Below are 56,143 nucleotides of genomic sequence, written 5' to 3'. Positions count from 1 at the left end.
CTGAGACCGGGCCGCTATTCATACCTTTTCCCTAGGGATGGTGTGCATAGTGGCCGCCATGGACTTCTCGTGGACGATCGTTGTCGCCGGCGCCCTGGTCGGGCTCGCCGTGGGACTCACCGGCATGGGCGGTGGCGCCCTGATGACTCCGATCATGGTCATGTTCTTCGGGGTCAACCCCACCGCCGCCATCGGCAGCGACCTGGCGACCTCCCTGTTCATGAAGCCGTTCGGCGCCGCCGTCCACCACAGAGCGGGCACCATCCGCTGGGACATCGTCCGCTGGCTGCTGCCCACCGCCCTGCCCGCCGCCTTCGGCGGAGCCCTGCTGCTCCGGGCGCTCGGCGACGGCGACACCCTCCAGACCCGGGTCAAGTACGTCATCGGCGGCGCCCTGCTGCTCGCGGTGGCCGGCATGCTGGCCCGGATCTGGCTCGACCGGCGCCGCGGCCTCGGTTCCGCCGACGCGGAGACCATCGAAAACGCGGCGGTGCGGGTCAGGCCGGTGGCGACGCTCCTCATCGGGCTCGTCGGCGGAGTCGTGGTCGGGATGACCTCGGTGGGCTCCGGGTCCCTGATCATCGTGATGCTGATGCTCGCCCACCCCCGGCTCCGGGCGAACCACCTCGTCGGCACCGACCTCGTGCAGGCCGTCCCGCTGGTCGGCGCCGCAGCCCTCGGCCACCTCCTCGTCGGCGACGTCTCCCTCGGCCTCGCCGGCACCCTGCTGATCGGCGCGATCCCCGGGGTCGTGGCGGGTGCCGTGCTCTCCACCCGGGTCTCCGGGCCCGCCCTGCGCTGGGCGCTCATCGTGCTGCTCACCGGCTCGGGACTCGCCATGTGGGGCATGTCCGGGATCCCGCTGGTGCTGGTCTGCCTGGCGTTCGCCGCCGTCGGCACCGTCGTGACCCTGCGCACCCGCCGCGCCACCCCGGCGCGGGCCGAGCGGACCGAGGAGCGTGAGCCGTCCCCGACAATGACGGCATGAGGATTTCAGCCCGAGCCGACTATGCCGTGCGCGCGAGCCTGGAGCTGGCCGTCCGCGGCGGCGCCGAACCGGTCAAGGCGGAGGTCATCGCCGCCGCCCAGGACATCCCGCACAAGTTCCTGGAGGGCATCCTCAGCGATCTGCGGCGCGGCGGCATCGTGCTCAGCCGGCGCGGCGGCAACGGCGGCTATCTGCTGGCCCGCGCCGCCGCCGAGATCACCGTCGCCGACGTCGTCCGCGCCGTCGAGGGCCCCATCGTCTCCGTGCGTGGCGAGCGGCCCAGCGCCCTCGCCTACAGCGGCGCCGCGGAACCGCTGCTCCCGCTGTGGGTCGCGCTGCGCGCCAACGTCCGCAAGATCCTCGAAGGCGTCACCCTCGACGACCTCGCCCACGACCGGCTCCCCGAGCCGGTGCGGCAGCTGGCCGACGACCCGGCCGCCTGGCACAACCCGTGAGACGCGTGCGACGCCGGGCAGGTCAGCCCGCGTACCCCGTGACGATCCGGTCCACCGCCGCCGTGCCCGAGCTGTAGGCGGTCCCTCCGACCGGCTCGGGCACGACGGCTCCTCTCCCCGCGCCGAGCACGTCCTCCAGACCGGACACCAGGCGCATGACGTCGGTCTGCGGGCGCACCACGAGGCGCAGGAAGCCACTGGACGATCCGATCTTGTTGCCGCACTCGCGGATCAGCACCCCGTGCCGCTCCAGGAGGCGGTCGCGGACCACGGCGCCGTCGACCCCGTCGGGCAGCCGCACGTACAGGAAGTTCCCCTGCGACGGGTAGACGGTCAGGCCGGGCAGCCGGGACAGGTGCCAGCGCATGTCCTGCCGGTCGCGGCACACCTGGCGGATGCTGTCGGCGTACTCCTGGCGGTGGTCGCGCAGCATGAACACCACCGTCTCCGCGAAGGAGTTGAGGTTCCACTTCGGCAGCGCGGCGCGCACCCGTCCCGCGAGGCCGGGGTTGGCCACCAGGTAGCCGAAGCGGATGCCGTGCAGCCCGAAGTTCTTGCCGAGGCTGCGCAGCACGATGACGTTGGGCCGCAGCACCGCCTCGTGGACGACGCTCGGGGCGCCGCCGTCGACCGCGCCGTCGGCGAAGTCCAGGAACGACTCGTCGACGACGACCAGGTCCAGATGGCGCAGCTCGTCGAGGAGGGCGAGCAGCGCGCGGCGGGGGAGGAGCCCGCCGTCGGGGTTGTTGGGATTGCAGATCACCGCGGCCCGGGAGCCGCGCGCGTGCAGGAAGTTCGCGTACGCGGCCGGGTCCAGGGCGAAGCCGTCGCGCTCGGGGAGCGGGAACATGTCGACGCGCTTGCCCGTCTCCATCGGCTGGTCGGTCCAGCGGCCGAACGTCGGCACGGGGACCGCCAGTGATTCCCGTACGAGCAAGTGGTCGATCCACGTGATGAGTTCGGTCGAGCCGTTGCCCATCGCGACCGTCTGCGGGTTGAGCCCGAGGACCTGGCACAGCTCGGCCGTGATCGTGCCCGCGTCGCTCGGGTAGTACGTCAGGATCTCGTGCAGCCGGCCGCGCAGCCCGTCCAGCATCGCGGGCGTCGGGAAGTACGGGTTGCAGGGGATGCAGAAGTCGGTGACGGCCCCGCCGGTCCCCGCCGCCGCCCCGGCCCGCGTGAGCTGCCCGTAGGAAGGGGAATGGGCCGTACTGCCCTGGAACAGCGAAACGACGCTCGCGCTCATCAACTGCCTCCGCCCGTATCCGTGTTGACGTGCATTACGGATACGGGCGGGGCCGTGTTCAACGGAAGGTGCTCAGGTGGCGCTGAACGAGTGGACGGTCGTCGTCCGGTACGTCTGGCCGGGGCGCAGCACGGTGGACGGGAACGACGGCTGGTTCGGTGAGTCCGGGAAGTGCTGGGTCTCCAGGCACAGGCCGTCGCCCTGCCGGTAGGTGCGCCCGGAGGTGCCGACGAGGGTGCCGTCGAGGAAGTTGCCGGAGTAGAACTGAAGGCCCGGCTGGTCGGTGGCGATCTTCAGGGTGCGGCCGGAGTCCGGGTCGCGCAGGGTGACGCTGTGCTGCGGCTGCGCGGTGACGCCCTTGTCGAGGACGAAGTTGTGGTCGAAGCCCTTGGCGATGACGAGCTGGGGGTGCCCGGCGCGGATGTCCCTGCCGATGCGCTTGGCGCGGGTGAAGTCGAAGGGCGTGCCCGCGACCTTCGCGCGTTCGCCGGTGGGGATGAGGCCCGTGTCGGTGGGCGTGTAGCGGGCGGCGGCGATCGTCAGCTCGTGGTCGTGGATCGAGCCGCTGCCCTCGCCCGCGAGGTTGTAGTACGTGTGGTTCGTCAGGTTCACGACCGTGGCCTTGTCGGTCGTCGCCCGGTAGTCGATCCGCCAGTCACCGGACGCCGTCAGCGTGAAGGTGACCCGGGTGCGCAGGGTGCCCGGGTAGCCCATCTCGCCGTCGACCGAGGTGTAGTAGAGGTGCAGGCCGACGTCCTGGCCGGACGTGAACCCCTCCACGTCGAACACCCGGGTGTTGAAGCCCTTGGCGCCGCCGTGCAGCGAGTTCACGCCGTCGTTCACCGACAGCTGGTACGCCGTGCCGTCGAGGGTGAACTGCCCCTTGGCGATGCGGTTTCCGTAGCGGCCGATGGTCGCGCCGAAGAAGGTGGTGCCGGCGACGTAGGCCGCGACGGTGTCGTAGCCCAGGGAGACGTTCGCGTACCGGCCGTGCCGGTCCGGGATCTCCAGGGACTGCACGATCCCGCCGTAGGAGAGGACCTTGAGCCGGGTCCCGCCGTTCTGCAGACTCCAGCGGTAGATCCTGGTGCCGTCGGCGAGGGCGCCGAACAGCTCTTTGGTGGGGGTCTTGCGGCTGTGCGCGGATGCCGTGCCCGGGGCGGCGACGGCGAGGCCCGCCGCGGCGGCCCCGGCCAGAACTGCACGTCTGCTCGTACTCATGAAGCGGCTCTCCATTCGACGAAGGTGCATGTGTGGGCCCCCGCGCCCCGAAGGGGCGCGGGGCTGTATCCATGTGCGGCTCCGCCGCGCGGGCGCGACCGGTCAGACCGGCTGAGGGGACTCAGCGACCACCCCGCCGCTTGTTCCAGACGTCGAAACCGACGGCGGCGAGCAGCGCGAGCCCCTTGATCACCGACTGCCAGTCGGAGCCGACGCCGAGGAGGTTCATGCCGTTGTTCAGCACGCCGAGGACGAGGCCACCGATGATGGCGCCGAGCACGGTGCCGACACCGCCGCTCATGGACGCGCCGCCGATGAACGACGCGGCGATGGCCTCCAGTTCGAAGTTGAGGCCCGCCTTCGGCGACGCCGCGTTCAGCCGGGCGGCGACCACGAGCCCGGCCAGGGCGGCGAGCACGCCCATGTTCAGGAAGACGTAGAAGGTGACCCGCTTGTCCTTGACGCCGGACAGCTTGGCCGCCGGCAGGTTGCCGCCGATGGCGTAGATGTGGCGGCCGAAGACGGAGTTGCGCATCAGGTAGCCGTAGCCGACGACCAGGACGCCGAGGATCAGCAGCACGATCGGCACGCCCTTGTAGCTGGCGAGCAGCAGGGTGACGACGGCGATCGCCGCGACGATCGCGACCAGCTTCAGGATGAAGAGGTTGCGCGGGACCACGTCGAGGGAGAACTCCCGCTGCCTGCGCCGGTCGCGCACCTCCTGCCAGGCCACGGAGGCGGCGAGCAGGATGCCGAACAGCAGGGTCAGGTTGTGGTAGTTGGTGTCGGGGCCGACCTCCGGCAGGAAGCCGTTGCCCAGGTCGCCGATGTTGGACGGGAACGGGCCGAGGGTCTGCCCCTTGAGCAGGATCTCGGTGAGTCCGCGCCAGACCAGCATCCCGGCCAGCGTCACGATGAACGACGGTATGCCGCCGTACGCGATCAGATAGCCCTGGAGAGCACCGGCGGCCCCGCCCATCACCAGGCACACGATCAGGGCGATCGGCCAGGAGACGTCGTTGTTGACCATCAGCACCGCGGCCGTCGACCCGACGAACGCCGTCAGCGAACCGACGGACAGGTCGATGTGGCCCGCGATGATCACCAGCATCATGCCGATCGCGAGGATCAGCACGTACGAGTTCTGGAGCACCAGGTTGGAGACGTTGTGCGGGGTGATCAGGGTGCCGTCAGTCCACACGGCGAACACCGCGATGAGCAGCCCGAGCGCGATCAGCATGCCGTACTGGCGCATGTTGCGGCGCAGCCCGTCGACGACGAGCCCGAGCAGCCCGCCCTCCGTGCCGTCGCCGCCGCCCTTGCCCGGCGGGGCCGCCGCCGGGGTCTTCGTCACGTCCGTACTCATCGCGCTACCTCTTTGTCCTTCGTCATCAGGCGCATCAGCGATTCCTGGGTCGCCTCGGCGCGCGGCACCTCGCCGGTCAGGCGGCCCGCGGCCATCGTGTAGATGCGGTCGCACATGCCGAGCAGCTCGGGCAGCTCGGAGGAGATGAAGACGACCGCCTTGCCCTGGGCGGCCAGCTTGTCGATGACCGTGTAGATCTCGTACTTGGCACCGACGTCGATGCCGCGGGTCGGCTCGTCGAGAATGAGGATCTCCGGGCCCGCGAAGATCCACTTGCTGAGGACGACCTTCTGCTGGTTGCCGCCCGAGAGCTTGCCCGCCGGTTCGAAGACCGTCGGGGCCTTGATGTTCATCGACTTGCGGTACTCCTCGGCGACCTGCCGCTCGCCGTGCTCGTCGACGATGCCCCGCTTGGCGACCTTGCCGAGCGCCGCCAGCGAGATGTTGCGGTTGATGGTGTCGATGAGGTTGAGGCCGTAGTGCTTGCGGTCCTCGGTGGCGTACGCGATGCCGTGGCCGACCGCGTCGGAGACCGTGCGGGTCCTGATCTCCTCGCCGTCCTTGAGGACCGTGCCGTCCGTGTACCGGCCGTAGGTGCGCCCGAAGACGCTCATGGCCAGCTCGGTGCGGCCCGCGCCCATCAGCCCCGCGATGCCGACGATCTCGCCCCGGCGGACGTGCAGCGAGACGTCGTCGACGACCTTGCGCTCACGGTCGATGGGGTGGTGCACCGTCCAGTTGCGGATCTCCAGGGCGGGCGCGGCGCCGGCCTCGGCGTGGTGCGGGGTGCGGTCGGGGAAGCGGTGGTCGAGGTCGCGGCCGACCATCCCGGAGATGATCCGGTCTTCGGTGGTGGCCTCGGCCTTCACGTCCAGCGTCTCGACGGTGCGGCCGTCCCGCAGGATCGTCACCGAGTCGGCGACCTTGCGGATCTCGTTGAGCTTGTGAGAGATGATGATCGAGGTGATGCCCTGGTTCTTCAACTCCAGGATCAGATCGAGGAGTTTGTCGGAGTCCTCGTCGTTCAGCGCGGCCGTCGGCTCGTCGAGGATGAGCAGCTTCACCTCCTTGGAGAGCGCCTTGGCGATCTCCACGAGCTGCTGCTTGCCCACCCCGATGTCGGCGACGGCGGTGTTGGGGTTCTCGTCCAGACCCACCCGGCGCAGCTGGCGCGTGGCGTGCCCGAGGGTCTCGTGCCAGTCGATGAGCCCGCGCGAGGCGTGCTCGTTGCCGAGGAACATGTTCTCGGCGATCGACAGGTACGGGACCAGGGCCAGCTCCTGGTGGATGATGACGATGCCGCGCTTCTCGCTGGCGTTGATGTCCTTGAACTCACAGGGCAGGCCCTCGAAGAGGATCTCCCCGTCGTAACTTCCGTGCGGGTGGACGCCGGAGAGCACCTTCATCAAGGTGGACTTTCCGGCGCCGTTCTCCCCGCAGATGGCGTGGACCTCGCCCGCGCGGACGCTCAGGGAGACGTCCGACAGCGCCTTGACGCCCGGGAAGGTCTTGACGATCGAGCGCATTTCCAGGACGGGTCCCGCCATGGTCGTGCCCTTCATCTAGTGTGCGGAGGCGGTCGACTGGGTCTCTGGGCCGCCTACTTCAGGCCCAGGTCCTTCTTGGTGTAGTAGCCGCCGTCGATGAGGGTCTTCTCGTAGTTGTCCTTGGTGACGGCCACCGGCTGGAGCAGGAACGACGGGACGACCTTGGCGCCGTTGTCGTACGTCTTGTTGTCGTTGGTCTCGGGCTTCTTGTCGTTGAGCACGTCGTCGACCATGGTCACGGCCTCCTCGGCGAGCTTCCGCGTGTCCTTGTAGACCGTGGAGTACTGCTCGCCCGCGATGATCGACTTCACCGAGGCGACCTCGGCGTCCTGGCCGGAGACGGCCGGCAGCGGCTTGGACGAGGAGCCGTAGCCGTCGGACTTCAGCGCGGAGATGATGCCGATGGAGATGCCGTCGTACGGGGAGAGCACCGCGTCGACCTTGTCGCTGGAGTACTTCGAGGTGAGGATGTCGTCCATGCGCTTCTGCGCGGTGGCGCCGTCCCAGCGCAGCGTCGTGACCTGGTTGAGCTTGGTCTGCTTGGACCTGATGACCAGCTGCTTCTTGTCGATGTAGGGCTGGAGCACCGACATCGCGCCGTTGAAGAAGTACTTGGTGTTGTTGTCGTCGTTGGAGCCGGCGAACAGCTCCAGGTTGAACGGGCCCTTCTTGCCGTCCGACAGACCCAGCTTGTCGACGAGGGAGGTGGCCTGGAGCTCGCCGACCTTCTCGTTGTCGAACGTCGCGTAGTAGTCGACGTTCTTGGAGTCCAGGATGAGCCGGTCGTACGCGATCACCGGGATGTGCGCGTCGGCCGCCTCCTGGAGGACGTTGCCCAGCGACTTGTTGTCGATCGCCGCGATGATCAGCGCCGAGACACCCTGCGTGATCATGTTCTCGATCTGCGAGACCTGCTGGTCGGGGTCGTCCTCGCCGAAGACCAGCTGGGTCTTGTAACCCTTGGCCTTCAGCGACTTGACAACGTTGTTCCCGTCCGCGATCCAGCGCTCGGAGGACTTGGTCGGCATCGCGATGCCGACGGTGGAGCCCTTGGCGCTGCCCTTGTCCTCCTTGCTGCCGCCGTCGCTGTCCTGGCCGCAGGCGGAGAGGGTCAGGGCGAGGGTGGCGCTCGCGGCTATCGCGCTGAGTACGGCTCGGCGGTTTCGCATGGTCATCATCCTTGATGTGTGGGTGCGAGCTCGGTCTGCGGTGCTGCGAAGTGCGCTACGCGGAAAGGGGGTTGACCGAGGAGGTGTGTCGGATTGTGCGCGGCTCTGTTGTGTGCTGTGAAGTTGTGTTTCCGGAACGTTATTGACTGGTGTCGAACCGCTTGAGGTCACCGGGCAGCCGCGACCCGAGCGGGGACATGCCGCCGTCGGCCCCGTGCCGGGCGAGGAGGTCCAGCGCGAGCCGTCCCCGGCGCACCCGCTCGCGGGCCGTGTCGAGGGTGACGTCGCGCAACTGGGCGCCGTACGGATAGATCGCGGGCGCCTTGGCGAGCCCGAACTTCAGGTACAAGGGCGCACCCCTGCGCACCAGTTCGGCGATCTCGTACATCCGGACATAGCCGCCGAGGTCGTCCGGAGCCTCCACATACATGTCCATCGGGGCGGCCGACACCCGGCGGATCTCCGTGAGGTGAGCGAGTGTCAGGTCCGACGGCACGTTCAGCGAGTCGGCGCCCAGACGCTCGTACACGGCGTACGAGGCCGGGTTCACGGGGCCGACGAGTGCGGACACCTTGAGGGTGGTGTCTGCCGGGATGATCCCCTGGGCGCGCGCCCGGTGCAGGGTCCACAGCACGCCCTCGTCGGCGACGAGCAGGCACGTGACGCCCAACTCCGTCGCCCTGACCGCGTCCTCGACGCATCCGGCGACGGCGTCATGGCCGCGGGCGCGCAGTCCGGCACCGCCCGAGTCGGTGCGCACGGAGGCGCCGGTGTCCCAGGTGCCGCGCGGCCCGGTGAACAGGCACAGCTCGATGTCGCGCTCGGCGGTCGCCTCGACCATCTCCTGGATCTCGGCGTCGCGCAGCATCCAGATGCCGCTGCCCTGGCTGATCCGGTGAATGGGCACGTCGAGCCGCGACGCTTCCTTGAGCACGACCCCGACGGCCTCGGGCCCCTCGACGGACGGAATCTCCACCCGCCAGGTCCCCCCGTCGGGGAACGCGTGCGGGGAGGAGTCCGCGGGGTCGTGATCGGGTCCGCTCAGCCCGAGAGCGGAGAGGGTGGGTTCGCCGGGTCGGCGGGGGGTGGTGGTCACGCGGGTTCCTTTACGTCTACGTCTGTTCGGTATTTCGAATGAGGTTCGACTTCAAGTGCCGGGCAGGTGAGCGCCGCCAGGGGCGCGGGGAACTGCGCGACCAGCCACGACGAGACCGGCAGCCGACCGTCCTCACGCGCCCCTATGGCGCGAAGGCGGACCACCGCCTAAGGCCGCAGCAAAACCTTCCCCACCTTGGGATCCCCGGCCCCCACCAACTCGATGGCCTCAGCGAAGCGACTGAGCGGCAACTCGTGACTGACGAGCGGCAGCGGATCGAGCAGCCCCGCCCCGAACGCCCGCACCGCATACGCCCACGCATCCGGCGCGGCCCCGAACACGGTCTGCACCTCCAGTTGCCGCACGACGAGATCGGTCGGGTCGAGCCCGTCGGCCCCGGCCGGCGGCAGCCCGGTGAGAACGAGCCGCCCACCCCGCCGCAGCAACGACGCCGCGGTCCTGGCGGCGGTACCGGACCCGGCCGCCTCGATGACGACGTCGAAGTCGTCCGGCAGCGGATCGCTGTGCAGCCGGAAGTCGGTGGCCCCGAACTGCTTTGACAGCGCCGCCCGTTCATCGCGGGAGCCGACCACGAGCAGCTCGGCGGGGGAGTGCGCCGCCAGGAACTGCACGGCGAACATCCCGAGCGTCCCGGTCCCGACGACGGCGACGCGCTCACCGGGCCGCGCCCGCGCCTTGAGCGCGGCGGCGGCGATGCACGCGGCCGGTTCGAGCAGTGCCGCCGCCGTGAGATCGGCCGAGTCCGGCAGGACGTGCAGCAGCCGCGCCGGGAGTACCAGCGTCGCCGCCATCGCCCCCGGCCGGGTGAAGCCCGTCTCCTCGTACCCGGCGGTGCACAGCGTGGTCTCACCGGCGTGGCACCGCTCGCACACCTGACAGTTCCGGAAGCCCTCGCCGACGACCTTCCGGCCCACCAGCGAATCCGGCACCCCGGCGCCCACGGCGGCCACGGTCCCGGACCACTCGTGGCCCGGGGTCAGCGGGTAACGCACGTAGCCCTCGGGCCGGTTGCCCTGGTACAGCTCGCGGTCGGAGCCGCAGATGCCGACCGCGTGCACGCGGACCAGTGCCTCGCCCGGCCCGGGCTCACCCGGCTCGTGCGCGACCACCCGGTGCGTGCCCGGCGCCTCGACGACGACGGCGGAGCTCACTGGCCGCCGCCCTTCGGGTCGCGCTTCTCCCAGCCCTCGGCCCACAGGTCGAACCGGGCCTGCTGCTGCGGGAACTCGGCCGCCGCGTCCACGTCGAGCTCGACGCCGAGACCCGGCTCGTGCGACAGCTCGAAGCAGCCGGTGGCCGGGTCGACCTGCGGCGCGCCCTTGACGACCTTCTTGATGTCGGCGTCGGCGAAGTCGTTGAAGTGCTCCAGGATCTTGAAGTTCGGTGAGGTGAAGCCGACTTGGAGCGAGGCCGCCGTGAGCACCGGGCCGCCGACGTTGTGCGGAGCGACGAGGACGTAGTGCGTCTCGGCGGTCGCGGCGAGCTTGCGGGTCTCCCAGATGCCGCCGATGTGGCCGACGTCGGGCTGGATGATGTCCACGGCCTGGCTCTCGAACAGCTCGCGGAACTCGATCCGGTCGTGGATCCGCTCACCGGTCGCCACCGGCATGTCCACCTTCGCCGCGACCTTCTCCAGCGCCTTCAGGTTCTCCGGCGGCACCGGCTCCTCCAGCCACGCGGGCTTGAACGGAGCGAGGTCGCGGGCCAGCCGGATCGCGGTGGCCGGCGAGAACCGGCCGTGCATCTCCAGCATCAGCTCGGCGTCCGGGCCGATCGCGTCGCGCACGGCCTCGATCAGCGAGACGGCGTACAGCGACTGCTCGTGGTCCAGCTCGAAGTGCCCAGTGCCGAACGGGTCGATCTTCAGCGCCTTGTACCCGCGCTCCATCACGCCCTGCGCGGCCTTGTGGTACGCCTCCGGGGTCCGCTCGGTGGTGTACCAGCCGTTCGCGTACGCCTTGACCTGGTCGGTGACCTTGCCGCCGAGCAGCTGCCACACCGGCACGCCCAGCGCCTTGCCCTTGATGTCCCAGCAGGCCATCTCGATGACGGCGATGCCGGACATGACGATCTCGCCCGCCCGCCCGTAGTCGCCGTACTTCATCCGCTTGACCAGGTCCTCGACGGCGAACGGGTCGGAGCCGAGAATGTGATTGGCCTTCGCCTCGTTCAGATACCCGATGAGCGCGTCGGTGTGGCCCAGCATCCGGGTCTCGCCGACGCCCGTGATCCCCTCGTCGGTGTGCACCTGGACGTAGGTGAGATTCCGCCACGGAGTACCGACTACGTGTGTGCTGATTCCCGTGATGCGCAAGGCAGTTGCCCCCTGAGCCGTTCGATATTTCGTCACTCGTTCGAAATGCTGGCGTGACAGTAAGGACGGCCCGGTGGGGGTGTCAATGGGTGTGCACGGAAAGGGTGCTGGCACGTGGTGAAGGGGAAGCCTCCGTTCCACACAGGAGCTTCACAGCGCGAGCATCTTCCGTCACGCTTGCGCCTCTAGCCTCACTGCACCATGGACTATTGCCACCCGTGCCACAGGCACCTCAACGGTGCCCTGGCCTGCCCCGGCTGCGGCACCCCCGCCGACGCCGTGCGCGCCTGCGCCGAGGCGGTCGACGAGCAGGAAGCGGTGGACGCGGACGGCGCGGGGTACGAGGACGAGCCGAGCGCGCACCGCCCCGGCCGGCGCCGCCGTGCCCGCAGGAAGTCGCCCCGCCGCAAGCTCCTGATCGCCGTGGCGGGTGTGGCGCTCGTGGCCGGTGGCATCGGTGTGGCCGAACTCGGCACGGAGTCCCCGGCGGAGGGCGGCGCGCAGGCGGCGCCCGACATATCCGACGACGCGGTGGACGCGGACGCCGACGGGACGGCCTCGCCCGGTGCGGACGGCATACCCGCGTCGCAGACCCCGCCCGAGTCGCGCTCCTCGCCGCGCGCGTCGGCATCCTCGGCGGTGCCGTCCCCGGACTCGTCCCTGTCGGTCTCGCCGAGCACGTCGCCGGACGGCACCGGAGCGGCGGGCGCCGGAACGGCCGTACCGGTCGACGCCGGCTCCCCGGCCGCCGGTTCACCGGCCGACCCGCCGGCCACGTCGTCCCGCCCCGCACCCTCGTCGCCGCGCCCCACGGCCACGGAAACGACCGCCGAGCCGAGCCCGTCGGAGACCTGCGACCGCTTCCTGTGGTGGTGCACTTAAAGAGGGGCGCTCGAAGGGACGCGGTACGGGTCAGTCGATGCCGAGCATCCTGCGCAGCATGTCCCTGAGCGCCGTACGCTCCTCGCGCGACAGCTCGGCCAGCGGCTCCCGCGCGAAGTCCAGGGAGTCCCGCAGCCCCCGCGCCACCTCACGGCCCTCCGCCGTCGGCGCCGCCACCTTCACCCGCCGGTCCCCGGGCGACGGCTGCCGCTCCACGAGCCCGCGCGCCTCCAGGCGGTCCACGATCCCCGTGATGTTCGACGGCTCGCACTTCAGGCGCTGCGCGATCTGCCGCATCGGCAGCGGGTCGAGGGTGAGCAGACTCAGCACCCGCGCCTGCGCCCCGGTCAGCCGGTGCCGGGCGGCGGCGTCCTCGTACTCCTGGTGGTAGCGCGCGACGACCCCACCGATCAGCTCGACCACTTCGATGGTGAGCGGGTCCATACGGCGGGAACGGGAGGCGGTCATGGCTTCCACGATACCCACTTACTTGACATGCTGAAATATTCAGACGCATGGTTGTTTCAGGTACTGAAGTAATTTTCGACGCAGTTCCTGTGTGAGCCGTCTCCTAGCCGAAGGATCAGCGCATGTCCGCCGACACCCCCCAGATCCCCGCCACCGGCCGCGAATGGGTCCTGCTCAGCCGTCCGGTCGGCTGGCCGAAGCCCGAGGACTTCGAGCTGCGCGAGGCCCCGGTGACCGAGCCGGGCGCCGGCCAGGTCCTGGTCAAGAACCTCTACGTCTCCGTCGACCCGTACATGCGCGGCCGGATGTCCGCCGCGAAGTCGTACGTCGCCCCCTACGAGCTGGGCAAGGCCATGCAGGGCGGCGCGGTCGGCGTCGTCATCGCCTCGAACGACGAGGGCGTCGCGGTCGGCGACCACGTCCTGCACTTCTTCGGCTGGCGCGAGTACGCGACGTTCGACGCCAAGCAGGCCGTGAAGGTCGACCCCGAGGCCGCGCCCCTGTCCACCTACCTCGGCGTGCTCGGCATGACCGGCCTCACCGCCTACGCGGGCCTGCTGCGCACCCTGTCCTTCAAGGAGGGCGACAGCGTCTTCGTCTCCGGCGCGGCCGGCGCGGTCGGCGGCCAGGTCGGCCAGATCGCCAAGCTCAAGGGCGCCTCGCGGGTCATCGGCTCGGCGGGCTCCGACGAGAAGGTGAAGCTGCTCCTGGAGGAGTACGGCTTCGACGCGGCCTTCAACTACAAGTCGGGCGACGTCCACACCCTGCTGAAGAAGGCCGCCCCCGACGGCGTCGACGCCTACTTCGACAACGTGGGCGGCGACCACCTGGAGGCCGCCATCGCCCGTCTGAACCGCGACGGCCGCATCGCCATCTGCGGCGCGATCTCCGTCTACAACAACACGGAGCCGGCCCCGGGCCCGCGCAACCTCTCCCGCCTGATCCAGACCCGCGGCCGCATCGAGGGCTTCCTCGTCGGCGACCACTACGACCTCCAGCCGCAGTTCGTGCAGGAGGTCGGCGCCTGGGTCCGCTCCGGCGAGCTGAAGTACCGCGAGACGTTCGTCGAGGGCATCGAGAACAACCTGGAGGCGTTCCTCGGCGTCCTGCGCGGCGACAACACCGGAAAGATGGTCGTGAAGCTCTGACCTGAGCCCGATCCCGCTGGAGGTGACCCCGGTCACTTCCAGTATTTCCATGATTCGGTAACCTCGTTCCGCCTAACGAAAAACAGTGAACGCGCGAACGAGGGAGCCGGTCATGGCCATCACGCAGTCCGACGTCGTCTACACCGCCGTAGCCACCGCCGAGAACGGTCGCGACGGCCGGGTCTCCACCGACGACGGCAAGCTCGACGTCGTCGTCAACCCGCCCAAGGAGCAGGGCGGTTCGGGCAACGGCACCAACCCCGAGCAGCTCTTCGCGGCCGGTTACAGCGCCTGCTTCCAGGGCGCCCTGGCCGTCGTCGCCCGCCAGGAGGGCGCCGACATCACCGGTTCGACCGTCACCGCGAAGGTCGGCATCGGCAAGAACGACGACGGTTTCGGCCTGATCGTCGAGATCGCCGCGAAGATCCCGAACGCCGACGCCGCCACCGCCCAGGCCCTGATCGAGAAGGCCCACCAGGTCTGCCCGTACTCCAAGGCGACCCGCGGCAACATCACGGTCACGCTCTCGGTCTGACCGTCCACGGCCCGAGGCCCGTCCCGTAAGGTTTGCGCCATGCGTGATCTCGGGGCGGGCTTCGGCTATCTGATGAAGGGGCAGCGCTGGGTTGCCCGGCACGGCAAGCAGTACGGATGGGGTCTGCTGCCCGGACTGATCACTCTCGTGCTGTACGTCGCGGCCCTGGTCTGCCTGGCCGTGTGGGGCGACGACTTCATCTCCTGGGCGACGCCGTTCGCCGACGACTGGTCGTCCCCGTGGCAGGGCCTGTTCCGCGGCTTCCTGACGGCGGTCCTCTTCGCCCTCGGCCTGCTGCTCGCGGTGCTCACCTTCACCGCCGTGACGCTCCTGGTCGGCCAGCCCTTCTACGAGTCCCTCTCCGAGGAGGTCGACCGCAGCGAGGGCGACGGCGTGGTGCCCGAGTCGGGCCTGCCGCTCTGGCGCGACCTGTGGATCTCCGCCCGCGACAGCCTGCGCATCCTGGTCCGCGCGGGCCTGTGGGGCGTCCTGCTCTTCGCGTGCGGCTTCCTCCCCTTCGTCGGCCAGACCGTGGTCCCGGTCATCGGCTTCTTCGTCACCGGCTTCTTCCTCACCGAGGAACTGACGGCCGTGGCCCTCCAGCGCCGCGAGGTCCAACTCCGCGACCGCCTCGCTCTGTTGAGGTCGAGGAAGGGCCTGGCGTGGGGCTTCGGCGCCCCGCTCGCGGTGGCGTTCCTGGTCCCGTTCGTGGCCGTGTTCCTGATGCCGGGAGCGGTGGCGGGGGCCACGCTGATGGTGCGGGATCTGGAGGCTCCGCCGGAGGCGCAGCCGTCCGCGCCGGACCCGCAGGCGGCGTCCGGCGGTGACCGCGCGGGGGAGGCGGCGCAGGGCACGGCCTGGTGAAGGCGGTCAACCTGGGCGTCCTCTTCGCCATCGAGCTGATCGCCCTCGGCGCGGTGGGCGCCTACGGCTTCACCCGCGACGTGCCGACCGCGCTGTCCCTGCTCCTCGGCTTCGCGGGACTCGCCGTGATGATCACCACCTGGGCCCTCCTCGGCTCCCCGAAGGCCAAGTACAAGACGAGCGGCGCGTCCCGCGTCGTCTTCGAAGTGCTCTGGTTCGGCGCGGGAGCCGCCGCCCTGGCGCTGATGGGCGCGTACGCGTGGGCGGCCGCCTTCGCCGCGCTCTGTGTGCTGAGCAAGGCACTCGCGGCGGCCTGGGACCAGTAACTACCCTTCCGGGCCGAGCAGTTCCAGGAAATCGCGGAACGCCCCCGGCATGTCCACCGACTCCGGGTCCAGCAGCCACTGGTACTGCAACCCGTCCATCACCGCGACCAGCAGCGGCGCCGCCCGCTCCGGTGTGAGTCCGCCCGGCAGCCGCTCGCCGTACTCGACGCGCAGCACCTGCGCCATCGCCTCGCGCACCCCGGCATAGCGCTCGGTGAAGAAGGCCCGCGCCGGGTGCCCCTCGGTCACCGACTCCCCGAGCAGTGCCGAGAAGGTCTGCACGATGCCGGGCCGCATCGCGTTGTACTCCACCAGCGAGCCCAGCAGATCGAGCCGCCACTGGCTGTCCGGCACGGCGTCCCACTGGTCCCGCTCCTCCAGGACGGCGACGAGCAGCGCCTCCTTCGACGGGAAGTGGTGCAGCAGGCCCTGCTGGGTGAGGCCCACGCGCTCGGCGACGGCCGCGAGGCTCGCGCCCCGGTACCCGCGCTCGGCGATCACTTCGAGCGCGGCCCGCAGGATCTCGGCCCGCCGCTCCCCGCTCCGGGCGCTTCTGGTGCTGCTCATGCCGTCACCGTACGACACCCGCAGCGCACCCCCGGCAGACTTATATAACGTAGAGATAACGAAACCTACTGCTCTACAGGTAACGGGTGCAGGATGGAGGTGTTCACAGGTGATGAACCTCGACGAGGAGGTGCCGGCATGGCGCAGACGCACACGCCCACGCACGACAGCGGCGGCGACGAGCGGGCCCGCGCCCGCGAGGCGGCCGTGGAGGCGGCACTCGGCAAGCTCGACCTCGACACCAAGACCCGGCTGCTCGGCGGCCAGGACATGTGGTCGCTGCCCCCGGTCCCGGAGATCGGGCTGAGGTCCCTGGTCATGTCCGACGGCCCGATCGGCGTCCGCGGCACCCGCTGGACCGCCGACGACCCGTCGATCGCCCTGCCGTCCCCGACCGCGCTCGCCGCCACCTGGGACCCCGCCCTCGCCCGCCGGGCCGGCGCCCTGCTCGCCCAGGAGGCCCGCCGCAAGGGCGTGCACGTCCTGCTCGCCCCGACCGTGAACCTGCACCGCTCACCGCTCGGCGGCCGCCACTTCGAGGCGTACAGCGAGGACCCGTACCTGACCGGCGCCATCGGCACCGGCTACGTCCAGGGCGTGCAGTCCGGCGGCGTCGGCACCACGGTCAAGCACTTCGTCGCCAACGACGCCGAGACCGACCGCTTCACCGTGAACAACCTGGTCGGCGAGCGCGCCCTGCGCGAGCTGTACCTCGCCCCCTTCGAGGCCATCGTCACCAACGCCCATCCGTGGGGCATCATGACCGCCTACAACCAGGTCAACGGCGTGACGATGACCGAACACCGCTACCTCGTCAACGAGGTGCTGCGCGGCGAATGGGGCTTCGACGGCTTCAACGTCTCCGACTGGCTGGCCGCCCGCTCCACCACCGGCGACCTCAAGGGCGGCCTCGACGTCGCCATGCCCGGCCCGCAGACCGTCTACGGCCCGGCGCTCGCGGCAGCCGTCCGCGCGGGCGAGGTGGCGGAGTCCGAGGTCGACGACGCCGTCCGCCGCGTGCTGCGCCTGGCCGCCCGCGTCGGCGTCCTCGACGGCGCCGAGCCCGTCGTCACCGAAGCCCCGGCCGAGATCGACGGCGAGGCCCTGGCCCGCGAGATCGCCCGCCGCGCCTTCGTCCTCGTACGGAACTCCGGTGTGCTGCCGCTGCGTCGGGACGCCCGGATCGCGCTCATCGGCGCCGCCGCCCGCGACGCCCGCGTCCTCGGCGGCGGCTCCGCCACCGTCTTCCCCGCGCACATCACCTCCCCGCTCGACGGCCTGAGCGCCGCGTTCCCCTCGCTCTCGTACGCCGTCGGCGCCGACCCGAGCGACGAACTCACCCCCGCCGACAAGGGGTTCGAGCTGCGTGCGGTCTGCCGCGACGCCGACGGCACCGTCCTCGGCGAGGGCACCCTGCCCAGCGGCCAGCTCCAGTGGCTCGGCGACGACCTGCCCGCGGGCGTCACCCACGAGGCCCTGCACAGCATCGAGATCACCGGCACCTTCACCCCGCGCGAGAGCGGCGACCACGCCTTCGGCACCCGGGGCCTCGGCGCCTTCACCCTCACCGTCGACGGCACCGTCCTCTACGACGGCGTCCAGGCCATGGGCGCCGAGTCCGACCCCTTCGAGGCGGTCTTCGGCGCCCCGCAGGAGCGCGGCAGGGTCACGCTCACCGCGGGCAGCCCGGTCGAGGTGTCCCTGCTCCACCCGCTCGACAAGTCCTTCGCGATGCCGCTGCCCGCCGTGCTGTTCAGCCTCGTCCACCTCGGCCCGCGCCGCGACGCCGACGCGCTGATCGCCGAGGCCGTCGAGGCCGCCCGCGACGCCGAGGCCGCCGTCGTCGTGGTCGCCACCACCGAGCGCGTCGAGTCGGAGGGCTTCGACCGCACCGACCTGCGGCTGCCCGGCCGCCAGGACGACCTGGTGCGCGCCGTCGCCGCCGCCAACCCGAACACCGTCGTGGTCGTCAACTCCGGCTCCCCGGTGGAACTCCCGTGGCGCGACGACGTGGCGGCCGTCCTGCTGAGCTGGTTCCCCGGCCAGGAGGGCGGCGCCGCCCTCGCCGACGTGCTCGACGGCACCGAGGAACCCGGCGGCCGGCTGCCCACCACCTGGGGCGCGCTCACCGACGCCCCCGTCACCCGGGTCACCCCGGAAGGCGGCGAACTCCCGTACACCGAGGGCCTGTTCATCGGCTACCGCGCCTGGGACAAGTCCGGCGCCACCCCCGCGTACCCCTTCGGCCACGGCCTCGGCTACACCGACTGGACGTACGAGTCGCTCGACATCGAAGCCGCCGACGGCACCACGGCGACGGTCCGCGTGCGCAACACGGGGGAGCGGACCGGCCGCGAGGTCGTCCAGCTCTACGTGGCCCCCGCACCGTCCCAGGCCGACACCGACCGCCCGGCGCGCTGGCTGGCCGGCTTCGCGACGGTGACCGCGGCGCCGGGCGAGAGCGTCGAAGCGGTGATCGAACTCCCGCGCCGCGCCTTCGAGATCTGGGACGAGACCGCGGGCGCCTGGGCCCATCGCGAGGGTGCGTACGTCCTGACGGCCGGCCGTTCCCTCACCGACGCCCGCCTCCACGAGACGATCGCCGCCTGACGATCCCCGTGAACCAGGGGCGGCGGCACCTGACCCCGCCGCCCCTCTCTCCTTTGCAGCCTTCAGCGGGTCCCGAACCCGTACACCGTCTCCGACCGGTACACCTCGCCCGGCCGCAGCACGGTGGACGGGAACTCCGGCCGGTTCGGCGAGTCCGGGAAGTGCTGCGTCTCCAGGGCGATCCCGTCGCCGGGCGCGAACGGCAGCGACGGGTCGAAGTGGTCGGCCGTGTAGAACTGCAGCCCCGGCTCGGTCGTCGCCACGCTCAGCACCCGCCCGGACGCCGGGTCGTACACCTCGGCGACCTCCACGGCCGTCTCTCCGACGCCCTTGTCCAGTACGTAGTTGTGGTCGAACCCGGGCCCGGCCTTCCGGCTCTCCCGCAGGTCGAACGGCGTACCGTCCACCGGCCGCAGCTCCCCGGTCGGAATCAGCGTGTCGTCGACGACGGTCACCCGCCCGGCGTCGATCCGCACCTCGTGCCCGCCCGCCGCGTTCCCCGAACCGGCCCCGCCCAGGTTCCAGTACGTGTGATTGGTGAGGTTCACCGGCGTCGGCGCGTCGGTGACCGCCTCGTACGAGATCCGCAGCGCGCCGCCCGCTTCGAGCGCGTACGTCACCGAGACGTCGAGCCGCCCCGGGTAACCCTCCTCGCCGTCCGGCGACACCCGGCTGAGCCGCACCCCGTGCTCCCCGGCGGGCTCGGCCGCCCACACCCGCTTGTCGAAGCCGCGCTCGCCGCCGTGCAGCGCGTTCGGCGCGTTGTTCGCGGCCAGCCGGTACTCCTGCCCGTCCAGGGTGAAGCGGCCGCCCGCGATCCGGTTCGCGTACCGCCCGACCGCCGCGCCCAAGTACGGCTCGGGGTGAGCCAGATACCCGGCGAGGTCCGGGAAACCGAGCACGATGTCCGCGACACCGCCCGCCCGGTCGGGCACCTCCACCGACTGCACGATGCCCCCGTACGTCAGGACGCGTACCCGCACCCCGTCCCGTTCCAGGACCCATCGGTGGACATCGATCGGGCCGCTCTCGTCGCTGCCGTCGGCCAGGGTGCCGAAGAGTTCACTGCGCATGATCGAGACCCTACGCCCGCGCCCCGGAACTTCAGCCGACAGGCTTCTCGGCGGTCACTCCGCGATACGCGATCTCCGCGAGCCTGGCCTGCCCGTTCACACTCGGATGGAACCAGTCCCACTGGCTCAACTGCCCTTGCCCGAACCGGTAGCCGAAGACGGCGCCGCCGTCGTACCGGCACCGCTTGTCGTCGGCGCACACGTCCTTGAGCACCTTGTTGTACTCCTCCACGCGCTGCTGCACCGCGCTCCGCCGCGCGGTCGCCGCGGCGTCCGTCGCGTCGGGATCGGCCAGCATCGACGAGCAGATGCCCAGCTTCCACACCTGCTTGCCCAGCGGATTCTGCCGCCCCTGCGACCACAGCCGCTTCAGATCCGGCACGCTCATCACGTACACCTGCGCCTTGGGCACGGTCCGCCGCAACTGCCGCAGGGCGTCGCTGAAGTCGGACCGGAAGGCGGCCACGGGCGTCATGGCGTCCACGCTGTTCCGGCACGCGTCGTTGGCCCCGGCCATCACCGTCACCAACTCGGGCTTCTCGGCGGCCGCCCGCGCCATCTGCGCGGGCAGATCCGCCATCCGCGCCCCGGTCCGCGCGTGGTTCCAACTGTGCTTCGCGGCGCCGCTCCTGCCGAGCAGTCGTACGGCGAGACTGTCGACGTCCTTGTCCGTGCCGGTCGCCCAGGACACCTCGGGACAGTCGGACAGCACACCGCACGCGTCGAAGCCCCGGGTGATCGAATCGCCCACGGCGGCAACCGACCGCGGACTGGTGTCCCACGTCGGAGTGGGCTTCGGCGACGGCTTCGTGGCGGACACGGAACCCTCGGGACCGGGGGAGTTGCCCCCCGAACCGCTGCAAGCGGTGAGACCCACGGCACCCAGTGCGACGGCCGTCACGGTGGTGATCGCCGCCCGAACGGCGGTCGACCGATGACGTGGCTTTCGCATCCTGTGGGCCCTCCATGACTGACCGGTGCGTCCCGCCGGGTGAAAGGTCGGCGTTTGCGTGCCCCCGGACCGACAGTACGTCACACTCCTTGCACCGCTGCGCGATAGCCTCGCCACGGGGTCCCCGGTCGACCCGGTGAGACTCCGCTGTACCGGTTCCGCTAAATTACAACACGTCAGATGTGTCCCTTTTTGTCTGGACCTGGTCGGTCCGTACGGTGAGGGAAGAAGGCTCGGCACGGGCGCGAGGCCGCTGGGGAAGGCGACCCTCGACCCACACTGGAGGTCCCGGTGACGACACGTGGAGTTCTGTACGTGCACTCCGCACCGCGCGCGCTGTGCCCGCACGTCGAATGGGCGGTCGCGGGCGTTCTCGGCGCGCGCGTCAGCCTCGACTGGATCCGGCAGCCCGCGGCGCCGGGCACCTGGAGATCGGAGTTCTCCTGGCGCGGAGAGGCCGGCACGGCCGCGAAGCTGGCGTCCGCGCTGCGCGGCTGGCAGCTGCTCCGCTTCGAGGTGACGGCCGAGCCCTGCGCGGCCGCCGAGGGCGAGCGCTACAGCGCCACCCCCGAACTCGGCATCTTCCACGCCGTCACCGGCATCCACGGCGACATCCTCGTCCCGGAGGACCGTCTGCGGGCCGCCCTGGCCCGCTCACAGGCCGGCGAGGCCCCCCTCGAATCAGAACTCGCCCGCCTCCTCGGCAAGCCCTGGGACGACGAACTGGAGCCTTTCCGCTACGCGGGCGAGGGCGCCCCGGTCCGCTGGCTGCATCAGGTGGTCTGACTTCCCGGTTCTGGGTGACGCGAAAAAGTGGGCCCGCCCCGGAAACCCGGGGCGGGCCCACTTTTTCACGTGACGATCAGACCGACCGGAACGCCAGCACCACGTTGTGCCCACCGAACCCGAACGAGTCGTTGAGCGCGGCGATCCGCCCCTCGACCGGCAGCTTCCGCGCCTCGCCGCGCACGATGTCGGCGGCGGCCTCGGCCTCGGGGTCGAGGTTCTCCACGTTGATGGTCGGCGGAGCGAGGCGGTTGTACAGCGCCAGCACCGACGCCACGGTCTCGACACCACCGGCACCACCGAGCAGGTGCCCGGTCATGGACTTGGTGGCGGAGACGGCGAAGTGGTCGGCGTCGTCGCCGAACACCTTGCGCAGCGCCTTGAGCTCGGCCACGTCACCGGCGGGCGTCGAGGTCGCGTGCGCGTTGACGTGCACGATCTCGGCCGGGTCGAGGTCGGTGTTCTCCAGCAGGTTCTGCAGGGCGTGCGCGATGCCGCGGCCCTCCGGCTCCGGCTGCACGATGTCGTGGCTGTCGGCGGAGATGCCCTGGCCGACCGCCTCCGCGTAGACGCGGGCACCGCGCGCGGCGGCGTGCTCGGCGGACTCCAGGACGATGACGCCGGCGCCCTCACCGAGGACGAAGCCGTCGCGGGCGACGTCGTAGGGGCGCGAGGCACCCTCGGGGTCGTCGTTGTTCTTGGACATCGCCATCATGTTGCCGAACGCGGCGATGGGCAGCGGGTGGATGGCCGCCTCGGTGCCACCGCAGATGACGACGTCGGCGCGGCCGGTGCGGATCATCTCGATGCCGTAGCCGATGGCCTCGGCGCCCGAAGCGCAGGCGGAGACCGGCGTGTGCACACCGGCGCGGGCGCCCACGAGCAGGCCCACGTTGGCCGACGGGCCGTTGGGCATCAGCATCGGGACGGTGTGCGGGGAGACGCGGCGGACGCCCTTCTCCTTCAGCACGTCGTACTGGTCGAGCAGCGTGGTGACACCGCCGATGCCGGACGCGATGACGGCGCCGAGCCGGTCGGGGTCGACGCTCTCGTCCTCGCCGGCCTTGGCGGTGAAGCCGGCGTCGGCCCACGCCTCCTTGGCGGCGATGAGGGCGAACTGCGCGGAACGGTCCAGCTTGCGGGCCTGCGGGCGAGGAATGACCTCGCTCGGGTCCACGGCGGCCGGCGCCGCGATACGGACCGCCTGCTCGGCGGCCCACTCCTGCTCGAGGGGCTTGACACCGGAACGTCCGGCGACCAGGCCCTCCCAGGTGGATGTCGCGTCGCCACCCAGCGGTGTGGTTGCGCCGATACCGGTGACGACCACGGTGCGATTGGTCGGGCTCACAGGAATTCTTTCTCCAACGGATGCGAGGGATTCAGCGGCGCCACCGCCGGGTGGCGGAGCGACTGACCTTATGGTCTGAGGCTTGTGGCTCAGGCCTGGTGGTCGAGGATGTACTTCGTGGCGTCGCCGACGGTCTTCAGGTTCTTGACGTCGTCGTCGGGGATCTTGACGTCGAAGCGCTCTTCGGCGGCGACGACGACCTCGACCATGGACAGCGAGTCGACGTCCAGGTCGTCGGTGAAGGACTTGTCCAGCTGGACGTCCTCGGTGGGGATGCCGGCGATCTCGTTGACGATCTCAGCGAGACCGTCGACGATCTCCTTCTCGGTGGCGGCCATTGTGGCGCTCCTTCGGTGTGTTTCCAGAGGGTGTGGCGGTATCTGCACGGATCGAGTGATCCGTACGGGATGCCTAGGGGAGGGTAACGACCGTGGCGGCGTAAACGAGACCCGCCCCGAAGCCGATGACGAGCGCGGTGTCGCCGCTCTTCGCTTCGCCGGTCGCCAGGAGCCGCTCCATCGCGAGCGGGATCGAGGCGGCCGAGGTATTGCCGGTGGTGCGGACGTCGCGGGCGACCGTGACGTGCTCCGGCAGTTTGAGAGTCTTCACCATCGAGTCGATGATCCGCTCGTTGGCCTGGTGGGGAATGAAGACATCCAGGTCGTCCGGGCTGATTCCGGCCGCGTCCAGCGCCTGCTGGGCGACCTTCGCCATCTCGAACACGGCCCAGCGGAACACCGCCTGGCCCTCCTGCGTGATCGCAGGGAACTTGACGTTGCCCTCGGAGTCCAGGGGCAGCTGCGAGACGTCGCCGACGGCGTACTTGTCCCACGACACGGTCTGCTTGATGGTGCCGGCCTTGTCGCCCTCGGAGCCCCACACGGTCGGGCCGATCGCGGGCTCCTGGGACGGGCCGACGATCACGGCGCCGGCGCCGTCACCGAACAGGAAGGCCGTCGCGCGGTCCTCCAGGTCGGTCAGGTCGGAGAGCCGCTCCACGCCGATGACGAGCACGTACTCGGCGCTGCCCTCGACGATCATGCCCTTGGCGAGGGTGAGGCCGTAGCCGAAGCCCGCGCAGCCGGCGGAGATGTCGAACGCCGCGGCCTTCTGCGTGCCCAGCTTGTCCGCGATCTCGGTGGCGATGGCCGGGGTCTGCGCGAAGTGCGAGACGGTCGACACGACGACGGCGCCGACCTGCTCGGGAGCGATGCCCGCGTCCGCGATGGCCTTGCCGGACGCCTCGATGGACATCATCGCGACGGTCTCCTCGTCACCGGCCCAGTGGCGGGTGGAGATGCCGGAGCGCGAGCGGATCCACTCGTCGGAGGAGTCGATCTTCTCGAGGATCACCTCGTTCGGCACGACCCGCGTCGGCCGGTAGCCGCCGACACCGAGGATGCGCGCGTACGGGGCGCCCTTACTGGGCTTGATCTTCGACATGCTGCTCGGATCTCCTTCTCAGGCCGTTGCTTCGGATGCTTCGGCGATCAGGGCGCGGGCCGCGTCGAGGTCGTCGGGGGTCTTCAGGGCGAGGGTCTTGACGCCGGGCAGCGCGCGCTTGGCGATGCCGGTGAGGGTGCCGCCCGGGCACACCTCGATCAGCGCGGTGACGCCGAGCGCCTGGAACGTCTCCATGCACAGGTCCCAGCGGACCGGGTTCGCGACCTGGCCGACCAGGCGGGAGACCACCTCGGCGCCGCCGTCGACCGTCTTCCCGTCCTTGTTCGAGACGTACGTGACCGTGGGGTCGGCCGGGGCCAGCTCCTTGGCGGCCTCCTCCAGCGTCGCCACGGCCGGGGCCATGTGCCGGGTGTGGAACGCGCCGGCCACCTTCAGCGGCACCACGCGGCGCACGCCCTCGGGCTTGTCGGCGTCCAGCGCGGCCAGCTCCTCAAGGGTGCCGGCGGCCACGATCTGGCCCGCGCCGTTCACGTTCGCCGGGGTGAGGCCCAGCTTCTCCAGGTGCGGGACGGTCACCTCGGGGTCGCCGCCGAGCAGCGCCGACATGCCGGTCTCGGTGATCTTGGCGGCCTCGGCCATCGCCAGGCCACGCGTGCGGACGAGTCGCAGGGCGGCCTCGTCGTCGAGGACACCGGCGAACGCGGCCGCGGTGATCTCGCCGACGCTGTGCCCCGCGACGGCGCCCGGCGTGACGTCGCCGAGCGCGGCGGCGGACAGCAGACCGGCCGCGACGAGCAGCGGCTGGGCCACGGCGGTGTCGCGGATCGCGTCGGCGTCGGCCTGGGTGCCGTAGTGGGCCAGGTCGAGTCCGATGGCGTCGGACCACGCGGCGACGCGGTCGGCGGCGCCGGGGAGGTCGAGCCAGGGAGTCAGGAAGCCGGGCGTCTGAGCGCCTTGGCCGGGAGCGACGAGTACGAGCACTCTCACACTCTCTCTTGTGGACGGTGCGGGCCGCCCGTGGGGACAGGGACGAAGAACCGAAGACGGAATTGTAGGCCCCCGACAAAAGCCTACGACTGGAGATCCCCGTCGGCGAGACGCCCCAGGATGAGCGCGATGCGCAAGGTGAATGCCGACCGGACGTCCGACGGGGACCAGCCGGTGACGTCGGTCACACGTCGGAGCCGGTAGCGGACGGTGTTCGGGTGGACGAAGAGCATCCGCGCGGCGCCCTCCAGGCTGCTTGCCTGCTCCAGGTAGACACTGAGTGTCTCGAGGAGAGCCGAGCCCGCTTCCTCCAACGGTCTGTAGATCTCCTCCACCAATTGCTCACGGGCGGACGGGTCGCCCGCGATCGCGCGCTCGGGAAGCAGATCGTCCGCGAGGACCGGGCGCGGCGCGTCCTGCCAGGCACCGCACGCCTTGAGCCCGGCGGCCGCGGCCTGCGCGGACCGGGTGGCGGCGAGCAGGTCGGGGACGACGGGCCCGGCGACCACGGGCCCGGCCGCGAACGGCCCGATCAACGATTTCGCCACCGCCAGCGGATTGTCGCTGCCGCCCGCGATGACCACGAGCCGGTCCCCGAGGACCCCGGTGAGGACCTGCAGCTTGGCGTGGCGGGAGGCCCGCCGGATCGCCTCGACGGTCAGCTCGCTGTCCCCGTCGGGGGCGGTGCCGAGCACGACGCAGACATGCTCGGGAGAGTTCCAGCCGAGGGCCGCGGCGCGGCTGACGGCGCCCTCGTCGGCCTCCCCGGACAGCACGGCGTTCACGACGAGCGATTCGAGGCGCGCGTCCCAGGCGCCCCGCGCCTCGGCCGCCTGTGCGTACACCTGGGCGGTCGCGAAGGCGATCTCCCGCGCGTACACGAGCAGCGCCTCGCGCAGCACGCTCTCGTCGCCGGGCGCGGCCACCTCGTCGATGGCCGATTCCATGACCTCGATCGTGGTGCGCACCATCTCCACGGTCTGGCGCAGCGTGATGGCCCGCGTCAGCTCCCGGGGCGCGGTGCCGAACACATCGGTCGAGATCGCCTGCGGGGCGTCGGGGTGCCGGAACCACTCGGTGAACGCGGCGATACCGGCCTGCGCCACGAGCCCGATCCACGACCGGTTCTCCGGCGGCATGGCCCGGTACCAGGGCAGCGTCTCGTCCATGCGCGTGATGGCCTGCGCGGCCAGCGCCCCGGACGACTTCTCCAGACGCTTCAGGGTCGCCGAGTGCGGATGAGGGACCGCGTGGACGTCCGGGTGGCGGTCCGCGGGGTCGTTCGCTGAGGGCTGCGCTGATTCCGATTGGGGCACGGGGACAAGACTGCCTTATCGGAACGGCCCAGCGGAGTGGAGGGTCCGACGAGAGCGGGACCGAGGCCGGGAAAGGACGGCTACCGTGGAGTATGTGATTGATGTACGTCGCTCCGGCGACCGCTACGCAGGAGGCGAGCCCGGGGCCGGGATCACCTCCCGCCACGCGTTCTCCTTCGGCCCGCACTACGACCCGGACAATCTGCGCTTCGGCGCCGTCCTCGCCTGCAACGAGGAACAGCTGGCTCCCGGCGCGGGCTTCGACGAACACCCGCACAGCCACACCGAGATCGTCACCTGGGTCGTCACCGGCGAACTCACCCACCGGGACAGCACCGGCAAGGTGTCGGTCGTGCGCCCCGGCGACGTCCAGCGGCTCAGCTCCGGCGGCGGCGTCCGCCACGTCGAGCGCAACGACGGCACCGAGCCCCTGACCTTCCTCCAGATGTGGCTGGCCCCCCGCGACCCCGGCGGCGAGCCCTCCTACGAGGTGGTGCGCGGCATCGCCGACTCCACCCCGTACGACGTCCCCGAGGCCGGAGCCATGCTCCACGTCCGGCGCCTGACCACCGGCGAACGCACCGAACTGCCCACCGCCCCGCACGTCTACCTGCACGTGGCGCAGGGCGACGTGCACCTCGGCGACGCCGAACTCTCCCCGGGCGACGCGGCCCGCATCACTGACGAGACCGGCCTGGAACTCCTGGCCGCGACGGACACCCAACTGCTCATCTGGGAGATGGGCTGAGGGCTCAGGTCTCAGAGCTCCGCGCGCACCGCGTCGGTGAACTGCGGCCACACCTCGGCCGCCCACGGCCCGAACGCCCGGTCCGTCAGCGCCACACAGGCCGCCCCGGCATCCGGATCCACCCACAGGAACGTCCCCGACTGCCCGAAGTGGCCGAACGTCCGCGGCGACGACGAACTCCCCGTCCAGTGCGGCGACTTGTGGTCCCGGATCTCGAAGCCGAGCCCCCAGTCGTTCGGATTCTGGTGCCCGTACCCCGGCAGCACCCCCTTCGTCCCCGGATACTGCACCGTCATCGCCTCGGCCACGGTGCGCGGGTCGAGCAGCCGCGGCGCCTGCACCTCGGCGGCGAACCGCGCCAGGTCGTCCACCGTCGACACCCCGTCCTTGGCGGGCGAGCCGTCCAGCGTGGTCGCGGTCATCCCCAGCGGTTCGAGCACGGCCTGCCGCAGATACTCGGCGAACGGGATGTCCGTCGCCTTCCCGATGTGATCCCCGAGCACCTCGAACCCGGCGTTCGAGTACAGCCGCCGCGCCCCCGGCTCCGAGGTCACCCTGTGCTCGTCGAAGGCCAGCCCACTGGTGTGCGCCAGCAGGTGCCGCACCGTCGAACCCTCCGGCCCGGCCGGCTCGTCGAGCTCGATCGCCCCCTCCTCGTACGCGACCAGCGCCGCGTAGGCCGCCAACGGCTTGGTGACCGAGGCCAACGGGAAACAGTGGCCTGTGGGCCCGTGCGCCCCCAGCACGGCACCGTCCGCACGGACGACGGCTGCGGCGGCGGTCGGGACCGGCCAGTTCTCGATCAACGCGAGGCTCTGCATGCCTCCGAGCCTAATTCAGAGCGTCAGTCTCATCGCGGGCGCCGGAGTGCGGGCGAAGCCGAGGGAGGTGTACAGCGGCTCGCCGTCCGCCGTCGCCAGCAGCTCGACCCGGCGCACGTCACGCTCCTTGTAGCAGGCCAGCAGCGCTTCCACGCAGGCGCGCGAGTAGCCCCGCCGCCTGTGGTCCGGATCGGTGCACACATTGAAGAGGTGCGCCGAGACACCGGACGGGTTGCCCGGGCCGCCCAGCCCGCGCTGGATCACCCCGGCCGCACACGCGGCGAGCCGACCCGAACCGCTCGGATCATCGACGACGAACGCCGTCAACTCACCTCTTTCATAAGCCAGTTGAACCCGCAGCTCCTCCAGCGCCGGCTGCTGCCAGGCCACGTCGTCGCTCGGCCTCATCGAGTCGAGCATGATCTTGCGCAGGCGCACCAGTTCCTCGGCGTCCTCGGGGACCGCACGGCGGGCAGACGTCATGATCGAAACCGTAGCCAGGGCGCCGTCCCGCTGTCCTCCGGATTTCTCCCCGATCTGCTTGCCTGGAGTGCACTCCAAGGTTCTAGCGTGGTGCCCATGACGGTGATGGAGACCACGCCCGCACCCGCCCAGGCCGGGGTCGACGCCTGCAGAGCGGCCCCCGAAGCGCATCCACGTCCGAACGGTCAGGACCGCTACACCATCAGCGAGGTCTCGGCCGCCACCGGCCTGACCGCACACACCCTGCGCTGGTACGAGCGGATCGGCCTGATGCCCGACATCGACCGCTCGCACACCGGCCAGCGCCGCTACAGCAACCACGACCTGGACTGGCTCGCCTTCGTCAACAAGCTCCGCCTCACCGGCATGCCGGTCGCCGACATGGTCCGCTACGCCGAACTCGTGCGCCTCGGCGACCACACCTTCGACGAGCGCCGGGAACTCCTCGAATCGACCCGCCGCGACGTCCTGCACCGCATGGCAGAACTCCAGGACACCCTGGCCGTGCTGGACCACAAGATCACCTTCTATGCGGGTGCCGGCTCGGCCTAGTCCGGCCCTGGTCCTGGCCCTGGTCCGATCTGGTCCGGACACGGGCCGGGCGGGACCGGTGAGCGCCGGGCCCCTCATGCCAGCCCCAGGGCGAACACCGTGAACCCCGCGGCCAGCAGCCCGGCCAGCGCCCGGCGCCCTCCGCGCGCCCGCTTCCACGGAGACTCGAAGCCCCGCGCATAGCGGCCGGTCAGAGCGAGCACCACCGCGAACAGCGGCAGCCACGCCAGGCGGACCGCTATCCAGGCGAGCGTGTCGGGCGGCGTGGTGAGCCCCGGTACCGCGCCGGCGAACGAGGCCGCCGGGACCGCCGCCGTGAGCATCGCCGTCTGGTGCCAGCACAGGATGGTCATCGCCGACAGGTTGATCACCACGACCGGTGCCCACAGCGCGGGCCGCCGAAGCAGCCCACCGATGCGGTCCCGCAGCAGGATCGCGGCGCCGCACTGCGCGGCTCCCAGGGCCAGCACCAGAAGCGACGGCGGATGCGAGTTCGTCCGTGCCTCGCCCGGGACGCCGACCATGGACGCCGGGTAGTGGAAGGCGAGGAGCAGCAGCGCGAACAGGACCGTACCGCCGGTCAGCAGGAACCAGGCACCGCGCCGGCCGAGTCTCTTCTCTCCCCAGCTGACGCCCAGTTGATAGGCGAACATCCAGCCCGGGAGCAGATTCAGCAGGCTCAGCCAGGACGGCATGGCGGACGCGGCGGGCCCGTACCGCAGGAAGTCGACGAGCGCGACCGAGCCGAGCAGCGGCGCCGCCGACCAAGCCCCGAACCGTCGCGCGGCCCGGACGCACCAGGGGGTGAGCGCGGTGATCACCGCGTAGACCCCGACGAACCACAGCGGCTGTATCACCAGCGTGGAACCGGTGCGCAGCGTCTGCCAGGGCACACCGAGCCCATGGAGCACCGGGATCAACGCCGCCCAGACCGCCGTCACGCCCAGCACCGGCCGGCCCAGTCGGGCGAGTCTGCCGCGCAACCACTCGGCCCGCGACGTGCCGCGCTCCCGCGCCCGGCGGAACGAGAGTGCCGAGGCGTAGCCCCCGACCAGGAAGAAGATGCCGAGCATCTGCAGCACCCAGCTCAGCGGGGCGAAGAAGCCGAAGGCGGACAGCGGGCTGGCGTTGTGCAGCGCGCCCTGGGGGTCGAGGGTGAAGCCGCCGAGGAGCCAGTGGCCGATCGGGACGGCGAGCAGCGCCAGGGCCCGCAGCCCGTCCACCGCCCGGTCCCGGTGGGCCGGAGTCCTGGCGTCGATCGCGGCGACCGCCCGGGAGGCGGAGGTCCGCAGCGAGATGAGCGTCATGACGCGCCTCCCAGGGCGATGTCGGTGAAGGCGCGCAGGGAGTCGGTGCCGGGCTCGAAATAGCCGGTGTGGCCCTCGGCCTTCTCGGCGGGAATGTGCCGGGCGCCGAACGAGGAGGAGGTCGGGTCCGCACCGTGGCCGAGGCCGAACAGCTCGACATTCGGCACCTTGGCGATCCAGTCGCTGTCGTCGCGCGCCGCCCACACGCGCGCCCGGGTGTGCAGATCGGCCACGCTGTCCGCGCGCATTCCCGGCGAGGCGAACACCACCACGTCCGACGCGGGGAGCCGCGATGCGGCGAGCCCGCACACCACCGAGCCGTAGCTGTGACAGAACACGGCCGGTCTGGGCGCGCCCACGGCGGTGAGGCCCTGCACGAAACGGGCCAGCCGGGGAGCTCCGGCCTCGGCGAGCCGGCCCGTGGCTGCGTCGGGGCCCAGCCCCACCGGAGTGGTGTAGCCGACCCACGCCACCACCGCGGTCTGCGCGTCCGTCGCCCGATACAGGGCCCGAGCCATCCCCGTGGGGGTCCCGTACGGATCCCTGGCCCGGTCGAACGAGTCCAGGTCGATGTCCGACCCTGGCACGATCACCGACACGTGCCGAGCCGCGCCCAGGTCGCCGTACACCTCGGCGACCTGGCCCCGGCCGCGTGGATCGAACGCGAGGATGCGGCGCTCCGGTGCGAGCAGTTCCCCGCAGCGCTCCGCACGGGCACGGGCACTCGACCGCTCCTGCTCCGTGCGCGAGGGGTCCTCCGCGACGCCGAGGGCCCGGGTGTGCTCGGCCCGCAGCGCCCGCGCGTTCGCCTCGTAGCGCAAGGAGATCGGCACGCCGTCCAGATTGCCGACGACCGTGGGATGCCGGACGGCCAGCTCTTGCTGCTCGGCGCTGCTCAACCCTCTGAAGAAGGAGGCGACTTGAGCAGGACGTGCCGTCGCCGGGTCCGGCAGCGTGAGGTGCAGTGCGTGGTCGGCGCGCCAGGACGCCGTACCCGGCGGCGGGCCGGTGAGCGGACGCTGCTCGTGTGCCGAGGCCCACCCCGCGGTACCGGTGATCACCGTCGTCGTGAGCGCGGCGGCGACCAGAGTGCGCCGGCCGCGACGCTTCCATGAGCTGAGGACCATCGTCCGTCTCCCCCTCGTTCGTCGGCTTGACGAGAGGAAGGTATGGATTCGGACTGCCACGGCACGTCACACCACGGAGCCAACTTGCCGGTGATACCTGGGTATCCATGAGGGATACCGCAGTAGGGGGCGATGAAGGCGCACGCCTCTCAGCAGGCAAGACGCGGTGATACCGGGAGAGTTGGAGAGCGGGGTCCGAGCGACGTTCGAGTGAGGACCGGGCGCGCACGTCGAGCGAGGTGCTACCCGGGTAGGGGGTTACTGCTCCCCAGGTGTGACGAGCCCCGACTCGTAGGCGAAGATCACGGCCTGGGCCCGGTCGCGCAACCCCAACTTGGCCAGCACCCGCCCGATATGGGTCTTCACGGTCTGCTCCGCCAGCACCAACTTCTGCGCGATCTCCTGGTTGGACAGGCCGCGGGCGATGAGTTCCAGGACCTCGAGCTCGCGTGGCGTCAGGGACTTGAGCTGCGGCGAGCGATCTCGGCGTACCGGCCTGGTCCGCGTGAAGTCCTCGATGAGCCGCTTGGTGACCGTCGGCGCGAGCAGCGCCTCACCCGCCGCCACCACCCGAACCGCCGCGATCAGATCGGTGGGCGGCGCGTCCTTCAGCAGAAAGCCGGAGGCGCCCGCCTGCAACGCCGCATAGACGTAGTCGTCCACGTCGAACGTCGTGAGCATCAGCACCTTGGGCCGGTGCACGACACCGGGCGGCGGGTTCAGCAACTCCCGTGTGGCGGCGAGCCCGTCCATCTCCGGCATCCGGACGTCCATGAGGACCACGTCGGGGTGGGTGGAGCGGCACACCTCGACACCCTGCCGGCCGTCGGGGGCCTCACCGACGACGTCGATGTCGCTCTGCGCCGACAGCAGAGCGGCGAAGCCCGCTCGCACCATGGTCTGGTCGTCGACGATGATCACGCGGATGGTCATGCGGGCCGAATTCCTTTACACCGTGGGGGAGTCGGGCGCGGTCAGCGGGAGTCTGGCCGCGACACGGAAGCCCCCGTCGGGCAACGGGCCCACGTCCAGCGTGCCGCCGACCAACCGTACGCGCTCGCTCATCCCCACGAGACCGTGTCCCGTACCGGTCGATTCGAGCGGCGCCACCGGCTCCCGGGCCGGTCCATTGACCACGAGCACCAGCAGGGCGTCGGGATCGAGACCGATCGAGATCTGCGCCCGCGCACCGGGCGCGTGCCGCACCACGTTCGCCAACGCCTCCTGCACGATGCGGTAGGCGGAGAGGTCCACCGCCGGTGACACCTCGGCCAGTTCACGAACCAGGGTCAGCTCGGGGTACGACAGCTCGGTCGGCACCCCGCCGCGTATCGTCGCCTCCACCAGCTGCCGCAGATGCGCGAGGCCGGGCTGAGGCGACAGATCTCCTTGCGTCTCCTCACTGCGCAGCACCGCCAGCAGGCGGCGCATCTCCGTCAGCGACTCGCGGGCGCCCGCGGCGATCGAAGCGAACTCCTTGCGCACCTCGCCGTTCAACCCCTGGAGGCGGTAGGGCGCGGAATCCGCCTGCACAGTGATCACCGACATGTGATGGGCGACGACGTCGTGCAGCTCCCGCGCGATCCTCGCCCGCTCCTCCAGCAAGGTGCGGCGGGTCCGCTCGGCCTCGCTGATCGTCTCCTGCTCGACGAGTCTGCGCCGGGTCTCTCCGCGCTCGCGCATCAGAGCGCCCAGCAGCAGCACCCCACCGCTCAGGACGATGAGCAGCACCCCGGTGTCCTGACTGGTGCCGTCCCGGAAGAGCCCGAGGACGATGCCGGCGCCGACGGTGACGAGCCAGATCCCGATGAGAGCGCGTCGGCTCTGCCGCAGGGCCAGGGCGACACACAGCGCGAGATACCCCACGACGACCATGGGCGTCCACGGCGACGGATGGTGCGCGTCCCCCTGGAGCACCGGGATCGACCCCAGCACATCCGCGACGATCATGATGTACCAGGCGGTCAGGGGCCGGGTGACCGCGAGCAGCAGAGGTGCCGCCTGGGCGACCGCGATCGCACCGGCGAGGCCGCCGCTCACCCCGTAGTCGTTCGACAGCACCTGGGTGGTGACCGGGATCAGGACCGCGACGAAACCGAGCGCGAGCAGATAGGGCAGCATGCGCACCCAGCGCTGGGGCGCGCGGGACAAGAACGGCTCCGTCCGGTCGCCGTCGAGGGCGGAAGCGAGCCTCGCACCGAACGACGCCGGCCGGCCGCCCAGGTCGCGCAGACGGTGCGGCGGCGTATCGTCCGCACGCTCGGGGCCCGTCCGGTCCGGATCGTCGTCCGGCGGGCGGGTGCTCTGGTCGGGAGAGTCCGGTGCAGTGCTCATGGCCCGTTCAGCGTAGGCAACGGCACCGCCGCGCGACGTCATACCGAGGTGCTCACCGCACCCCCTACCCAGGTATCACCTACAACCTGGGGGGGGCAGGCCGTCACAGCTCCGCGAGCAGCTCGGCCTTCTTCGTCGTGAACTCCGCGTCCGTGACCAGGCCCGCCTGATGCAGTTCGCCGAGGTGCCGTATCCGGTCGGCGATGTCCGCCGGATCCCGGCGCGCGGGCACCGTCGCCCGGGCAGCGGGCTGCCCGGCGGCGGACGGGGCCGAACCGGACGCACGCACGGCCGCGAGCACGGACGCGGCGAACGGCAGCGACTCGTGGACCGGCCCGTAGCCGAGTCCGAAGACGACCGCGGCCGGATCCTGGTCGGCCTGCCCCGGCTGGTCCCCGGCGATGTCACGGTGCAGGAGCCGCAGGTGCCCCTCGAACAGCTCGGGCGAGCGCCATTCGACGCCACTCAGATCGCCGACCGGGAAGGTCTTGTCGCCGGCCTTCCACTTCGCGGACGACGCCCCCGTCCAGAACCAGCGGAAGGAGACCGACGAACCGTCGAAGGAGGCCTTGCCGTCGTACGCCTTGAACTGGAGCGGAGCCTCGGGAGGCGCCACCAGGTAGCCGTCGCCGCGCACGTCCTCCTCGGCGACGAGCTGTCCGCGCAGCTCGTCGGCGTAGTACTCCGCGAGCGTCTCCCGCTCGCCCGGCAGCACGAGCCGATAGGGGTCGCTGCTCTCCTTCAGCTGCCCGGCCGCGGCGTCCATCAGCGGATCGGCGCCGGGTCTCGGCACGGCCTGCAGTACTACGGTCCCGCGTTTCCCCGGGGTCAGCGTCACCGCCGCGATCGCTTCCAGAGGGATGTGACGCTCGCCCAACGCCTGAAGGAGCTTCGGCGTGCGGATCCCCCGTTCGAAGCGGATGCGCACGGAGTCGGTCTGGAACTCCCAGGCGGCATGAAATCCGGCCAGTACGTCACCCATGCGGCTCATCGTATGCGGCACGCCCGCCTCCGTCGCCTGTTGCGTCGGACCACTGTTTCGCCGTTCTCTACGCGCGTCAGGCCGAGACGTCGCCGGAAAATCCCTCCCGGCAGTCCTGATCCGAGTCGGCGCACAGCACCGATCGGTACGAGCCAGTTCCGATCTCGGCGAAGTTCCTGAGGCTCTCGGTGCCGGGCTCGAAGTAACCGGCGTGACCCTTGGCGTCCCCCGCGGAGACGACCCGGGCGCCGAAGCCCGAGGAGACCGGGTCGGCGCCGTGCCCGAGGCCGCCCACCTCCATGTAGGGCACGTCCTGGATCCAGTCGTCCTTGTCACGCATGGCCCACACGCGTGCGTGCGTGTGCAGACCCGTAGCGCTCTGGGCCCGCATTCCGGGACTGCCGGCCACCGCGATGTCGCTCACCCGCGACGGCAGGCCGCGCGCCGCGACACCGCAGACCACGGAGCCGTAGCTGTGGCAGTACAGGGCGACCGGCGAGACGCCGGGCAACCCGCGCAGCATCGCGTTGAGGCGGACCGCGCCGTCGTCCGCGCGCATCGACGTGGCGGCGTCCACCCCCAGACCGGCGGGGGCCGTGTAGTCGGCCCACGCGATCACCGCGGTGCGGGTGCGCGGGCTCTTCTCGCGTTCGGCGGCGTACAGGGAGCGGGCCATGCCCACCGGAGCGGAGTACTGACGGAACGTGCGCTGGAAGGTCAGCAGGTTCGTGTCGACACCCGGCACCACGACCGAGACACGCTGCGCCCGGTCGAGGTCGCCGAATACCTCGGCCACCCGGCCGCTGCCCGTGGGGTCGAAGGCGAGGATCTTGCGGTCGGGATCGGCCAGGAGCGCGAAACGCTGCATCCTTTGCCGCGCGTCGGAATGACCGGCGGAGGAAAGCCGCTGGTCGTGCATGCGCTGGCGCTCGACCTTGCGCTCCGCGTCCAGCGCGATGCGATTCGCGCGATAACGCAGCGCTACGGGCGCGCCGTTCATGTTGCCGACCGCGAGCGGGTAACGGATGGCGAGGCGACCGCGCTGGTGGGGAGTCAGCGAGGCGAAGAAGTGCCCGAGACGAGTGGGGGAGTCGCCGTGGGAGGGCAGCGCGTGCCCGTCTATCCGGCCGTGGTCCCAGGCGGTGAGAGCGGATCGGAGCGGCGTGTCGACGCCCCGCTGGTGGCGTACCGCGGTCCAGCCGGTGGTCGCCAGCATGACGAACACGACGGCCAGCGCAAGCAGTGCGCGCCAGACGTTCAATTGGGGGGATGAGTCGAAGGAAGTCACTGCGGAACACCCTAGGAGAAGCGTGACGGGACTCGTTAAACGGGTGAGGCAGATCACGTTTTGCGGGGTGTATTTGGGTAAAAGCGGGCGTAGTTGAGGTCAAGCCCTCACTCTGCGTAGAACGCCGAGGTGCCTGGAGTGCGCGGGAGTGCGACCGGTGTCACGTCGGGTTACTTATGCGCCGTTCACGCGGGGGTGTGCCGCCAGTGCTCGCCGATCGACGGGGTCAGATGATCGAGATACGTCTCCGTGACGGCGCGGATGGCGTCGACGCTGGTGTCCTCACCGGCCCCCCACAGGCGTCCGGCCAGCCGCATCACACCACTGAACGCGGCCACGGCCACGCGCGGGCGCGGGTCGCTGTCCACGTCCACGCCCTCCCGTTCGGCGATGACGCGCGCGATCTCGTCCTCCAGCTCGATGGAGCGGCGCAGATGCACGGCCAGCAAGGAGGGCGTCGATTCGATCAATTGGTAAGTGCGCATGTGGAGTTCGACCGTGATGACCTCCTCCACCGACTGGCTCAACGCGTCCCAGGTGCCGAGGACCGTGTGGCGCAGCGCCTCGAACGGGCTCTCCTCGACCGGGCGTTCGCGCAGAGCGGCGACGAAGCGGCTCTCCACCATGTCCTGCACCGCGAACGCGGCCTCTTCCTTGTTCGCGAAGTAGCGGAAGAAGGTGCGCTGGGACACCTCGCACGCCTCGACGATCTCGTCGACCGTGGTCCGGTCGAACCCCTGCGTCGTGAAGAGCTCAAGTGCTGTACGCAGCAGCGCTGTTCGCGTGCGCTGCTTCTTGAGTTCACGCAGGTTGAGTCGGGCAGCCATGTTCCTCTTTCCGGCCGGTCGCGCGGCTCGGCGACAGTGTGAGCGAGGCGACAGTTACCGAATGGTGAAATGCTTTGTCAACTGTCAGGAGCTGTCACTAGCCTCGAACGTATGACTAGTCAGATCACTGTCGACAAGGCGGACCGGGTTCCGGAGCCCGACCCGTCCCCGGCATCGGCCAAGGGATTTCGCGGCCATCCCTGGTTGACCCTTTTCTCAGTCGCGATCGGCGTGATGATGGTCGCCCTCGACGGCACCATCGTCGCCATCGCCAACCCGGCCATTCAGAAGGACCTCGGCGCGAGCTTCGCCGACGTCCAGTGGATCACCAACGGCTACTTCCTCGCCCTCGCGGTCACACTGATCACCGCGGGCAAGCTCGGCGACCGGTTCGGCCACCGGCAGACCTTCCTCATAGGCGTGGTCGGCTTCGCCGCCGCCTCCGGAGCCATCGGCCTGTCCGACAGCATCGCGCTCGTCATCACCTTCCGCGTCTTCCAGGGCCTGTTCGGCGCGCTGCTCATGCCCGCCGCGCTCGGTCTGCTGCGCGCCACGTTCCCGGCCGAGAAGCTGAACATGGCGATCGGCATCTGGGGCATGGTGATCGGCGCCTCGACGGCGGGCGGCCCCATCCTCGGCGGTCTGCTCGTCCAGCACGTCAGCTGGCAGTCGGTCTTCTTCATCAACGTTCCCGTCGGCGTCGTCGCCCTGGTCCTCGGGCTCGTCATCCTGCTCGACCACCGGGCCGAGAACGCGCCGCGCTCCTTCGACATCCCCGGCATCGCCCTGCTGTCCGGCGCGATGTTCTGCCTCGTCTGGGCCCTCATCAAGGCGCCGACCTGGGGCTGGGGCGACGGCATGACGTGGTCGTTCATCGGCGGGGCGGTGCTCTGCTTCGTCCTCTTCGCGTTCTGGGAGACCCGGGTCGCCGAACCACTCATCCCGCTGGGGCTGTTCCGCTCCGTGCCGCTGTCGGCCGGTGTGGTCCTGATGGTGCTCATGGCCATCGCGTTCATGGGCGGCCTGTTCTTCGTCACCTTCTACCTGCAGAACGTGCACGGCATGAGCCCGGTCGACAGCGGACTTCACCTGCTGCCGCTGACCGGCATGATGATCGTGGCCTCCCCGCTCGCGGGCGCCATGATCACGAAGGTGGGCCCGCGCATTCCGCTCGCCGGCGGCATGGCGTGCACCGCCCTCGCGATGTACGGGATGTCCACGCTGGAGGCGGGGACCGGCAGCGGCATCATGTCCGTCTGGTTCGGCCTGCTCGGCCTCGGACTCGCCCCCGTGATGGTGGGAGCCACCGAAGTCATCGTGGGCAACGCCCCGATGGAGCTCTCCGGCGTCGCCGGCGGTCTCCAGCAGGCCGCGATGCAGATCGGCGGCAGCCTCGGCACCGCCGTGCTCGGTGCCGTGATGGCCTCGAAGGTCGACAGCGACCTCGCGGGCAACTGGGCCGACGCCAAGCTGCCGCCGCTCACCCCGGCGCAGCTCGACCAGGCGTCGGAGGCGGTCCAGGTCGGTGTCGCTCCGGTTCCGGACCAGACTCCGGCCGGTATCGCGGCGAAGATCACGGACGTCGCCCACGACACCTTCATCTCCGGCATGAGCCTGGCCTGCCTGGTCGCCGCGGGTGTCGGTGTCGTCGCCATCCTCGTCGCCCTGCTGACCAAGCGCGGCGACAACCCGGAGGCGGCAGCGGGAGCCGCGCACATCTAGCGCCCGCCCGTCGCAAGCGAGGCGGGAAACCGCCCGTGTGGGGGAAGCCCTCGGGAACTTTCCGAGGGCTTTCGCTTATCCGGGTGACGTCGCTCGACAGCCCTTCCCGGAACCGGATCTTCCGGGCCAGAGTGTCAGGCAAGCGATCAGTCGCGAACGCAACTGGTCGATATGACACGGGGGTTGATGCACATGCGTACGTCCATGATGGTCAGGCTCGCCACGGTCACGTTCGCGGCGGTGGCGCTCACACCGGGCTTCGCCACCGCGGCCGCGCCACCGACACTGGGTGACTGCGGCGCGGGGGAGCTGTGCCTGTGGTCCAAGACCGGATTCAAGGGGACCCGGCACACCTACGAACTGGCCGGGACCGACATCGAGAGCTGCGTCGCGCTGCCGGAGGGGAGCAGCGCGGCGTCCCTCGCCAACCGCACGCGCCGTCCCGTCACCACTTATCAGTCCGCGGAGTGCGCGGAGACCGGGGAGTTCCAGACCTATCCCGGCAGTGGGACCTGGGAGCCCGAATCCCCTTACCACGTAAGGGCGTTCAAGGTCTGGGAGAGATAGCGGAGCGCCGTGCGCGGTAGGTGTCGGCAAGCGGGGTACCCGGAGTACCGCCCGAGTCCACGAACCCGAGGAGTGATGATGGCGGGCTTCGGACACACCACGCGCAAGCACCCCCGTTCACGTGGCCGCGTGGGCACACGGAGCGGGCCGGACCGCGCGACGCTCGGAATCATCGGAGTCATCTGCGCGGTCGTCGGGTTCTTGACCCTGGGGATCGTGTTCGGACCGGTCGCCGTCGTCTGCGGCTGGCTGGCCATGGGGCGCCGCTGGACCGGCACCCAGTCGATACCGGCCCTGGTCGCGGTCGTACTCGGCGCGATCGACACTCTGCTCGCGGTCATCGGTCTGATCACCTCGGTCGGCCTCGCCGCGGGAGGAATGTTCTGAGTCCGAGCGGCTGACCGCCCCGAGCGGTCGACTCCAGGCGGCCCCGGGCATTGCCCGGGGCCGTCCCCGGCCCACACCGAGATCGCCCTCAGCCCTCCGGGACCTGCGCGCGTCGCAGGAAAAGCCGGAGGGCGGCGGGACCGGAGTTCCCACCGCCCTCGGAAGGGGGCGTCAGCGGAGGCGTCCGCCCAGTGAGCCGTTACGCGTCGCCCCCGGCCGCACCCGGGTCGGCGGCGGTGACGTCGAGGAGCTGGTAGCGGTCGATCGCCTGCTTCAGGACCGAGCGGTCGACCTTGCCCTCACGGGCGAGCTCGGTGAGCACCGCGACCACGATCGATTGGGCGTCGATATGGAAGTAGCGGCGTGCGGCACCCCGGGTGTCCGCGAAGCCGAAGCCGTCCGCACCGAGCGACTGGTAGGTGCCCGGCACCCAGCGGGAGATCTGGTCCGGCACCGAGCGCATCCAGTCGGAGACCGCGACGAACGGACCTTCCGCGCCGGACAGCTTCTGCGTGACGTAGGGCGTGCGCTGCTCCTCCTCGGGGTGCAGCAGATTGTGGCGCTCTACCTCCACTGCCTCGCGGCGCAGTTCGTTCCACGAGGTCGCGGACCACACATCGGCGCGCACGTTCCACTCCTGCGCCAGGATCTGCTGGGCCTCGAGGGCCCAGGGGACACCGACACCCGACGCCATGATCTGCGCCGGGATCGTGCCCGAGGTCCCGGTGCTGATGCGGTGGATGCCCTTGAGGATGCCGTCGACGTCGACGTCGGCCGGCTCCGCGGGGTGCTGGATCGGCTCGTTGTAGACGGTGAGGTAGTAGAAGACGTTCTCACTGTCCGGGCCGTACATCCGGCGCAGACCGTCCTTGACGATGTGCGCGATCTCGTACGCGTAGGCCGGGTCGTAGGCGACGCAGCCGGGGTTGGTGGAGGCCAGCAGCTGCGAGTGGCCGTCGGCGTGCTGAAGGCCCTCGCCGGTCAGCGTCGTGCGGCCGGCGGTCGCGCCGAGGACGAAGCCGCGGGCCAGCTGGTCGGCCATCTGCCAGAACTGGTCGCCGGTGCGCTGGAAACCGAACATCGAGTAGAAGACGTAGACCGGGATCAGCGGTTCGCCGTGGGTCGCGTACGCCGAGCCGGCCGCGATCAGCGACGCGGTGCAGCCGGCCTCGGAGATGCCGTCGTGCAGCATCTGGCCGGTCGGCGACTCCTTGTAGGCGAGCAGGAGTTCACGGTCCACGGACTCGTACTGCTGGCCCAGCGGGTTGTAGATCTTCGCGCTCGGGAAGAAGGAGTCCATGCCGAAGGTGCGGTACTCGTCGGGTGCGATCAGCACGAACCGCTTGCCGATCTCCTTGTCCCGCATGAGGTCCTTGAGGAGCCGGACGAACGCCATGGTCGTGGCGATCGACTGCTGACCCGAACCCTTCTTCACGCTCGCGTACGTCTTGTCGTCCGGGAGCTGCAGGGGCTTCGCCCGCACGACGCGGGTCGGGACATAGCCGCCCAGCGCCTGGCGCCGGTCGTGCATGTACTGGATCTCCTCGGACTCGCGGCCCGGGTGGTAGTACGGCGGGGCGCCGCCCTCGAGCTGCGCGTCGGTGATCGGGATGTGCAGCCGGTCGCGGAAGCCCTTCAGGTCGTCGACCGTGAGCTTCTTCATCTGGTGCGTGGCGTTGCGGCCCTCGAAGTTCGGGCCGAGGGTCCAGCCCTTGACCGTCTGCGCCAGGATCACCGTCGGCTGGCCCTTGTGCTCCTTGGCCGCCGTGAACGCCGCGAAGATCTTCTTGTGGTCGTGACCGCCGCGGCCCAGGTGCAGGATCTGGTCGTCGGTCATGTTCTCGACCATGGAGCGCAGCCGGTGGTCGCCGCCGAAGAAGTGCTGGCGGATGTAGGAGCCGGGCTCGGTGGCGTACGTCTGGAACTGGCCGTCGGGCGTGGTGTTCAGCTTGTTCACCAGGACGCCGTCGCGGTCCTGCGCGAGCAGCGGGTCCCAGCTGCGGTCCCAGACCAGTTTGATGACGTTCCAGCCGGCGCCGCGGAACTGCGACTCCAGCTCCTGGATGATCTTGCCGTTGCCGCGCACCGGGCCGTCGAGGCGCTGCAGGTTGCAGTTGACGACGAAGGTGAGGTTGTCGAGGCCCTCGCGGGCGGCGATGGAGAGCTGGCCCAGGGACTCGGGCTCGTCCATCTCGCCGTCACCGAGGAAGGCCCACACGCGCGACTTGGAGGTGTCGGCGATGCCGCGGGCCTCCATGTAGCGGTTCATCCGGGCCTGGAAGATGGCACCGAGCGGGCCGAGGCCCATGGAGACGGTGGGGAACTCCCAGAAGTCCGGCATCAGCCGCGGGTGCGGATACGAGGACAGGCCGTTCGGCGCCTTCGACTTCTCCTGGCGGAAGGCGTCCAGCTGGTTCTCGGAGAGCCGGTCCAGGAGATACGCGCGGGCGTAGATGCCCGGCGAGGCGTGCCCCTGGAAGAAGATCTGGTCGCCGCCGTCGCCCTCGTCCTTGCCGCGGAAGAAGTGGTTGAAGCCCACGTCGTACAGCGACGCCGAGGAGGCGAAGGTCGCGATGTGGCCGCCGACGCCGATGCCGGGGCGCTGGGCGCGGGAGACCATCACCGCGGCGTTCCAGCGGGTCGCGTTGAGGACCTTGCGCTCGATCTCCTCGTTGCCGGGGAAGAAGGGCTCGTCCTTGGTGGCGATCGTGTTGATGTAGTCCGTGCTGCGCATCTCGGGCACGGCCACGCGCTTCTCGCGGGCGCGCTCGATCAGCCTGAGCATCAGATACCGGGCCCGCTCGCGGCCGCGTTCGTCGACCGCCGCGTCAAGGGAGTCGAGCCACTCCTGAGTCTCTTCGGGATCGAAGTCCGGGACCTGGCTGGGGAGACCGCCAATGATGATCGGGTTGCGATCGGATCCGGAAGCCACGCTGTTCCCTCACTGTCGGTGATGCCACTGATTCACTGTCGGGTACGCCGTAGTCCATCGTGTACCGCGGAATCGGAATCGTCATGTCTACCGCGAGGTAATCCGGATTCCGTTCGATACCCCTCGATACCCCGTGAGCGCGTGCGCACATTTCGCAACGATACGCTCATGTCGTTCACGTGTTCCGGGGGGCCGTTCGGCCCTGGTCACCCTCCGTGGTCGGGCAGTGCGGGCAAACCCGGCAGAATGCTGTGGCGCACATCACCGACCTGGGGGGATCCTTGACTGGAGTTGCGGTGACACAGCCGGGAACGTCACCGTTTCGGCGGTCTCGGCGGCCGGGTACTTGCGCGATCCGTCGCGCACGTGTGGACTACGGCCAACGCTTCGCGTGCGCGCGAAGCTGAAGACAACTTCGTAAACATGATCAGGAGGCAATCCGTGAGCGCGACCGCGGACCACGCGGAGACGAACCTTGCCGTGAGGCTTGGTTTCCAGCCCGACCAGGTGGTCCAGGAGATCGGCTACGACGACGACGTCGATCAGGAGCTCCGCGAGGTCATCCAAGAGACCATCGGCTCCGAGCTCGTCGACGAGGACTACGACGACGTGGCTGACGCCGTGGTGCTCTGGTTCCGTGAGGACGACGGGGACCTTACTGATGCGTTGGTGGATGCCATCGCGTACATGGAAGAGGGCGGGTCCATCCTGCTTCTGACGCCGAAGACCGGGCGTGACGGGTACGTCGAGCCGAGTGAGATCGGTGAGGCCGCCACGACCGCCGGGCTGTCCGCGAGCAAGAGCGTCAGTGCGGGCAAGGACTGGACCGGCAGCCGTCTTGCCACGCCGAAGGCAGCCGCCAAGAAGCGGTAAGCGTCCCGGCGGAACGGGAAATTAGGAGATGAGGCCCTGGCGGGCGCGCTTCGGTGCGTCCGCGAGGGCCTCAGGCATGCCCGGGTCCGGCTCCCGCTGTGGACCGGGCGGCGAAGGAGCACGCAAGGGCGGGAACTAGGCTGAAGCCACCTGAACAGCCCCATCGAAGGGAAGCTCCATCATGGCGATCGAGGTCGGCACCAAGGCTCCGGAATTCGAGCTGAAGAACCAGCACGGCGAGAGCGTCAGGCTCTCGGACTTCCGGGGCGAGAAGAACGTGGTGCTGCTCTTCTACCCGTTCGCTTTCACCGGCGTGTGCACCGGCGAGCTGTGCGCCCTGCGCGACGAGCTGCCGAAGTTCGTCAACGACGACGTGCAGCTGCTCGCCGTGTCGAACGACTCCCCGTTCACGCTGCGGGTCTTCGCCGAGCAGGAGGGCCTTGAGTACCCGCTGCTGAGCGACTTCTGGCCGCACGGCGAGGCCTCGCGCGCGTACGGCGTCTTCGACGAGGAGAAGGGCTGCGCCGTGCGCGGCACCTTCATCATCGACAAGGAGGGTGTCGTGCGCTGGACCGTCGTCAACGGTCTGCCGGACGCCCGTGACCTGAACGAGTACGTCAAGGCGATCGACAGCCTGTAGGCGCACCCTGTAAAGAAGCCCTGCAGGGCGACACCCTGTAGGAAGCCTCGCGGGCTGCGGGAACCCGTCACTAGGATCCAGACGTTGATCCGATGCCAGACGTACTACGGGGCTCCCCGCCCCCAAAGACCACAGGGAGGACTCGTGGGAGTCAGCCTCAGCAAGGGCGGCAACGTATCGCTGAGCAAGGAGGCCCCGGGCCTCACGGCGGTCGTCGTGGGCCTGGGTTGGGATGTCCGCACCACCACCGGTGCGGACTTCGACCTCGACGCCAGCGCGATTCTGACGAACGCGGAGGGCAAGGTCCGCAACGACCAGGACTTCGTGTTCTTCAACAACCTGAAGAGCGCCGACGGCTCGGTCGAGCACACCGGTGACAACACCACCGGTGAGGGCGAGGGCGACGACGAGCAGGTCAAGGTCAACCTCGCGACGGTCCCGGCCGACGTGGACAAGATCGTGTTCCCGGTCTCGATCTACGACGCCGAGAACCGTCAGCAGTCCTTCGGCCAGGTGCGCAACGCGTTCATTCGCGTCGTGAACCAGACGGGCGGCGCCGAGATCGCCCGCTACGACCTCTCCGAGGACGCCTCCACCGAGACCGCCATGGTCTTCGGTGAGCTGTACCGGAACGGGGCGGAGTGGAAGTTCCGCGCCGTCGGCCAGGGCTACGCCTCGGGCCTGCGCGGTATCGCCCAGGACTTCGGCGTCAACGTCTGAGTCCGTAGCGCACCACCACGCTCATCCGTCCGGCGCCGCACTCCCACAGTGCGGCGCCGGACGCGCTGGACCACGGCAGACCAAGCAGCGCAGCAAGGCCAGCAGTGCCTTTCACCCCGGGGAGGACCACCGATATGGGCGTCACACTCGCCAAGGGAGGCAATGTCTCCCTCTCCAAGGCCGCACCGAACCTGACCGAGGTTCTTGTCGGACTCGGCTGGGACGCACGCTCCACCACCGGAGCCGACTTCGACCTGGACGCCAGCGCGCTGCTGTGCAGCGGCGGCCGGGTGATCGGCGACGAGTGGTTCATCTTCTACAACCAGCTCACGAGCCCGGACGGCTCCGTCACGCACACCGGTGACAACCTCACGGGTGAGGGCGAGGGCGACGACGAGTCGATCATCGTGGACCTCACCAAGGTGCCGACCACCTGCGACAAGATCATCTTCCCTGTCTCGATCCACGACGCGGACAACAGAGGACAGACCTTCGGCCAGGTCAGCAATGCCTTCATTCGCGTCGTCAACCAGGCGGACGGCCAGGAGCTCGCCCGTTACGACCTCTCCGAGGATGCTTCGTCCGAGACCGCGATGATCTTCGGCGAGGTGTACCGGTACGGGGGCGAGTGGAAGTTCCGTGCAGTCGGTCAGGGGTACGCGTCAGGCCTCCGTGGCATCGCTCTAGACTTCGGAGTCAATGTTTCGTAAAGCCGTGCGCGGAGCGGGGGAGCCCCGTACAACCAGCACGGGGAAACCCGTACACACGATGGGGTAGCCAGTGGTTCTGAAAACCTTCGGCTGGTCGTTCGCGATCACCGTGCTCGGCTTGATCGCGGCGGTGTTCTACGACGGCTGGACAGCCTTCGGGGTCGTCGCGATCCTCGCGATCCTCGAAATCTCGCTGTCGTTCGACAACGCGGTGGTCAACGCCGGAATCCTGAAGAAGATGAGTGCCTTCTGGCAGAAGATCTTCCTCACGGTCGGCGTGCTCATCGCGGTGTTCGGCATGCGGCTCGTCTTCCCGGTCGTGATCGTTGCCATCAGCGCCAAGATGGGCCCGATCGAGGCCGTCGACCTGGCCTTCAACCAGCCGGACCGCTACCAGCAGCTGGTGACGGACGCGCACCCGTCCATCGCCGCCTTCGGTGGCATGTTCCTGCTGATGATCTTCCTCGACTTCATCTTCGAGGACCGTGACATCCAGTGGCTGCGCTGGATCGAGCGGCCGCTGGCCAAGCTCGGCAAGGTCGACATGCTGTCGGTCTGCATCGCGCTGATCGTGCTCCTGGTCTCCTCCATGACGTTCGCGATCCACGCCCACCAGCACGGCGGTGTGCACGTCGACAAGCAGTCCACGGTGCTCATCTCCGGTATCGCCGGTCTGATCACGTACCTCGTCGTCGGCGGTCTGTCCGGCTTCTTCGAGAACCGTCTCGAGGAAGAGGAGGAGCGCGAGCACGAGGCAGAGGAAGAGGCCGCCCGCACCGGCAAGCCGAAGTCCGCGGTGGTGCTGGCCGGTCAGGCCGCGTTCTTTATGTTCCTCTACCTGGAGGTCCTCGACGCGTCGTTCTCGTTCGACGGCGTGATCGGCGCCTTCGCCATCACCAACGACATCGTGCTGATGGCGCTCGGCCTCGGCATCGGTGCCATGTACGTCCGTTCGCTCACGGTCTACCTGGTCCGCCAGGGCACCCTGGACGACTACGTGTACCTGGAGCACGGCGCGCACTACGCGATCGGCGCGCTCGCCGTGATCCTGCTGGTCACCATCCGCTACGAGATCAACGAGGTCATCACCGGCCTCGTCGGCGTCGTCCTGATCGCCTGGTCGTTCTGGTCGTCCGTGCGACGCAACAAGCGACTGGCGGCCGAAGAGGGCAATGCCGGGAGCGCGGACAAGGCAGAGGTGCCGTCGGGCGTCTGAGCCGCCGTGCCGTCCGGGGTTTGACCCGGGGGCCGATCCTGGAACCCTGTCAGCGGGGCGGTCGTACGAGGAGAACTCCTCGAACCGGCCGCCCCGCAGGCGTGTACAGGCGGCTGCGAACAGGTACGGGTAAGTACAGGCGGGGCACGCACGTACAGGCATGGGGGCGGTATGTCCTTCTGGGACAAGCTATGGCGGGGCAACTCCGCGCAGTCCGACTTCGATTCGGGCAGCGCGGCGACCAACAGCATCGAACTCACCAAGCGGCACCCGGTCGTCTCGCTCTCCAAACAGGGCGCGGCCACCGGCAATCTGCGGGTCAATCTCTCCTGGCGGATGCGTACCTCGGACATCGGCGGGCCGGAGAAGAACAGCCTGCTGCGGCACCCGTTCAGCATGTTCAAGCCCGATGTCGTGCAGGCGCACACTCAGTCGATGGTCAATGTCGATCTGGACCTCGGCTGCCTGTACGAGCTGATGAGCGGCGAGAAGGGCGTCGTGCAGCCGCTGGGCAACTTCTTCGGATCGCTCAACGCCCCGCCGTACGTGAAGCTCAGCGGTGACGACCGTTTCGGCTCCGCGTCCGGCGAGACCATCTACGTCAATCTCGATCACCGCGAGTCCATCAAGCGGCTGCTGCTGTTCGTCTACATCTACGACCAGACGCCCGCCTTCGACCGGACCCACGCCCACGTGACGCTGTACCCGAGCAACGGCCCGCGGATCGAGATCAGCCTCGACGAGCGCCAGCCGCAGGCCCGTTCCTGCGCCGTCGTCTCCATCGAGAACATCAAGGGCGATCTCGTGGTGCGGCGCGAGGTCCGCTTCGTCTACGGCTTCCAGGCAGAGCTCGACCGCCTGTACGGGTGGGGTCTGCAATGGGGCCGGGGCTACAAGTCGAAGGTCTAGCGCACCCGTCGGCGGCCGGCCCCGGTCACCGGCCGATGAACTGCGGCCCCTGCGGCGGGAGTCGGAAGGACGGGTCCGGGTACGCCGGAGCGGCCACCGGCTGCGGGTAGCCGTAAGCCGGCTGGTGCTGCGGGGCCGGCTGCGTCGCGGGCTGCTGCGGGTAGCCGTACGCCGGAGGCCGCTGCGGCGGCGGCAGCGGGAACGACGAGGGCTCGGTGGGCCGCGTCTGCTGCGGGGCCGGGACCGGCGCGGTGGCCGGCGTGGGCGTCGGGAGAGCGGGCTCGGTGGCCGGCTCCGCCGCCGGGGCGGACGCGGCGGACTCGTCGACCGAGATGCCGAAGTCGGTGGCCAGGCCCACCAGACCGTTGGAGTACCCCTCGCCGACCGCGCGCAGCCGCCAGCCGTCACCGCGCCGGTACAGCTCGCCGCAGATCAGCGCGGTCTCGGCGCCCGTCTCCGGCTTGATGTCGAAGTGCGCGATCGGCTCGCCGCCGTCGGCCCCGGCGTCGTAGACGAACATCCGCAGGGCCTGTACGTGCTTGAACTCGACGTCGTCCGCCGACGCCACCAGCAGGATGCTGCCGATCTCCGACGGGACGCCGCCCAGGTCCGCCTGGACGGTGTCGGTGAGCCCCTCGGCCACCCGCTTCTTGCCGAGCCGCCAGACCGTGCCCGAGGGGTGCCGGGGCTGGTTGTAGAAGACGAAGTCCTCGTCCGAGCGGACCCGTCCGTCGGGGCCGAGCAGCAGGGCGGAGGCGTCCACGTCCGGCACGCCCTGCCCCGGGGTCCAGCGGAGCACGGCGCGCACGGCCGTGGCGTCGAGCGGGACGTTCGCCCCCTTGAGCATCGCGTGCGTCATGCCGTCATCCTGCCTTCCCCGCCCCGGTCAGGACAACGCGGGGTGCCGGGGCCGTCGGCCGTATCGGAGGCCGGAAGACATCCCCGGACATACGCGGGTTACCAGAATTTCATTGCAGGCGGGAACCCTTGACATGCCTTTGTACGTACTATTACCGGCCACCTCGTACGTTTCACGTCGGGAGCACCGGGCAGCCGGAGTAGCCGTCACGGGGCGGGTCAGGGTCAGAGCAGGGTCGTATCGGGGGAGTCTTATGCGTCATTTCGGGCACATTGCCCCTCAGGTGCGGAAGCGTCTGTTCCATCGGGAGCCGCAGTTCTTCAGCGCGGACTCCCCGCCCCGCATGCTCGCGGCGGCACTGGGCGCCACGCTCTACAGCCCGGCCACCCGGCCGCGCCTCGCCGACGACGTGCTCAAGCAGGCCGCCCGCGGCGTCGTCTCCATGGTGCTGTGCCTGGAGGACTCGATCGACGACGGCGAGGTGAGCGGCGCCGAGGAGAATCTGGTCCGCCAGTTCACCGACCTCCTGGCGCGAAGCGAGCGGGACGGGGCCGAGCCGCCGCTGCTCTTCATTCGCGTCCGCACTCCCGAGCAGATCGCCGGCCTCACCCGACGCCTCGGTCCGGCCGTGGCACTGCTGTCCGGATTCGTGCTGCCCAAGTTCACCGAGGAGCGGGGGGTTCCGTTCCTGGAGGCGCTGACCGCCGCCGAGGCGGCCTCCGGGCGGCGACTTTTCGCCATGCCGGTCCTGGAGTCCCCCGAGCTGCTGCACCTGGAGACCCGCACCGAGACCCTCGCCGGGATCTCCCGCACCGTCGACAAGTACCGCGACCGCGTGCTCGCGCTCCGGCTCGGCGTCACCGACTTCTGCTCCGCGTACGGGCTGCGCCGCCCCGCCGACCTGACGGCGTACGACGTGCAGATCGTGGCCTCCGTGATCGCCGACGTGGTCAACCGGCTGGGACGGGCCGACGGCACCGGCTTCACGGTGACCGGACCGGTCTGGGAGTACTTCCGCCACCAGGAGCGGATGTTCAAGCCGCAGCTGCGCCGCAGCCCCTTCCTGGAGGAGGACGCGGAGCCGCTGCGCGCGGCGCTCATCGAGCACGACCTGGACGGGCTGCTGCGCGAGATCGCCCTCGACCGGGCCAACGGGCTGCTCGGCAAGACCTGCATCCACCCCTCGCACGTCCTGCCCGTCCACGCGCTGTCCGTGGTCAGTCACGAGGAGTACAGCGACGCGCGGGACATCCTCAGCCCCGAGCGGGACGGCGGCGGCGTCCTCAGGTCGGCGTACACGAACAAGATGAACGAGGTGAAGCCGCACCGCGCCTGGGCCGAGCGGACCCTCCAGCGCGCGGAGGCGTTCGGCGTGGCCCAGGAGGACGTCGGTTTCGTGGAGCTGCTGACGGCGGGGCTGCCCGCATGACGACCGAGGCGATGAACACAGAGGACACCATGGACGACGTGTGGTCGGGCACCTGGGTGGCCGACCGGCTCGGCGTCGAGCTGGCCGGTGACCCGGAGCTGACCGGGCTGCTCGGCCTCGCCCTGCGCCGCAACCCCAAGCGTGCCCACCTCCTGGTGTCGAACGTGCTGGGCAAGCACGTCCCCCAGCGCCCGTCGCTGGTCTGGCGCACCGGCCACGACCTGGGCGTACGCGTCCGTGAACTGCTCGGCGACGAGGCGGCACGGCGCTCCGTCGTGCTCGGCTACGCGGAGACGGCGACGGGCCTCGGCCACTCGGTCGCCGACGGCCTCGCGCTCGCCCCGTATCTGCACTCCACGCGCCGCCCCGTCGCGGGCGTGGCCCGCGCGGGCGGCTTCGAGGAGTCCCACTCGCACGCCACCTCGCACCTGCTGCTCCCGGAGAACCCGCGGCTGCTGGCCGGCGACGGCCCGCTGGTCCTCGTGGACGACGAGTTCTCGACCGGGAACACGGTCCTGAACACCATCCGCGTCCTGCACGAGCTGCACGCGCGGGAGCGGTACGTGATCGTCGCGCTCGTCGACATGCGCTCGCCCGACGACCAGGGCCGACTTGAAGCGTTCGCGCAGGAGATCGGCGCGCGCGTGGACCTGGTCGTCTCCGCACGCGGGTCGGTACGGCTGCCCGAGGGTGTCCTGGAGAAGGGCCAGGCGCTGGTCGCCGAGCACGAGAAGAGCCACGCGGAGAGCGCGGCGGCCGCCCTGCCCCGGCCGCGTCGCACGCGCGGCGAGATCGTCAGGGTCGACGGGCTCGGCTGGCCCGAGGGCGTGCCGGACGGCGGACGGCACGGGTTCGGGCCCGGGCACCGCGAGCGGCTGGAGGCGGCGCTCCCCGCGATGGCCGAGCGGCTGGCCCCCCACACCCGAGGCCGCGTCCTGGTGCTGGGCAACGAGGAGTTGATGTACGCGCCCCTGCGGCTCGCCACCGCCCTCGAAGCGACCGGCGCCGACGTCGCGTACTCCACCACCACCCGCTCACCCGTCCTCGCCGTCGACGACCCGGGCTACGCGATCCGCACCCGTCTCGTCTTCCCCGCGCACGACGCACCGGCCGACGGGCCCGGCGACCGCTTCGCGTACAACGTGGCGGGCGGCGGCTTCGACACGGTCGTCGTCGTCCTCGACTCGGCGGGGGACACCGCCGAACTGGCCGCGCCCGGCGGGCTGCTGGAGCGCGTGGCCGAGCACACCGCGCGCGTCGTCGTCGTGGTCGTGCCCTCGTACATCCCCGAAAGGTCCGTCATGTCGCTGCCCGAGCCGCTGCGCGGCCCCGCCTTCTCCTCGTACGCGCCCGACGAGGTCGGCTGGCTGCTCCAGGACCTGTCGGACGTACGGCTCGAGGCGCCCGTCGAGGAGCGCGAGGAGGCCATCCAGAGCGGCGGCGCGCACTACGCGGAGTCGCTGCCCGTCGAGTACCAGCCCAGCGAGCAGTACCAGGAGCTGTTCCACGCGGCGCTCGACCTGTCGGCGGGGCGGATCGCACGGGCGGTGGGCGTGGTGACGGAGACGGTGCTCGCCGAGCGCGCGCCGCGCCGCCCGGTCCTCGTCTCGCTCGCGCGGGCCGGTACTCCGGTGGGCGTGCTGATGCGGCGCTGGGCGCTCGCCCGGCACGGCATGGAGCTGCCGCACTACGCCGTGTCGATCGTGCGCGGCCGCGGCATCGACGCGACGGCGCTGCGCTGGCTGGCCGCGCACCATGACCCCGCGGACGTCGTGTTCGTCGACGGCTGGACGGGCAAGGGCGCCATCACGCGTGAACTGGCCGCAGCGATCGAGGAGTTCGAGGCGGGTGGCGGAGCGCGCGGCTTCGACCCGGAGATCGCCGTGCTCGCCGACCCCGGCTCGTGCGTGCGGACGTACGGGACCCGGGAGGACTTCCTCATCCCCTCGGCGTGCCTCAACTCGACGGTCTCCGGGCTGATATCGCGCACCGTGCTGCGGGCCGACATGGTCGGGCCGGACGACTTCCACGGTGCCAAGTTCTACCGGGAGCTGGCCGGTTCGGATGTCTCGGTGCGTTTCCTCGACACGATCCAGGAGCGGTTCGACGAGGTCGCCGACGCGGTGGACGCCGACGTCAAGGAGCTGCTCGGCGCTGACCGTGCCCCGACCTGGGAGGGCTGGGCCGCCGTCGAGCGGATCAGCGAGGAGTACGGCATCCACGATGTGAACCTGGTGAAGCCCGGCGTCGGTGAGACGACCCGGGTGCTGCTGCGGCGGGTCCCGTGGAAGATCCTGGCGCGGGCCGACGCCGGCGCCGATCTGGACCACGTCAGACTCCTTGCCGAGCAGCGCGGGGTGCCGGTGGAGGTGGTGGACGAACTGCCGTACACCTGCGTGGGGTTGATCCATCCGCGGTTCACCCGGGGAGCCACCGGTGCCGACGGCAAGGCGGTCGTCCTGTGAGCGAGCGCTCCGCGGTGACCGTCGTCGCCAGCGACCTCGACCGTACGTTGATCTACTCCGCCGGCGCGCTCGGGCTGACCGTGCCCGACGCCGAGGCGCCGCGGCTGCTCTGCGTCGAGGTGTACGAGGGCAAGCCGCTGTCCTACGTCACCGAGCGCGCCGCCGAACTCCTCGTGGAGCTGGGCCGCCGTGCCGTCTTCGTGCCGACCACGACGCGGACCCGCGAGCAGTACGGGCGGGTGCGGCTGCCCGGGCCCGCGCCGACGTACGCGATCTGTGCCAACGGGGGGCATCTGCTGGTCGACGGGGTGTCCGATCCCGAGTGGGCGCGGGGGGTCCGGGAGCGGCTCGCCGACGAGTGTGCGCCGCTGGGTGAGGTGCGGGAGCGCATGGTCGCTGCCGCGGATCCGGCGTGGTTGCTGAAGGAGCGGGTCGCCGAGGATCTGTTCGCGTATCTCGTGGTCGACCGGGCGGAGTTGCCCGCCGGGTGGGTCAAGGAGCTCGGGGAGTGGGCCGAGGGGCTTGGCTGGGGCGTGTCGCTTCAGGGGCGGAAGGTGTATGCCGTGCCGAAGCCGTTGACCAAGGGGGCTGCTGTTCGGGAGGTGGCGCGGCGGGCCGGCGCCGGGCAGGTGCTCGGGGCCGGGGATTCGTTGCTGGATGCCGATTTGCTGCTTGCTGTGGATCGGGGGTGGCGACCTGGGCACGGGGAGTTGGCCGATGCCGGGTGGGTCGCCGATGGGGTGACGGTGCTGGGGGAGCGCGGGGTTGTTGCCGGGGAGGCTGTGCTGCGCGGGTTTCTCGGGGCGCTGTGATGGCGGGCCGGGGCCTGGTTGCGCAGTTCCCCGCGCCCCTGGTTTGTTCTTCGTCCGCGGCCCGGTGGGGCTTCTCGCGCAGTTCCCCGCGCCCCTGAGGCATGCGCTTCGCGCCGCCTCCCCTGAGGCTGCGCTCCGCGCGCCTCCCGCCCTGGCGGCTTCTGATGAGATGCCGCACGAAGTGCGCATCTCAGGGGCGCGGGGAACGGCGCGACCAGCCACGACGAGAGCCGCGCGTGGGAACTGGTTTTAGGGGCGCGGGGAACTGCGCGAGAAGCGGCCGCCGGGCCGCGCTCGACGAGTTGCCCAGGGGCGCGGGGAACGGCGCGAGAAGCGGCCGCCGGGCCGCGGGCGGAGAACTACCTCCAACCCCCCCCACCGGAGCCGCACCCCGGAAACCGCCGGAGGTCAGCCGCAGCAGCCGCCCCCGCAGCAACCGGCTCCGCCCCCGGACGGAGCCGGTGCCGGCGAGGAGCCGGTGCCGGCCACCGAGACCGTCGAGAGGAGTTTGACCGTGTCGGGGTGGCCGGCCGGGCAGGTGGCCGGGGAGGCCGACTCGGCCATCGGGCGGGACAGTTCGAACGTGTCACCGCAGGAGCGGCAGCGATATTCGTAGCGAGGCATGGGCCAAGCCTAGCCAGCGGTCAGTGGGCGTGGCGGGCCTTCCAGTACGGGTTGTCGTGCGGCAGGCCGCCGCTGACCCGCCCATACATCCCGAAGAACATCAGCAGCAGCCCGACGACAAAGCTGAACAGGACGTTCTGGAGGCGGAAGGCGAGGAAGTTGTAGCGGGTGTCCAGCAGGGCGAGGTTCACGAAGCCGCTGAGGATGAACAGGACGCCGAGCGTCATGTTGAGCGTCGAGGCGACGGTGCCGCCCGCCAGCATGCCGCCGATGAGCAGGAGACCCGCGCACACGGACAGGACGCTGAGCGCGCCGTTGGTGTTCAGGCCCGCGACCGTGTCGCCGCGGGTGTCGAAGAAGCCGATCTTGTCGATGAACCCCAGGATGCCGAAGACCAGCAGCACCAGGCCCATCAGGCCCGCGCCGACGCGGTACACCCGGCTGAGCCGGTGGTCGAGGGGCAGATGCTCGTCGAGCGTGACATGGCGCCGGGATCCCGGGCGGAGTACGTGCGTGGCCATGAGCCTCGCCTCCTCGGTCCTCGCCCCCTGGTTCCAGGGTCCGCCCGGCGGCCGGAGAACGCCAGCCCGCGCCGTGTCTCAGGCGCCGCCGCGCTCCTCGCGGATCTGGGAGACGACCCGGGCCACGGTCTGCCGCACGGCCTCCGTCTCGGTGAGGAAGTGCCAGTAGTCGGGGTGGCGCCCCTCCAGGCCGTCGACGGCGCGGCCGAGCCGGGCCACCGAGTCGTCGAGCGGGCGGGCGTGGCGCGGCTCGGGCGTGGCGCGGCCGGTCATCGCCAGGCGCTGGGCGTCCCGGATCGCGAACCGGGTGCGGTCGATCTCCTGCTGCGGGTCCTTCGCCACCGCGTTCAGCCGCTGGAGGCGGTCGGAGGCGGCGGAGACCGACTCGTCCGTGCTGTTCAGCAGGGCGCGGACGGTGGAGAGCAGGGCCGTCGCGTCCGGCCAGCGCTGCTCGTCGCGGGCCGTGCGGGCCTCGGCGAGCTTGGTCTCGGCCTGCCGCACGTTCTCCCCCGCGAGGTCCGGTACGCGCTGGAGGTCCTGCCAGCACGCGGCGGAGAACCGGCGCCGCAGTTCGCTCAGGACCGGCTCGACCTGGCCCGCGCGTGTGGTCAGGGCCTGCGCGCGGGTCCGGAGCGACACGAGGCGGTGGTCGATCTCGGCGGCCTTCTCCGGGAGGCGCTCGGCCTCCACGCGGATCGTTTCGGCCTCCCGCGCGACGCGCTCCGCGCGCTCCAGCGTCTCGGGGACGCCGTGCTGGCCGGCCCCCTGGTTCAGCCGGGTCAGTTCCGGGCCGAGGCGGGCGAGCCGTGCGGCGAGGTCGTCGGCCTTCAGCCCCGCCTGCCGTACGCCGTCCAGCGCGGTCGTCGCGGCGAGCAGCGCCTGCCGGGCCCGCTCCACCGAGGGCGCGAGGCGGGCCAGCTGGGTCTCCGCCTTGCCGAGCAGCGGGCCGAGGCCCTGCGCGAACCGGTCCAGGTCCTGCTTGGTGCGGGTCAACTGGTCCTTGGCCGCCGTCAGTTCACTCCGGGCGCGGGAAGCCGTGCCCGCGTCGAGGTCGTCGCGGTCCAGGTCGTGGGCGTCGACGGCGGTGATGTACTGCGCGCTGACCTCGTCGATCCGGGTGCCGAGCTGCTGGAAGTCGCCGACGGCCTTGCGGGCGGCGGGGGAGTCGTCGACCGCGGTGATCGTCTCTATCGAGATGCGCAGGTCGCGCTGGGCGGTGTCCAGCTCGTAGAAGGCGGCGGCCGCGGCGTCCTTGGCCTCCTGGGCCTGGGCGCGCTGGGTCTCGGAGCGGCCGCCGAACCACTTGCGGGTGCCGCCGGCGCTGAAGGCCCCGCTGAGCGCGGCGGTGAGGACCGGCACGGGAAGCAGGGTCAGGACGAGGAGATCACGCAGGGGGCCGCCCGGACGTGTCCGGCGGCGCGCTCGCTGAACAGCGGCGCCCCGCGCCTCGCCGGGGCGCTCGCCCGTCGCCGTCGTCACTAACTCTCCCGCGCGTCCGTGCCGTCATCAGCCCTGCCCGGTGTTCATTGTCCCACCGGTTAATGACGAACACACGGGTCGGTTAGTTCGCGGTTCGCAGGGTGACTTTTCCGTCCTGGG

General features: G+C 70.4%; 55 protein-coding genes (1 of these 55 cut by a window edge). 23 read left to right on the top strand and 32 right to left on the bottom strand.

Going from position 1 to position 56,143, the window contains the following annotated elements:
* Window positions 1-58: 58 nt before the first annotated feature.
* Window positions 59-988 (top strand): sulfite exporter TauE/SafE family protein, encoded by a 930-nt coding sequence (locus tag K377_RS06450; protein WP_111662219.1) that lies wholly within the window; start codon window positions 59-61, stop codon window positions 986-988.
* Window positions 985-1,443, top strand: a complete 459-nt coding sequence (locus K377_RS06445; RefSeq protein WP_111662147.1) for an Rrf2 family transcriptional regulator — start codon at window positions 985-987, stop codon at window positions 1,441-1,443. The genes K377_RS06450 and K377_RS06445 overlap by 4 nt, the downstream gene beginning before the upstream one ends.
* Window positions 1,444-1,465: 22 nt before the next feature.
* Here the strand turns inward: K377_RS06445 and K377_RS06440 are convergent, their stop codons facing one another.
* The 8 genes from K377_RS06440 to K377_RS06405 all read right to left on the bottom strand — a co-directional run bounded on the left by K377_RS06440 (window position 1,466) and on the right by K377_RS06405 (window position 11,423).
* The gene (locus K377_RS06440; RefSeq protein WP_111662146.1) at window positions 1,466-2,689 is read right to left on the bottom strand and encodes a histidinol-phosphate transaminase; all 1,224 of its coding nucleotides are present in this window, start codon (window positions 2,687-2,689) and stop codon (window positions 1,466-1,468) included.
* Between the two features lie 72 nt (window positions 2,690-2,761).
* On the bottom strand, window positions 2,762-3,910 hold the full coding sequence (locus K377_RS06435; protein ID WP_111662145.1) for an aldose epimerase family protein: 1,149 nt from the start codon (window positions 3,908-3,910) through the stop codon (window positions 2,762-2,764).
* 121 nt (window positions 3,911-4,031) lie between these two features.
* Window positions 4,032-5,276 carry a multiple monosaccharide ABC transporter permease gene (mmsB, locus tag K377_RS06430; RefSeq protein WP_111662144.1) on the bottom strand — a complete coding sequence of 415 codons (1,245 nt, stop codon included), beginning with the start codon at window positions 5,274-5,276 and terminating at the stop codon, window positions 4,032-4,034.
* Entirely contained in the window at window positions 5,273-6,823 is a 1,551-nt protein-coding gene (gene mmsA / locus K377_RS06425) for a multiple monosaccharide ABC transporter ATP-binding protein (RefSeq protein ID WP_111662143.1), read from the bottom strand. Before mmsA ends, mmsB begins: the two co-directional genes overlap by 4 nt.
* Before the next feature lie 53 nt (window positions 6,824-6,876).
* Complete coding sequence (gene chvE, locus K377_RS06420) at window positions 6,877-7,992, bottom strand: multiple monosaccharide ABC transporter substrate-binding protein (RefSeq protein ID WP_111662142.1); 1,116 nt, start codon at window positions 7,990-7,992, stop codon at window positions 6,877-6,879.
* Window positions 7,993-8,131: 139 nt separating this feature from the next.
* Complete coding sequence (locus tag K377_RS06415) at window positions 8,132-9,088, bottom strand: hypothetical protein (protein ID WP_111662141.1); 957 nt, start codon at window positions 9,086-9,088, stop codon at window positions 8,132-8,134.
* Window positions 9,089-9,255: 167 nt separating this feature from the next.
* Window positions 9,256-10,260, bottom strand: coding sequence for a zinc-binding dehydrogenase (locus tag K377_RS06410; protein WP_111662140.1), 1,005 nt, complete (start codon window positions 10,258-10,260; stop codon window positions 9,256-9,258).
* A complete protein-coding gene (locus K377_RS06405; protein ID WP_111662139.1) occupies window positions 10,257-11,423 on the bottom strand; it encodes a mandelate racemase/muconate lactonizing enzyme family protein in 1,167 nt (388 codons plus the stop codon). The genes K377_RS06410 and K377_RS06405 overlap by 4 nt, the downstream gene beginning before the upstream one ends.
* A 201-nt stretch (window positions 11,424-11,624) precedes the next feature.
* Between K377_RS06405 and K377_RS06395 the strand changes: the two genes are divergently transcribed.
* A complete protein-coding gene (locus tag K377_RS06395) occupies window positions 11,625-12,305 on the top strand; it encodes a hypothetical protein (RefSeq protein ID WP_161195050.1) in 681 nt (226 codons plus the stop codon).
* Between the two features lie 30 nt (window positions 12,306-12,335).
* Here K377_RS06395 and K377_RS06390 read toward each other — a convergent pair whose 3' ends face one another.
* Window positions 12,336-12,773: a MarR family winged helix-turn-helix transcriptional regulator gene (locus K377_RS06390; protein WP_237551521.1), complete on the bottom strand. Its 438-nt coding sequence runs from the start codon at window positions 12,771-12,773 to the stop codon at window positions 12,336-12,338.
* A 122-nt stretch (window positions 12,774-12,895) separates the two neighbouring features.
* Between K377_RS06390 and K377_RS06385 the strand changes: the two genes are divergently transcribed.
* The 4 genes from K377_RS06385 to K377_RS06370 all read left to right on the top strand — a co-directional run bounded on the left by K377_RS06385 (window position 12,896) and on the right by K377_RS06370 (window position 15,646).
* Window positions 12,896-13,921: an NADP-dependent oxidoreductase gene (locus tag K377_RS06385; protein ID WP_111662135.1), complete on the top strand. Its 1,026-nt coding sequence runs from the start codon at window positions 12,896-12,898 to the stop codon at window positions 13,919-13,921.
* 112 nt (window positions 13,922-14,033) lie between these two features.
* A complete protein-coding gene (locus tag K377_RS06380; protein ID WP_111662134.1) occupies window positions 14,034-14,456 on the top strand; it encodes an organic hydroperoxide resistance protein in 423 nt (140 codons plus the stop codon).
* A 39-nt stretch (window positions 14,457-14,495) separates the two neighbouring features.
* Entirely contained in the window at window positions 14,496-15,320 is an 825-nt protein-coding gene (locus K377_RS06375) for an EI24 domain-containing protein (RefSeq protein ID WP_237551520.1), read from the top strand.
* Window positions 15,317-15,646: a YrdB family protein gene (locus K377_RS06370; protein WP_111662133.1), complete on the top strand. Its 330-nt coding sequence runs from the start codon at window positions 15,317-15,319 to the stop codon at window positions 15,644-15,646. Before K377_RS06375 ends, K377_RS06370 begins: the two co-directional genes overlap by 4 nt.
* Here K377_RS06370 and K377_RS06365 read toward each other — a convergent pair whose 3' ends face one another.
* Entirely contained in the window at window positions 15,647-16,231 is a 585-nt protein-coding gene (locus K377_RS06365; protein ID WP_111662132.1) for a TetR/AcrR family transcriptional regulator, read from the bottom strand.
* A 120-nt stretch (window positions 16,232-16,351) separates the two neighbouring features.
* Between K377_RS06365 and K377_RS06360 the strand changes: the two genes are divergently transcribed.
* The gene (locus K377_RS06360) at window positions 16,352-18,823 is read left to right on the top strand and encodes a beta-glucosidase (protein ID WP_111662131.1); all 2,472 of its coding nucleotides are present in this window, start codon (window positions 16,352-16,354) and stop codon (window positions 18,821-18,823) included.
* Between the two features lie 62 nt (window positions 18,824-18,885).
* Here K377_RS06360 and K377_RS06355 read toward each other — a convergent pair whose 3' ends face one another.
* Together K377_RS06355 and K377_RS06350 are read right to left on the bottom strand one after the other, a co-directional pair.
* A complete protein-coding gene (locus tag K377_RS06355; protein WP_111662130.1) occupies window positions 18,886-19,896 on the bottom strand; it encodes an aldose epimerase family protein in 1,011 nt (336 codons plus the stop codon).
* A 31-nt stretch (window positions 19,897-19,927) separates the two neighbouring features.
* Window positions 19,928-20,848: an SGNH/GDSL hydrolase family protein gene (locus tag K377_RS06350; protein ID WP_111662129.1), complete on the bottom strand. Its 921-nt coding sequence runs from the start codon at window positions 20,846-20,848 to the stop codon at window positions 19,928-19,930.
* Between the two features lie 291 nt (window positions 20,849-21,139).
* Between K377_RS06350 and K377_RS06345 the strand changes: the two genes are divergently transcribed.
* Window positions 21,140-21,634 carry a DUF3145 domain-containing protein gene (locus K377_RS06345; RefSeq protein WP_111662128.1) on the top strand — a complete coding sequence of 165 codons (495 nt, stop codon included), beginning with the start codon at window positions 21,140-21,142 and terminating at the stop codon, window positions 21,632-21,634.
* Window positions 21,635-21,710: 76 nt separating this feature from the next.
* Here K377_RS06345 and K377_RS06340 read toward each other — a convergent pair whose 3' ends face one another.
* The 5 genes from K377_RS06340 to fasR all read right to left on the bottom strand — a co-directional run bounded on the left by K377_RS06340 (window position 21,711) and on the right by fasR (window position 26,689).
* On the bottom strand, window positions 21,711-22,982 hold the full coding sequence (locus tag K377_RS06340; protein ID WP_111662127.1) for a beta-ketoacyl synthase: 1,272 nt from the start codon (window positions 22,980-22,982) through the stop codon (window positions 21,711-21,713).
* An 89-nt stretch (window positions 22,983-23,071) separates the two neighbouring features.
* Complete coding sequence (locus K377_RS06335; RefSeq protein WP_111662126.1) at window positions 23,072-23,320, bottom strand: acyl carrier protein; 249 nt, start codon at window positions 23,318-23,320, stop codon at window positions 23,072-23,074.
* A 73-nt stretch (window positions 23,321-23,393) separates the two neighbouring features.
* On the bottom strand, window positions 23,394-24,425 hold the full coding sequence (locus tag K377_RS06330) for a ketoacyl-ACP synthase III (protein ID WP_111662125.1): 1,032 nt from the start codon (window positions 24,423-24,425) through the stop codon (window positions 23,394-23,396).
* An 18-nt stretch (window positions 24,426-24,443) separates the two neighbouring features.
* The gene (locus K377_RS06325) at window positions 24,444-25,367 is read right to left on the bottom strand and encodes an ACP S-malonyltransferase (RefSeq protein ID WP_111662124.1); all 924 of its coding nucleotides are present in this window, start codon (window positions 25,365-25,367) and stop codon (window positions 24,444-24,446) included.
* 89 nt (window positions 25,368-25,456) lie between these two features.
* A complete protein-coding gene (fasR, locus tag K377_RS06320) occupies window positions 25,457-26,689 on the bottom strand; it encodes a fatty acid biosynthesis transcriptional regulator FasR (RefSeq protein WP_111662123.1) in 1,233 nt (410 codons plus the stop codon).
* Window positions 26,690-26,783: 94 nt separating this feature from the next.
* Between fasR and K377_RS06315 the strand changes: the two genes are divergently transcribed.
* A complete protein-coding gene (locus K377_RS06315) occupies window positions 26,784-27,437 on the top strand; it encodes a pirin family protein (RefSeq protein ID WP_161195049.1) in 654 nt (217 codons plus the stop codon).
* Between the two features lie 11 nt (window positions 27,438-27,448).
* On the opposite strand, the gene K377_RS06310 is transcribed toward K377_RS06315, so the two are convergent.
* Complete coding sequence (locus K377_RS06310; protein ID WP_111662121.1) at window positions 27,449-28,258, bottom strand: serine hydrolase; 810 nt, start codon at window positions 28,256-28,258, stop codon at window positions 27,449-27,451.
* Window positions 28,259-28,273: 15 nt separating this feature from the next.
* Window positions 28,274-28,741: a GNAT family N-acetyltransferase gene (locus tag K377_RS06305; RefSeq protein ID WP_181512488.1), complete on the bottom strand. Its 468-nt coding sequence runs from the start codon at window positions 28,739-28,741 to the stop codon at window positions 28,274-28,276.
* Window positions 28,742-28,837: 96 nt separating this feature from the next.
* Here K377_RS06305 and K377_RS06300 point away from each other — a divergent pair, with 96 nt between their 5' ends.
* Entirely contained in the window at window positions 28,838-29,293 is a 456-nt protein-coding gene (locus K377_RS06300) for a MerR family transcriptional regulator (RefSeq protein WP_111662120.1), read from the top strand.
* A 74-nt stretch (window positions 29,294-29,367) separates the two neighbouring features.
* Here the strand turns inward: K377_RS06300 and K377_RS06295 are convergent, their stop codons facing one another.
* The 7 genes from K377_RS06295 to K377_RS06265 all read right to left on the bottom strand — a co-directional run bounded on the left by K377_RS06295 (window position 29,368) and on the right by K377_RS06265 (window position 37,158).
* Window positions 29,368-30,600, bottom strand: coding sequence for an acyltransferase (locus K377_RS06295; RefSeq protein ID WP_111662119.1), 1,233 nt, complete (start codon window positions 30,598-30,600; stop codon window positions 29,368-29,370).
* On the bottom strand, window positions 30,597-31,727 hold the full coding sequence (locus K377_RS06290; protein ID WP_111662118.1) for an alpha/beta hydrolase: 1,131 nt from the start codon (window positions 31,725-31,727) through the stop codon (window positions 30,597-30,599). Before K377_RS06290 ends, K377_RS06295 begins: the two co-directional genes overlap by 4 nt.
* Window positions 31,728-31,985: 258 nt before the next feature.
* Entirely contained in the window at window positions 31,986-32,660 is a 675-nt protein-coding gene (locus K377_RS06285) for a response regulator transcription factor (RefSeq protein ID WP_111662117.1), read from the bottom strand.
* A gap of 15 nt (window positions 32,661-32,675) precedes the next feature.
* On the bottom strand, window positions 32,676-34,061 hold the full coding sequence (locus K377_RS06280; RefSeq protein WP_111662116.1) for a sensor histidine kinase: 1,386 nt from the start codon (window positions 34,059-34,061) through the stop codon (window positions 32,676-32,678).
* A 103-nt stretch (window positions 34,062-34,164) separates the two neighbouring features.
* Entirely contained in the window at window positions 34,165-35,043 is an 879-nt protein-coding gene (locus K377_RS06275) for a DUF4429 domain-containing protein (RefSeq protein ID WP_111662115.1), read from the bottom strand.
* A gap of 76 nt (window positions 35,044-35,119) precedes the next feature.
* Window positions 35,120-36,331: an alpha/beta hydrolase gene (locus K377_RS06270; RefSeq protein ID WP_111662114.1), complete on the bottom strand. Its 1,212-nt coding sequence runs from the start codon at window positions 36,329-36,331 to the stop codon at window positions 35,120-35,122.
* Between the two features lie 185 nt (window positions 36,332-36,516).
* On the bottom strand, window positions 36,517-37,158 hold the full coding sequence (locus K377_RS06265) for a TetR family transcriptional regulator (RefSeq protein WP_111662113.1): 642 nt from the start codon (window positions 37,156-37,158) through the stop codon (window positions 36,517-36,519).
* Window positions 37,159-37,269: 111 nt separating this feature from the next.
* On the opposite strand from K377_RS06265, the gene K377_RS06260 reads away from it, so the two are divergent.
* The 3 genes from K377_RS06260 to K377_RS06250 all read left to right on the top strand — a co-directional run bounded on the left by K377_RS06260 (window position 37,270) and on the right by K377_RS06250 (window position 39,834).
* Entirely contained in the window at window positions 37,270-38,880 is a 1,611-nt protein-coding gene (locus K377_RS06260) for an MFS transporter (protein WP_111662112.1), read from the top strand.
* Between the two features lie 192 nt (window positions 38,881-39,072).
* Window positions 39,073-39,447 (top strand): peptidase inhibitor family I36 protein, encoded by a 375-nt coding sequence (locus tag K377_RS06255; RefSeq protein WP_111662217.1) that lies wholly within the window; start codon window positions 39,073-39,075, stop codon window positions 39,445-39,447.
* 75 nt (window positions 39,448-39,522) lie between these two features.
* Window positions 39,523-39,834, top strand: coding sequence for a small hydrophobic protein (locus K377_RS06250; RefSeq protein WP_111662111.1), 312 nt, complete (start codon window positions 39,523-39,525; stop codon window positions 39,832-39,834).
* Window positions 39,835-40,033: 199 nt separating this feature from the next.
* Here the strand turns inward: K377_RS06250 and aceE are convergent, their stop codons facing one another.
* Window positions 40,034-42,766, bottom strand: a complete 2,733-nt coding sequence (gene aceE, locus K377_RS06245; protein WP_111662110.1) for a pyruvate dehydrogenase (acetyl-transferring), homodimeric type — start codon at window positions 42,764-42,766, stop codon at window positions 40,034-40,036.
* Between the two features lie 441 nt (window positions 42,767-43,207).
* Between aceE and K377_RS06235 the strand changes: the two genes are divergently transcribed.
* From K377_RS06235 to K377_RS06210, 6 genes are all read left to right on the top strand, one after another.
* On the top strand, window positions 43,208-43,639 hold the full coding sequence (locus tag K377_RS06235) for a DUF3052 domain-containing protein (protein WP_161195048.1): 432 nt from the start codon (window positions 43,208-43,210) through the stop codon (window positions 43,637-43,639).
* A 181-nt stretch (window positions 43,640-43,820) separates the two neighbouring features.
* Window positions 43,821-44,279, top strand: a complete 459-nt coding sequence (locus K377_RS06230; protein WP_111662107.1) for a peroxiredoxin — start codon at window positions 43,821-43,823, stop codon at window positions 44,277-44,279.
* A gap of 144 nt (window positions 44,280-44,423) precedes the next feature.
* Complete coding sequence (locus K377_RS06225) at window positions 44,424-44,999, top strand: TerD family protein (RefSeq protein WP_111662106.1); 576 nt, start codon at window positions 44,424-44,426, stop codon at window positions 44,997-44,999.
* Between the two features lie 134 nt (window positions 45,000-45,133).
* Window positions 45,134-45,709 carry a TerD family protein gene (locus tag K377_RS06220; protein WP_111662105.1) on the top strand — a complete coding sequence of 192 codons (576 nt, stop codon included), beginning with the start codon at window positions 45,134-45,136 and terminating at the stop codon, window positions 45,707-45,709.
* 70 nt (window positions 45,710-45,779) lie between these two features.
* A complete protein-coding gene (locus tag K377_RS06215; RefSeq protein WP_111662104.1) occupies window positions 45,780-46,925 on the top strand; it encodes a DUF475 domain-containing protein in 1,146 nt (381 codons plus the stop codon).
* A 171-nt stretch (window positions 46,926-47,096) separates the two neighbouring features.
* The gene (locus K377_RS06210; RefSeq protein WP_111662103.1) at window positions 47,097-47,834 is read left to right on the top strand and encodes a Tellurium resistance; all 738 of its coding nucleotides are present in this window, start codon (window positions 47,097-47,099) and stop codon (window positions 47,832-47,834) included.
* A 25-nt stretch (window positions 47,835-47,859) separates the two neighbouring features.
* Here the strand turns inward: K377_RS06210 and K377_RS06205 are convergent, their stop codons facing one another.
* The gene (locus tag K377_RS06205; RefSeq protein ID WP_111662102.1) at window positions 47,860-48,693 is read right to left on the bottom strand and encodes a TerD family protein; all 834 of its coding nucleotides are present in this window, start codon (window positions 48,691-48,693) and stop codon (window positions 47,860-47,862) included.
* 253 nt (window positions 48,694-48,946) lie between these two features.
* Between K377_RS06205 and K377_RS06200 the strand changes: the two genes are divergently transcribed.
* Genes K377_RS06200 through K377_RS06190 form a run of 3 tightly spaced genes read left to right on the top strand, consistent with a single transcriptional unit; the run spans window position 48,947 to window position 53,399 of the window.
* Entirely contained in the window at window positions 48,947-50,122 is a 1,176-nt protein-coding gene (locus K377_RS06200; RefSeq protein WP_111662101.1) for an HpcH/HpaI aldolase/citrate lyase family protein, read from the top strand.
* Between the two features lie 11 nt (window positions 50,123-50,133).
* On the top strand, window positions 50,134-52,587 hold the full coding sequence (locus tag K377_RS06195; protein WP_237551519.1) for a phosphoribosyltransferase: 2,454 nt from the start codon (window positions 50,134-50,136) through the stop codon (window positions 52,585-52,587).
* Entirely contained in the window at window positions 52,584-53,399 is an 816-nt protein-coding gene (locus tag K377_RS06190) for an HAD family hydrolase (RefSeq protein ID WP_111662099.1), read from the top strand. The genes K377_RS06195 and K377_RS06190 overlap by 4 nt, the downstream gene beginning before the upstream one ends.
* Window positions 53,400-53,807: 408 nt before the next feature.
* Here K377_RS06190 and K377_RS06185 read toward each other — a convergent pair whose 3' ends face one another.
* The 4 genes from K377_RS06185 to K377_RS06170 form a co-directional block, all read right to left on the bottom strand.
* Window positions 53,808-54,023, bottom strand: coding sequence for a zinc ribbon domain-containing protein (locus K377_RS06185; RefSeq protein WP_111662098.1), 216 nt, complete (start codon window positions 54,021-54,023; stop codon window positions 53,808-53,810).
* A gap of 20 nt (window positions 54,024-54,043) precedes the next feature.
* On the bottom strand, window positions 54,044-54,544 hold the full coding sequence (locus K377_RS06180) for a DUF4383 domain-containing protein (protein ID WP_111662097.1): 501 nt from the start codon (window positions 54,542-54,544) through the stop codon (window positions 54,044-54,046).
* A 78-nt stretch (window positions 54,545-54,622) separates the two neighbouring features.
* On the bottom strand, window positions 54,623-56,023 hold the full coding sequence (locus tag K377_RS06175) for a hypothetical protein (RefSeq protein WP_375605907.1): 1,401 nt from the start codon (window positions 56,021-56,023) through the stop codon (window positions 54,623-54,625).
* An 82-nt stretch (window positions 56,024-56,105) separates the two neighbouring features.
* A protein-coding gene (locus K377_RS06170; protein ID WP_111662096.1) for a DUF4097 family beta strand repeat-containing protein crosses the window boundary here: on the bottom strand, window positions 56,106-56,143 show its end. The gene runs 742 nt beyond the window's last position; 38 of the gene's 780 nt are visible here — the last part of the coding sequence; the start codon falls outside the window, past its right edge — the gene reads right to left on this strand; the stop codon is at window positions 56,106-56,108.

Source organism: Streptomyces sp. PsTaAH-137 (assembly GCF_003259365.1).
Classification (GTDB): Bacteria; Actinomycetota; Actinomycetes; order Streptomycetales; family Streptomycetaceae; genus Streptomyces.
The sequence above is the reverse complement of the archived record's forward strand: the minus strand, read 5'-3'. Positions and strand labels throughout refer to the sequence as shown.

What these genes read in the sequence shown, in the direction of transcription:
- K377_RS06435 (WP_111662145.1), bottom strand. Translation starts at nt 3,910, where the DNA reads ATGAGTACGAGCAGACGTGCAGTTCTGGCCGGGGCCGCCGCGGCGGGC.
- K377_RS06355 (WP_111662130.1), bottom strand. Translation starts at nt 19,896, where the DNA reads ATGCGCAGTGAACTCTTCGGCACCCTGGCCGACGGCAGCGACGAGAGC.
- K377_RS06335 (WP_111662126.1), bottom strand. Translation starts at nt 23,320, where the DNA reads ATGGCCGCCACCGAGAAGGAGATCGTCGACGGTCTCGCTGAGATCGTC.
- K377_RS06275 (WP_111662115.1), bottom strand. Translation starts at nt 35,043, where the DNA reads ATGGGTGACGTACTGGCCGGATTTCATGCCGCCTGGGAGTTCCAGACC.
- K377_RS06395 (WP_161195050.1), top strand. Translation starts at nt 11,625, where the DNA reads ATGGACTATTGCCACCCGTGCCACAGGCACCTCAACGGTGCCCTGGCC.
- K377_RS06330 (WP_111662125.1), bottom strand. Translation starts at nt 24,425, where the DNA reads ATGTCGAAGATCAAGCCCAGTAAGGGCGCCCCGTACGCGCGCATCCTC.
- chvE (WP_111662142.1), bottom strand. Translation starts at nt 7,992, where the DNA reads ATGCGAAACCGCCGAGCCGTACTCAGCGCGATAGCCGCGAGCGCCACC.
- K377_RS06295 (WP_111662119.1), bottom strand. Translation starts at nt 30,600, where the DNA reads ATGACGCTCATCTCGCTGCGGACCTCCGCCTCCCGGGCGGTCGCCGCG.
- mmsB (WP_111662144.1), bottom strand. Translation starts at nt 5,276, where the DNA reads ATGAGTACGGACGTGACGAAGACCCCGGCGGCGGCCCCGCCGGGCAAG.
- K377_RS06220 (WP_111662105.1), top strand. Translation starts at nt 45,134, where the DNA reads ATGGGCGTCACACTCGCCAAGGGAGGCAATGTCTCCCTCTCCAAGGCC.
- K377_RS06310 (WP_111662121.1), bottom strand. Translation starts at nt 28,258, where the DNA reads ATGCAGAGCCTCGCGTTGATCGAGAACTGGCCGGTCCCGACCGCCGCC.
- K377_RS06195 (WP_237551519.1), top strand. Translation starts at nt 50,134, where the DNA reads ATGAACACAGAGGACACCATGGACGACGTGTGGTCGGGCACCTGGGTG.
- K377_RS06305 (WP_181512488.1), bottom strand. Translation starts at nt 28,741, where the DNA reads ATGACGTCTGCCCGCCGTGCGGTCCCCGAGGACGCCGAGGAACTGGTG.
- K377_RS06375 (WP_237551520.1), top strand. Translation starts at nt 14,496, where the DNA reads ATGCGTGATCTCGGGGCGGGCTTCGGCTATCTGATGAAGGGGCAGCGC.
- K377_RS06360 (WP_111662131.1), top strand. Translation starts at nt 16,352, where the DNA reads ATGGCGCAGACGCACACGCCCACGCACGACAGCGGCGGCGACGAGCGG.
- K377_RS06255 (WP_111662217.1), top strand. Translation starts at nt 39,073, where the DNA reads ATGCGTACGTCCATGATGGTCAGGCTCGCCACGGTCACGTTCGCGGCG.
- mmsA (WP_111662143.1), bottom strand. Translation starts at nt 6,823, where the DNA reads ATGGCGGGACCCGTCCTGGAAATGCGCTCGATCGTCAAGACCTTCCCG.
- K377_RS06380 (WP_111662134.1), top strand. Translation starts at nt 14,034, where the DNA reads ATGGCCATCACGCAGTCCGACGTCGTCTACACCGCCGTAGCCACCGCC.
- K377_RS06230 (WP_111662107.1), top strand. Translation starts at nt 43,821, where the DNA reads ATGGCGATCGAGGTCGGCACCAAGGCTCCGGAATTCGAGCTGAAGAAC.
- K377_RS06385 (WP_111662135.1), top strand. Translation starts at nt 12,896, where the DNA reads ATGTCCGCCGACACCCCCCAGATCCCCGCCACCGGCCGCGAATGGGTC.
- K377_RS06440 (WP_111662146.1), bottom strand. Translation starts at nt 2,689, where the DNA reads ATGAGCGCGAGCGTCGTTTCGCTGTTCCAGGGCAGTACGGCCCATTCC.
- K377_RS06390 (WP_237551521.1), bottom strand. Translation starts at nt 12,773, where the DNA reads ATGACCGCCTCCCGTTCCCGCCGTATGGACCCGCTCACCATCGAAGTG.
- K377_RS06290 (WP_111662118.1), bottom strand. Translation starts at nt 31,727, where the DNA reads ATGGTCCTCAGCTCATGGAAGCGTCGCGGCCGGCGCACTCTGGTCGCC.
- K377_RS06350 (WP_111662129.1), bottom strand. Translation starts at nt 20,848, where the DNA reads ATGCGAAAGCCACGTCATCGGTCGACCGCCGTTCGGGCGGCGATCACC.
- K377_RS06180 (WP_111662097.1), bottom strand. Translation starts at nt 54,544, where the DNA reads ATGGCCACGCACGTACTCCGCCCGGGATCCCGGCGCCATGTCACGCTC.
- K377_RS06285 (WP_111662117.1), bottom strand. Translation starts at nt 32,660, where the DNA reads ATGACCATCCGCGTGATCATCGTCGACGACCAGACCATGGTGCGAGCG.
- K377_RS06280 (WP_111662116.1), bottom strand. Translation starts at nt 34,061, where the DNA reads ATGAGCACTGCACCGGACTCTCCCGACCAGAGCACCCGCCCGCCGGAC.
- K377_RS06185 (WP_111662098.1), bottom strand. Translation starts at nt 54,023, where the DNA reads ATGCCTCGCTACGAATATCGCTGCCGCTCCTGCGGTGACACGTTCGAA.
- K377_RS06200 (WP_111662101.1), top strand. Translation starts at nt 48,947, where the DNA reads ATGCGTCATTTCGGGCACATTGCCCCTCAGGTGCGGAAGCGTCTGTTC.
- K377_RS06450 (WP_111662219.1), top strand. Translation starts at nt 59, where the DNA reads ATGGACTTCTCGTGGACGATCGTTGTCGCCGGCGCCCTGGTCGGGCTC.
- K377_RS06205 (WP_111662102.1), bottom strand. Translation starts at nt 48,693, where the DNA reads ATGACGCACGCGATGCTCAAGGGGGCGAACGTCCCGCTCGACGCCACG.
- K377_RS06300 (WP_111662120.1), top strand. Translation starts at nt 28,838, where the DNA reads ATGACGGTGATGGAGACCACGCCCGCACCCGCCCAGGCCGGGGTCGAC.
- K377_RS06210 (WP_111662103.1), top strand. Translation starts at nt 47,097, where the DNA reads ATGTCCTTCTGGGACAAGCTATGGCGGGGCAACTCCGCGCAGTCCGAC.
- K377_RS06265 (WP_111662113.1), bottom strand. Translation starts at nt 37,158, where the DNA reads ATGGCTGCCCGACTCAACCTGCGTGAACTCAAGAAGCAGCGCACGCGA.
- K377_RS06445 (WP_111662147.1), top strand. Translation starts at nt 985, where the DNA reads ATGAGGATTTCAGCCCGAGCCGACTATGCCGTGCGCGCGAGCCTGGAG.
- K377_RS06260 (WP_111662112.1), top strand. Translation starts at nt 37,270, where the DNA reads ATGACTAGTCAGATCACTGTCGACAAGGCGGACCGGGTTCCGGAGCCC.
- K377_RS06250 (WP_111662111.1), top strand. Translation starts at nt 39,523, where the DNA reads ATGATGGCGGGCTTCGGACACACCACGCGCAAGCACCCCCGTTCACGT.